Here is a 57,671-nt window from a genome sequence, read left to right as displayed (position 1 = left end):
GCCGCGCCGTAAACGCCAAACTGCACGCGACTGGAAATCATCTGCGGCAGACCCAGTTTCGGCCCTTGCGCAGCGTGCAACGCCATCACCCCGCCGCCGAGCAATTGACCGATCAACAGACCAATCAACGACCAGAACACATCACCGCCCAGCACCACGGCCAGGGCCCCAGTGACAATCGCGGTGATTTGCAGATTCGCACCCATCCACAGGGTGAACTGGCTAAACAGACGACCGTGTCTTTCCGCTTCCGGGATGTAGTCGATCGAACGCCTCTCGATCAACGGTTTGTTGCCTGCACGATCGGTGTTAACAGCCATGATTCAACCTCTGTGGATTGTTTTAATAGTTCACTGAGCTTCGGTAGTGCTGCTTTTCTGTGGGAGCGAGCTTGCTCGCGAATAGGCCAGCACAGTCAACATCTGTGCTGGCTGACAGATTGCTTTCGCGAGCAAGCTCGCTCCCACATAAAGCCAAAGCGTGTTACTTACCGCCGGTAATCATCGGCAGGTTCAGCCCCTGTTCCTTGGCGCAGTCGATGGCGATCTGGTAACCGGCATCGGCGTGACGCATGACACCGGTGGCCGGGTCGTTGTGCAGTACGCGCGCAATACGCTCGGCCGCTTCGTCCGTACCGTCGCAAACAATCACCATGCCCGAGTGCTGCGAGAAGCCCATGCCGACGCCGCCGCCGTGGTGCAGGGAAACCCAGGTCGCGCCGCTCGCGGTGTTCAACAGAGCGTTGAGCAGTGGCCAGTCGGACACAGCGTCGGAACCGTCCTGCATCGATTCGGTTTCACGGTTCGGGCTAGCGACCGAGCCGGAGTCGAGGTGGTCGCGACCGATCACGATCGGCGCCGACAGCTCGCCGCTGCGGACCATTTCGTTGAAGGCCAGACCGAGCTTGGCGCGCAGGCCCAAACCAACCCAGCAGATACGTGCCGGCAGCCCCTGGAAGCTGATGCGCTCGCGGGCCATGTCCAGCCAGTTGTGCAGATGGGCGTCGTCGGGGATCAGCTCTTTGACCTTGGCGTCGGTTTTGTAGATGTCTTGTGGATCGCCCGACAGCGCCGCCCAACGGAACGGGCCGATGCCACGGCAGAACAGCGGACGGATGTAGGCCGGTACGAAACCCGGAAAGTCGAAGGCGTTTTCGACGCCTTCTTCCTGCGCCATCTGACGGATGTTGTTGCCGTAGTCGAAGGTCGGAATGCCTTGCTTCTGGAATTCCAGCATCGCTTTGACGTGCACCGCCATCGACTGCTTGGCGGCTTTGATCACAGCGGCCGGTTCGGTCTTGGCGCGGGCGCGGTATTCGTCCCAGGTCCAGCCCGCCGGCAGGTAACCGTTGAGCGGATCGTGGGCGCTGGTCTGGTCGGTGACCATGTCCGGGCGTACGCCGCGCTTGACCAGTTCCGGGAGGATTTCTGCGGCGTTACCCAGCAGCGCGATGGAAATCGCTTTACCTTCTTTGGTGTATTTGTCGATGCGCGCCAGGGCGTCGTCGAGGTCTTTGGCCTGCTCGTCGACGTAACGGCTTTTCAGGCGGAAATCGATGCTGACTTGTTGGCATTCGATGTTCAGCGAGCAAGCGCCGGCGAGGGTTGCCGCCAGAGGTTGTGCGCCGCCCATGCCACCGAGGCCAGCGGTCAACACCCACTTGCCGGTGAGGTTGTCGTTGTAGTGCTGGCGACCGGCTTCAACGAAGGTTTCGTAGGTGCCTTGAACGATGCCCTGGCTGCCGATGTAGATCCAGCTGCCCGCGGTCATCTGGCCGTACATGGCCAGGCCTTTGGCGTCGAGCTCATTGAAGTGTTCCCAGCTCGCCCAGTGCGGGACGAGGTTGGAGTTGGCGATGAGTACACGCGGGGCGTTGCTGTGGGTCTTGAACACGCCGACCGGCTTGCCGGATTGCACCAGCAGGGTCTCGTCGTCATTCAGGTTGGTCAGGCTCTCGACGATTTTGTCGTAGCACTCCCAGTTACGCGCGGCGCGACCGATACCACCGTAAACCACCAGCTCTTTCGGGTTCTCGGCGACTTCCGGGTCAAGGTTGTTCATCAGCATGCGCAGCGGCGCTTCAGTCAGCCAGCTCTTGGCGGTCAGCTTATTACCGCGGGCAGCGCGGATCTCGACGTTACGAAACTTTGTAGGCTTATTGTCAGTCACGAAAAAGACTCCTCAGCGATCAATTCAAACCAACCCTGGCAGTGGGCAAGCAGCCTGTGCGCTTCGCTGCGCGACAAGCGAATCAGTGGACGCTGCGGAGAGTCTCGAACAACTCATACGCATACGTCTTTACTTGTACATACAAGCATATGCAATCAAGCGGCCAACTTGTTGGAGGGGTGTTCAAGAAAAATCCTGGGCACGGCTGGAGGGCGCCTGAATCAAGGGTTCGGGCGTGGATGAAATTTTTTCGTGGGGATGATTCAGGGCGACGGGACTTTGTTACGTGAGCGTGGTTTTGCGCCACGCTGGGGCGTTCGGTAACAAGTTGGTGCGTGGGTTGGGAACACCCCAAAAGCAAAAGATCGCAGCCTTCGGCAGCTCTTACAGGGCGTACATCAATCCCATTGTAGGAGCTGCCGAAGGCTGCGATCTTTTAAGATTTTTCAATCAGCGGGCAGTCAGCTCAATGACACAGCAACCCGCATCAACGGCAACTTCGACCAGCCCGCTGTTGCCGTCCAGTTGCAGACAGTCATGTCGCCCCAACTGCGAAACACTGTCACCAACCTGCACTTGCAGCAGCTCACTGACACTGAACACCAGCACCGTTCCCGCCGAACTGAAGAGCCGCTGCTCACCGTCCAGCCACTGCAACCGCGCGCTGTAACGCTGCGGCGCATAGATCAGGTTGAAATCGCGAATCGCACCGCCTAACAGCGTGCACGACACCTGGCTCTCACCACTGAAAGCAAACGGGTCGAGCGGTAACAGCGGCCGCGTATCGTCGCCGTCAACGCACAAGGTCATGCCGTCACCCTGCAACACGGTGATCACCCGCTGGTAACCGGCGAACGTCGAAAAACCACCCGACTCAGCGATGTCGGCAATCGACAGGCGCCAGCCAAAACCGTCCAGGCCGGCCCCCGCGTCACGGGTGATTTCTTCAGTGCTGCCGCCACCGTTTTTCCACGGCATGCGCGGGTAGCCTTCGGCGCGTAAAACCTTCACTTGAGTCATTTATGAAAGCGTCCTTCCAGACGATGACGGGAACCTGGGTGAATCAGTCGAGCGGCGGTAACCGGCTGGCGCCCTGACCACGTGCGGCGACGAATCAGCAAACACGGCTCGCATTTTTCAATCTGCAGCAACTTGCACTCGGAGGGCTCGGCCAGAATCGCTTCAACCACGTGCTCGCCCTCAGTCAGCGGCGCCACCTGATTGAGATACGCGTAAGGTGTCTGCAGAGTGAAATCCTGCTTGAGGTATTCCGGCGCGACCAGTGCGTTGACGAAACGGTCTTCGATTTGCACCGGAATATCATTTTCGTAATGCACGATCAGCGAGTGGAACACCTTCTGCCCTTCACGCATGTCCAGCGCCAGCGCGCGCTCGGAACCGGCAGCCTCTTCTTCAAGAGTGATGACCTGGCAGGTATGGCGATGGCCACGGGAGGCGATTTCGTCGGCGATGTTGTGCACTTCGAACAGCGCAGACTGGCTCTTCGGTTCGGCGACAAAGGTGCCGACGCCTTGCATGCGCACCAACAGACCATCGGCAGTCATCTCGCGCAGGGCGCGGTTGATGGTCATGCGGCTGAAACCGAGTTGATTGACCAGCTCGCTTTCGGACGGCACGCGGTAGTGCGGCGGCCAGTTTCCGCTGTCGATCTGCTGGGTGATCATCTGTTTGACGCGGGCGTACAAGGGCGCCGGACTGTCGCCCATGTTCGCGGCCAACGGGGAGACTGGAGGCGGAGTCGGCACGGTTGATCCCTGTTCATTGGTGAAAGTGGCTAGCTTGCCGGAGTTTACCGGGCAGGCAAACGTCTGTATATGTATATACAAATAACACACGATGGGGTGCCGAACCATGTCCGCCTTCTTTGCCGAACGCGCGCTGCTGCCTAACGGATGGGCCAACAATGTACGTCTTGAGGTCAGCGCCGATGGCCTGCTGACCCAGATTCAGGCCGATTCCACCGCAGACGGCGCCGAACGGCTGAGCGGCCCGCTGCTGCCGGGCATGCCGAATCTGCACTCCCACGCCTTCCAGCGGGCGATGGCGGGTCTGGCTGAAGTGGCCGGCAATCCGAACGACAGTTTCTGGACGTGGCGCGATCTGATGTATCGGCTCGTCGGAAAAATCAGCCCGGATCAACTCGGCGTGATTGCCCGTCAGCTGTACATCGAAATGCTCAAGGCCGGTTATACCTCCGTCGCTGAATTTCACTACGTGCACCACGACAACAATGGTCAGCCTTACGCCGACCCGGCTGAACTGGCCTTGCGCATCAGCCAGGCTGCGAGTGAAAGCGGCATCGGTCTGACCCTGTTGCCGGTGCTCTACAGCCATTCCGGTTTCGGTGGCCAGACGCCCAACGATGGCCAACGCCGCTTTATCAACAGCACCGAAAATTACCTGAATCTGCAATCGCGCCTGCAGCCAATGTTGGCGCAGCAAAAGGCGCAATCGCTGGGCCTGTGCTTCCACTCGTTGCGCGCGGTAACGCCGCAGCAGATCAGCGAAGTACTGGCCGCCAGCGACAAGCAATGCCCGGTGCACATCCACATCGCCGAACAGCAGAAGGAAGTCGACGACTGCCTGAGCTGGAGCGGTCGGCGTCCGCTGCAATGGCTGTATGAAAATGCCGAAGTCGATCAGCGCTGGTGCCTGGTCCACGCCACTCATGCCAACCCTGAAGAAGTCACGCTGATGGCCAAGAGTCGCGCCATTGCCGGTCTGTGTCTGACCACCGAAGCAAATCTGGGCGACGGGATCTTCCCGGCGGTGGATTTCCTCGCTCAGGGTGGGCGCATGGGTATCGGTTCCGACAGCCATGTGTCGCTCAGCGTGGTGGAGGAATTGCGTTGGCTGGAATATGGTCAGCGTCTGCGCGATCAGCGGCGTAACCGTTTGTACGGTGCAGATCAGCCGATGGTCGGGCGCACGTTGTATGACGCGGCGCTGGATGGCGGTGCGCAGGCGTTGGGGCAGCCGATCGGGGCGCTGGAAGTGGGCAAGCGTGCAGACTGGATCGTGCTCGATGGCAATGACCCGTATCTGGCGACGGCCAATGGCGACGGGATTTTGAATCGCTGGTTGTTTGCCGGTGGCGATCGGCAGGTGCGCGACGTGTTGGTCAATGGTCAGTGGGTGGTGCGCGATGGTCGACATGCCGGGGAAGAAGCCAGTGCGCGAGCGTTCACCCAAGTCCTGCGCGACCTCCTCGGCTGACGCATAACCAAATGTAGGAGTGAGCCTGCTCGCGATCGCAGTGTGTCAGTCACTTATTGGTGCTCTGACACAACGCTATCGCGAGCAGGCTCACTCCTACATTGGTTTTGTGGTGTTCTTTAGTTTGAGGTCTTGGCCATCTGCCGATCTGTCGCACGCCAGATCAGTCGCGTGGTGTCATAACCCTGCTGACGCGCCTTGCTCAGCAGCTCTTCACGCACCACGCCGTTGACAGTCGGCGTGCGTGACAGCAACCACATGTACTTGCGACTCGGGTCGCCGACGATGGCGGTCTTGTAGTCATCGCTGACGTACAACACCCAGTATTCACCTTTCGCCACACCCGGAATCAGACGTGAGAACCAGGTATCGAATTCGACCCACAGCTTGTCGGTCTTGCCCGGCACCTGTGGATAAGCCGTGCCCTTGGCTTCTTCCCATTGCCAGTCCGGTGTCAGGCAGCGATTGAGCACCGCGACATTGCCGTCCGGCTTGAGGGTGTAATGGGCTTCGGACTGCGCGCAATTGCGCTGGAAGTACATCGGCAAGCGCGCCAGCTCGTACCAGGTGCCTTGATAGCGCTTGAGATTGACGCTGTTGACGGTTTTCGGCGCCAACGGGTCGACGCCGGAAGTGGCGCAGCCGGCCAGTACCAGGCCGGCAAAAAGGATCAGCAATAACCGCTTCATTTTTCTTCTCCGTGGGCGCGAAGCCCCGGTTTACTTCAGGCCTTGGCCGGAAAACATCAGCACTTTGTCACCGGCGTACTGCACGCTGATAAAGCTGTTCTTGTCGCCCCAAGTGCAACTGGACATGCCGAGCGCGCCCGAGCAATCGGTGGGCTTGCCGAGCAGAGTCTCGACTTCGGCCTTGGCCATACCGGCCGAGAGCTTCGAATAGTTTTCCTGATTGACCTTGCTGCATGCGGCCAACAGCACGCAAAACGACAGAAGGGCGAGAGATCGCAGCGACATGGTGTAACTCCTGGAACGAGGGGGGATGGCATGGTGCCAACCAGAAGCTTAGAAGAGAAAACCCTCATCTGGTTCCGTGGCTGGACGGCTATTTATTAGCCCGCTCGTCCGGCATTTGCCGATAAATCAGCCACTTTTTAACGCTATTGAGCATTTCGTCGCATTTCGCCAAAGACGCCTAATCTTTGGCGCAACGCGGTCGACATAAAAGCAGCGCAAAGCCCCAGAGTGTGGCAAATTGCCGCCCTTTCTTGACCAGCCCCTTCGCGGTAGTTCATTCGATGACCAGAAACATGAAATTCAGCCACAAGATCTTGTTGGCTGCCGCCCTCGTGGTGGCCATTGCGTTCGCCTGTTTCATTTTCTTCAACGACTATCGACAGCGCGAAGCCTTGAACAGCAGCACCGAAGCCTCGATGCAGGAGCTGGGCAGCCTGACCACCAGCAACATCCAAACCTGGCTGGAAAGCCGCATTCAATTGCTGCAATCGCTGTCGCAGCAAGTCGCCGTCGACGGTAACGCTCCCGCCAGCCTGAAACGCATCATCGACCTGCCCGCCTACACCGGCAATTTCCAGCTCAGCTATTTCGGCGGCGCTGACGGCGTGATGTTCTCGGTGCCGGCCGGCAATCGCGCGCCGGATTACGATCCGCGTGCACGTGGCTGGTACAAAGCGGCAAACAGCGCACAACAGACCATCGTCACCGAACCGTACATCGCCGCGTCCTCGGGCAAACTGGTGATCACTGTCGCAACACCTGTTCAGCGCCAGGGCCAGATGCTCGGCGTCGCCGGTGCCGACATCGACCTGACCAGCGTCAGCGCGATCATCAACTCGCTGAACTTCGGTGGCCACGGTCACGCATTCATCGTCAGTGCCGACGGCAAGATCCTGATCCACCCGGACAGCAAACTGGTACTCAAGACCCTTGCCGAGGCCTATCCCAATGGTGCGCCGAAAGTCAGCCCGGGTCTGAAAGAAGTCGAGCTCGACGGCAAAACCCAACTGATCTCCTTCACCCACATCAACGGCGTGCCGTCGGCCGACTGGTACGTGGCGCTGGTACTCGATAAAGACACCGCGTTCGCAATGCTCAGCGAATTCCGCACCTCGGCGCTGATCGCCATGGTTATTGCCGTGGTGATCATCATCGCCCTGCTCGGCATGCTCATTCGCGTGCTGATGCAACCGTTGCTGACCATGGGCCGCGCGATGCACGACATCGCCGAAGGTGAAGGCGACCTGACTAAACGTCTGGTGATCCACGGCAACGACGAGTTCGGCGCGCTAGGCACCTCGTTCAACCGTTTCGTCGAGCGCATTCACACCTCGATCCGTGAAGTGTCTTCGGCCACCGGCCAGGTCAACGAAGTCGCCCTGCGCGTAGTCGCGGCGTCGAACTCGTCGATGTACAACTCCGATCAGCAGTCCAGCCGTACCAACAGCGTCGCCGCCGCGATCAACCAACTCGGCGCCGCCGCCCAGGAAATCGCCCAGAACGCCGCCCTCGCCTCGCAGCACTCCAGCGATGCCCGCAGCCTCGCGGTCGACGGTCAGCAGGTTGTGGATAAAACCATCCAGGCCATGCAACAGCTGTCGGCGAAGATCAGCGATTCCTGCGGCAACATCGAAACCCTGAACAGCAACACGGTGAACATCGGCCAGATTCTCGAAGTGATCACCAGCATTTCCCAGCAGACCAATCTGCTCGCGCTCAACGCCGCGATCGAAGCAGCGCGTGCCGGTGAAGCTGGGCGTGGTTTCGCCGTGGTCGCAGATGAAGTGCGCAACCTCGCCCACCGCACCCAGGATTCGGCGCAGCAAGTGCAAAAGATGATCGAAGAGCTGCAGGTCGGCGCGCGTCAGGCGGTCAGCATCATGACCGAGAGCCAGCGTGAGAGTGAAAGCAGTGTCGGTATCGCCAACCAGGCCGGTGAGCGATTGGGTAGCGTGACTCAGCGTATCGGTGAGATCGACGGGATGAACCAGTCGGTAGCGACGGCGACTGAAGAGCAGACGGCGGTGGTCGAGTCGATCAATGTCGATATCAACGAGATCAACACGCTGAATCAGGAAGGTGTGGAGAACTTGCAGGCGACGTTGCGGGCGTGCTCGGATCTGGAGCAGCAGGCGGCGCGGCTGAAGCAATTGGTGGGTAGTTTCCGCATTTAAGATCAAGGGCTTTATCCCCTCACCCCAGCCCTCTCCCCCAAGGGGGGCGAGGGGGAAAGGGAGCCGATCGGGGGATTTTCCAGACCTGAGTTCGACTCAGAAATTGCAGGTCGATGTATCAAGACCAGACAACTCGGTCAGTCCCCTCTCCCTCCGGGAGAGGGCTAGGGTGAGGGAAAGCTCTTAAAACCGTGAACCCGGCTCGGAAAGAAACACCAACTCCTCCGCCGTAGACTCCCGCCCCAACACCGCATTGCGATGCGGAAACCGGCCAAACCGCGCAATCACTTTCCGATGCCGCTCGGCATAATCCAGATTATCCGCAAACACCGCCCGCTCCGCTTCCGGCTGTTCAGCCACCAGTTCGATAAACCTGGAAACCGCCTCGTTCTGCACCGCAAGATTCTCGCAGTGCTCAAACACAAGATAAATAAACACACGCTGAATCGGTTTCAACTGCCGATCAAAATCCGCCGCAATGCCTTGGGCAACGAGTTTCTGCGCGCGCAGATCGCCGGAAAACGCTTTTGGGGTGTCGCGAAAGATCATTCGCGGCAGTTGATCGAGCAATAACACCACCGCCAGCCAACCTTCGGGACGTTGCGTCCACGCGGTCAATTCGCCGGCCAGGGCCTGATCGACAAAGACCCCGAAACGCTCACGCGCTTCGAGGTCTTGGCTGTCTCGCTTACCGAACCACAACTTGCCCTTGTCAGCCGCTATCTCGTCGGGGGATTCGGCATGTCCGAACCACCAATCGAGCAACGGCTGCCAGGGCGCGGTCATGGTTTATTCCTTGTGGTAGGCCGTAGCGCGGGCGACTTCTTCTTTCGAACCGAGGAACACCGCTACACGCTGGTGCAGACCGTCCGGCTGAATGTCGAGGATGCGCTGGTGACCGTCAGTGGACGCGCCGCCCGCTTGTTCCACCAGGAACGACATCGGGTTGGCTTCGTACATCAGACGCAGTTTGCCTGGTTTGGATGGCTCGCGGCTGTCGCGCGGGTACATGAACAGACCGCCACGGGTCAGGATGCGGTGTACGTCGGCCACCATCGCCGCGACCCAACGCATGTTGTAGTTCTTTTTCAGCGGACCCTCTTCACCGGCCAGCAACTCGCCAACGTAACGTTGTACCGGGGCTTCCCAGTGACGCTGGTTGGACATGTTGATCGCGAATTCCTGGGTCGATTCAGGAATGGTGATGTCTTCGTGGGTCAGCACGAAGCTGCCCATTTCACGATCGAGGGTGAAGCCCTTCACGCCGTCGCCCAAGGTCAGTACCAGCATGGTTTGCGGGCCGTAGATCGCGTAACCGGCAGCAACCTGCTGGGTGCCTGGCTGCAGGAAGGCTTTTTCGTTCAGCGGCTCGTTCTGGCTCAGGTATTCGTTCGGGCAACGCAGTACCGAGAAGATGGTGCCGACCGGGGCGTTGATGTCGATGTTCGACGAGCCGTCCAGTGGGTCGAATACCAGCAGGTACGCGCCTTTCGGGTATTTGCCCGGGATCTGGTAGGCGTTGTCCATTTCTTCGGACGCCATGCCGGCCAGGTGACCACCCCATTCGTTGGCTTCGAGCAGGATCTCGTTGGAGATCACGTCGAGCTTCTTCTGCACTTCGCCTTGGACGTTTTCAGTGCCCATGCTGCCCAGAACACCACCCAGGGCGCCTTTGGACACGGCGTGGCTGATTTCTTTGCAAGCACGCGCGACCACTTCGATCAGGAAACGCAGATCGGCAGGAGTGTTATTGCTGCGGGTCTGCTCAATCAAATAGCGACTCAGGGTAACGCGGGACATGGACGGCTCCGGTGGAATGGGGGGCTAAAAACCCGCGCAGTTTACAGGGAGTCTGAAAACGTAGCGAGCGAAGACGCCCGGTAACGTGCGTTGGGGTGTATTTGCCTGTATGAGACGTGATTGTCGGGGGAGAGTTCAGGTAGCGGATTTAGCGTAGTCCGAAATCCGACGAAGGCCGATCGGTTTGGGATATGTATTGATTGAGATACCGCTTTCGTGAGCAGGCTCGCTCCCTCAGGGGGATTTGAGTGAACACACAATTGGCGTCCACTGCAGATCCACTGTGGGAGCTAGCCTGCTAGCGAATGGCGCGCAGCGCCAGCCTTTCTCAGGTGTTGGTCGGCGGCTTGCGCAATAGGCTGAACGCCATCGCCCCGAGAAAAACCACACTCAACAACAACACCGCCCACAGGCCGATCTTCTTCCAATTGGTCTCAGCCACCGCCGCCGTAGTCGCCGTAGAAGTCTGCGTAGCCACCACCTCACCCTGAACCACAGCCTTACCCAACCCCGCCAGCTTCTCCGGTTTGAAATCCGGAATCAGCGTCGCCAACGGCAAGTTCGCTGTCTTCACCGTCGCATTGCCCACCGCCAGACTGTACGGCCCCTCGCCCCGCGCGAGGAAAACCACCTGCGTCGCCCGCACCGCATATTTCAGACCCGGCGCCTGCTCACCCAAACCACCGCCACGCTCATCCACGCTCAGTTTCAACTGCTGCACGGTCTGCCCGTAGAGCGGCAATTCGTTCTGCACCACATCCTGACCATTCTGGCTCAGGCGATAGAGCAAGCCATTGCCCAACGTCTGCCACGGCAAGCTGCTTTCGCGACGCCCCGCCAGCGTCACCGGCGCCAGGCTGTTCGGCTGTTTCAGCTCGACCTGCACGCGCTCGACATTCAGCCCCATCGGCAACTGCCAGGTGTATTCCCCGGCCTTGGAGCTGCTGCCGGCCAATGCCGGCGACCAGACCAAAGGCAGCGGCACATTGCGCGGATCACTGCTTTTCAGCTGCGCCGACGCCAGGATCGGCGCCGAGTTCGGCGACTCCCACAACAACCGCACATAACGCGCCGACTGCCCCGGCAGCGTCACTTCGTGCTGCTCGATGCGCTCATCGGAAAAGGTCAGCCGCGCGACCTGCCCCTCGCCCCACGTTTGCCAGTGTTGCAGATCGTCGCTGGCTTCAATGCTGAAGCGCTGGAAGCCGTCGCGCTCGCTGGTCCAGTCGAGGATCAACTGCTGCAACGGCGCCTTGATCGCGCTGGCATCCAGCAGCCAGCCACGCAGCACCTCTTCACCCGCTTCCAACTGACTGGACGGCTGCACCTCGACCAGCGTGCCGTTGGTGGTCGATTGCACACGCACATTCGGCGCGCGTTCGCTGGCGTCGGCGGCGTTGTACAGCGGGAACCATTTCACCTCATGCAAGCGGCCGTCGTCCCGGGTCTGCGCTGATTCGCGCGCCAAGGCGTAGGCCTGCGCTTCGCCGGCAGCGTTGAACACACGCAGATCACTGAGATCGGTCTGGCGTGCCTGCAATTGCACGCTCAACGGCAATTCGAGGCGGTACCACGGACCGTTGCCAGTGACTGACAGCGGCACCTGCGTGGCGAAGTCCGCCGGTTTTTCCTGAGCGCCGGCCGCCATCACCACGCCCAACGCCAACCAACCCAGATTTCGCATGCGACTCAAGATGAAACTCCTTCGGTGTCCGGGGCCGGTTTGTCCGCCGCCGGTTCAGCGTCGACGCGTTTGGGCGGCAGTGGCGCGAAATAGCCGACCACCAGCAGCAACACGCCGACACCGATAAACGAGACGATCCGGGCGAGACCGCCACGGTTGCTCAATTCGACAAAAATCAGTTTGGCCACCACCAACGCAATCAGCGCCGCGCCGATCAGCCACACTTCGCGGCGATGGCGCAGATGGCCGCCGATCATCAACCCCAGCGCCATCAGCGTCCAGACGATCGACAACCCGGCCTGCACCAGCATTGAGGCGAGCAACGTATCCAGCTCGAACGGGATGCCGGCCCAATGGTGCGCCGCGCGGGTGACCAACGCGGTGCAAAAGGCGAACAGCGAAACCCCGGCGACCAGTTGCGTCGCGTAATCGGCGTAGTCCTGGCGAATCGACAGCTGCGAAACCGCGCTGCGCGACCAGACGTAAACACCGAACAATGCGAACAACAAACCCAGCTCCAATGGATTGAGCAGCGGCACGTATGGCAGCGGCTCGGCGTTGCCATCGCTGACACCATTCGCCAGCCAGAACCATGCGAGCATCAACACCGCCAACGGCGCAGCGGCGTACAAACGGTACTCGCGAGGGAATGCCGCCACCGGCCACGGCCAACTGCGCGGTGCCGCCGCCAGCAGCAGATACAGGCTCGGCAGAATCGCCCAGCCCAGCCAACGCCAGGCGTTGTATTGCTCGGACAACAGCAGCAGACCGTAGCGCAACTCCAACGCCAGCACGCCAATCAGCAGCCAGCAGCCGAGCACATGCGCCGCGCTCAAGGCGCGCGCCGGCAACATCGGCGCCAAACGTCGCAAGCTGAAGAAATGCACGGCGAACACTGCTGCCCACGCCAGCCAACCGAAATCGGCCGCCGGGTGATAACGCGAATGCCAGGCCCCGAGCAGCACCAGCGCCGCAGCCGGAATCAACAAGGTGCAAAGCAGGCCCAGCGCCGGCCATTTCAAGCGCAGCGACAACAGCGTCCACAGCGCCACGCTCAAAGCGGCGACCAGCAGTAACAACGGGCCTTGCAGATTCGGCGCAGCAAAACGCAGCACCTCGCTGACCCACGCCAACGCCCACCAACCGGCACCCCACAGCAGCAACACTTCTGACAAGCGCTGCAAACTCAACGCATCGAATGCCGAGGCGTGATTGCCCAGTTGCAGGCGCCAGGCACCGATCATCGCAGCCAAGCCCAGTACCAGCGGTGTCCAGAATCCGCCATGGGCCAACGGTTTCAGGCCTTCGCTGGACAGTGGCCCAAGCAACTCGGGGCCGGCCAGCAAAAACGCCGCGCCACCAATCAACTGCAACAGCAGACCAAAGACAAAACTTACGCGCTGCTTGAGGTACAGGCTCAGCCAGATGATCAGCAAACCACTCGCGGCCCACACCGCACTCGCCGTTTGCCATGGCAGCACGAACAGCACCGCCAGATTGATCAGCACCAGACCGGCCAGCAGCACCACCGACAAACCGCGTAACAGACGCACATCGCCACGCACCATTTCATCGCGAGCCGCCAACAGCATGCCGGCGATCAACGCCAGCCCGATCAACGACGCGCTGAGCAACCCGCTCCAGCCGGCGCTGAACACCGCCGCCGAATCCTCGCCCGCGCCTTGCAGACGCAACAGGAATAACGCACCGCCGAGCAACTGCACGGCAAACGCGCTGAACAGGAACGTGCGCGATTGAATGCGCAGACCGACCAACAGAGTTGCCAGCCCGGCCAGCGCCCAACTGATCGCCGTGGCTTGAACGAAGAAGAACAGCGGCGCCAGCAGATAGAGGACGGTCAGGCCCAGACACGCCAACACCGGCAAGCCTTGACGCTCCCAAGGCGAGGCTTGTTCCGGCGTGGCCTTGCGCAATTGATAGAAACTGAACAGCAACGCAATGCCGAGCATCAGCGCACCCAGCGGAGCACCGTCAAGCAGACTGCTCTCGCCGACGCGCAACTGACTGAGGAACGCCAACGCGGAACCCAGTTGCAGCAGCAAGGCAAACGCCCGGGCGAACGGTCGATGCTGACGCAAACCGAGCCAGAAAATCCCCGCGCCTTCCACCGCCCACGCCGCCGAGGTCCAACGCGCATCGAGTCCCAGCGGGATCGCCAGACTGGCAAAAATCACTCCGAGCGCCAGACAGGTTTCGCCCAGCAGAACCGCCCGGCCACCCATCAACACCTTGGCCAGTGCCATGTAGATCATGCCTAGCGCCAGCGCACTGAACGCTACGGCAAATTCCATATGCTGCACCAACGCAAACTGCAATCCGAAGCCAATGATCGGCGGTCCGAACAGCATCGTGCCGTCGACGTAATCGCCCTTGCGCGCCGACCAGTGCAGCAACGCTTCGCGATCGCCATCCGCAGGTGCGTCGAGCATGTCGAGCAACTTGCGGCGGGCGAACAGCAGGCCGATGGCGAGGTACATCAGGAAGAACAGAATCAGGAACGGTTCGGTGCTCCACAACAGCTCCGGCGCGTACGAACGCAGGCCCCAGGCGAAGCCGATGCCAAAGGTGCCGACGAAGCCGATCAGGTTGAGTAGACGCCAGGCCTTGAACCAGGCGATGGCAAGAATGCCAGCATTGAGTAGCGCGAAATAGCTGAACAGCGCGACGTGGTTGCCGGCGCCGGTCGAGGTCAGGATCGGCGCCGCGAAACCGCCCAATGCCGCCGCAGCCGCCAGCCCTAAAGCATCCTGAGTGATCGCCAGAATCGCCGAGAACACCGTCACCGCGACCAGCAATCCCAACGCAGCAGACGGATCGAGCAACGGGTGCAGGCGCATGGCCGCAAACACCGTCAAATACAGCACCGCGATCCCGGTGCCTTGCAGCATTAGCGCGTAATTGCTGTTGCGCCGGCGCAGCCACCAACCCAGCGCGAGCAGGCCCAACGCGGCCGCCGCGACACCGGCGTAACGCAACTCGATCGGCACGACCATGCCTTCGGTGGCGTAGCGCAATAGGAATGCCAGACCGAAAAACAGCAACACCACGCCGACCCGCAGCACGGTGTTGCCGCCAAACAGCCAATTGCGCGCAGCACTTATGCCGCGTTCGATGAGGTTCGGGCCACGGGGTTCGGCAGGTTGTTGCGGTTCGGGCGTCACGGCATCAAGGCGCCAGACATCAGCGGGCAGCGGTTGGCTGGTTTCGCTGGCGACGGCGGAAATCGGTTCGAGTTCGGGCGGCAGTTCCCAGACCAGTTCAGGTGCTGGAGCTGCTTCTACGACTGTGACTGGTTCAGCAACAGGTTCGGGACCCGGTGGCGGCGCGGCACGAACCGGGGCACCTTCGAGCAGAAACAGGCGCTGTTCGACGCCCTGCAAAGCGACCTTCGCCTGCTCAAGTTGACGTTGCTGCTCCAGTGCCAGCGAACCAAGCCGCGCGATGCGGATCGTCTGCCCGATCACCAGCCCCAGAAACGCGCCCAATAGCGCATCACTGAACGACTCGTCGAGCAGCCAGCCGAGCACCAGCCCGATCAACATGAACATCCATTGCATGGTCGATATCCCTAAGCAGCCCCAAGACGGGGCGAGTCCGGCGATTGCTTCAGTCTAGGCACAAACCCTGTGGGAGCGAGCCTGCTCGCGAAAGCGGTTTGTCAGCCAACATTTCTGTTTAACAAGACAACCGCTTCGCGAGCAGGCTCGCTCCCACATTGGATTGGTGGTGACTGGAGCTACCGGTAACCGGCGCTCAGTATATCGATCCGGCCCAACAAACGTTGGGCCTTGCGCAGATTTGTTGCGGAAAGTTACTCCAACGCTTTCCAGATATCCGTGGCGTACTCACGAATCGTCCGGTCAGACGAGAACCAGCCCATCCGCGCCGTGTTGAGTACTGCTGAACGCCACCAGTTGTTGGAGTCGTGCCAGTGCGCCTCAACGCGTTTCTGCGCTTCCCAGTAGGAGTCGAAGTCGGCGCAGACCAGGAAGCGGTCGTAATCCACCAGCGAATCGATCAGCCCGGTATAGCGCGAGGTGTCATCCGGCGAAAACACCCCGCCGCGAATCGCCTGCAGCACATCGTTCAAGCGATGGGATGCAGCAATGTCTGGCAACGCACTGAACTCGTGATTCTGTTTACGCGCTTCCACCTGCTGCGCGCTGAGACCGAAGATAAACATGTGCTCGGCCCCGATGCGTTCGCACATTTCCACGTTGGCGCCGTCCAGTGTGCCAATGGTCAGCGCGCCGTTGAGGCCGAACTTCATGTTACTGGTGCCTGATGCTTCGAAGCCGGCAGTGGAAATCTGCTCGGACAAGTCCGCCGCCGGAATGATGCTCTCCGCCAGGCTGACGTTGTAGTTGGGCAGGAACACCACTTTCAGCAGGCCGCGCACGGTCGGGTCGTTGTTCACCACCCGAGCGATGTCGTTGGTCAGTTTGATGATCAGTTTGGCCTGGTGATAACTCGCCGCCGCTTTACCGGCGAAGATTTTCACCCTCGGCACCCAGTCGACTTCCGGCTCGGCGCGAATCGCCTGATACAGCGCCACGGTGTGCAACAGGTTGAGCAACTGACGTTTATATTCGTGGATGCGTTTGACCTGTACATCGAACATCGCCGCCGGATTGACCGCGATGCCCAAGCGTTCGTGAATCAGATACGCCAGGGCTTTCTTGCTGTGCAGCCGTTGCTCGGCAAAGGCTTTGCGGAATGCGGTTTTCTCGGCGAACGGTTCGAGATCGAGCAGGCGCTCTTCGGGGTTATCCAGCACCTCGGGACCCAGCGAGTCGACCAGCATCGAGGTCAGTTCAGCGTTGGCCTGGAACAGCCAACGGCGGAAGGTAATGCCGTTGGTTTTGTTGTTGATCCGCTCGGGATAGAGCTTGTGCAGTTCGGCAAACACGGTTTTGCGCATCAGTTGCGTATGCAGTCCGGACACGCCGTTGACGCTGTGCGAACCGAGGAACGCGAGGTTACCCATGCGCACACGGCGACCGTTGTCTTCTTCGATCAGCGACACCGCGCGCAGCACGTCGAAATCGTGAATGCCTTTGGCGCGCAGCGAGTCGATGTGCTGAGCATTGATCAGATAAATGATCTGCATATGTCGCGGCAGCATGCGCTCCATCAAGCCCACCGGCCAGGTTTCCAGCGCTTCCGGCAGCAACGTGTGGTTGGTATACGACAGCGTGTCGACGGTGACTTGCCACGCCGCATCCCAAGCCACGTCGTAGACGTCGACCAGTTGGCGCATCAATTCGGCGACAGCAATCGAGGGGTGCGTGTCGTTGAGCTGAATCGCCGCGTGATCACCCAGGGTCAGCACCGAGGTGTGCATGTTGCGATGACGGCGCAGCAGATCCTGAAGCGAAGCGGCGACAAAGAAGTATTCCTGACGCAGGCGCAGCTCCTGCCCCGCTTCGGTGCTGTCCGCCGGGTAGAGCACGCGGGAGATACTTTCGGCCCGGGCCACTTCGGCGACAGCGCCCAAGTGGTCACCGGCGTTAAAACGCTCCAGGTGCAAATCTTCCATGGCGCGCGCACGCCAGAGGCGCAGTGTATTGACGCTCGCCCCGCGCCAGCCAACGACCGGCGTGTCATAAGCGATCGCGCGGACAGTTTCTGCCGGCGACCAGACTTGTTTGGACTTGCCGGAGATGTCGGTGACGGTTTCGACGCTGCCGCCGAAGCCGATGGAGTAGACGACCTCTGGCCGCTCGAACTCCCACGGGTTGCCGAAATCCAGCCAGTGCTCGGTCTGTTCCTGCTGCCAGCCGTCGACGATGGCCTGGCGGAACAAGCCGTGCTCATACCGAATGCCATAACCGTGGCCGGCGATGCCGAGGGTCGACATGCTTTCCATGAAGCACGCGGCCAGACGACCGAGGCCACCGTTACCGAGCGCTGCATCAGGTTCCAGCAAACGGATACGCTCCAGGTCGACACCGAGTTCAGTCAGCGCTTCACGGGCGACGTCGAGCAAGCCAAGATTGCTCAGGCTGTCGTAGAGCAAGCGGCCGATGAGGAATTCCAGCGAGAGGTAATACACCCGTTTCTGACCTTTGCGGTAGATCTGCCGGGTGTGGTCCATCCAGTGCTCGACCATATGATCACGCGCCGCCAAAGCGATGGCTTCGAACCAGTCATGGTCGAAGGCGTGGTCGGGGTCTTTGCCCACCGCGTAGGTGAGCTTGGTCAGGACGGCGTCGCGGAATGCGGCCACCTCTGCTTCGCGAACTAGTGGTTCTTGAGTCATCAATAGGACCTCGAGCGAGCGGGAATTGTCTGAGCCTAGACGGTCTGACCGACGGTCGCGGCGCTGGTTCGGCAGTTTTTCCTGAGACGGTGCGATGGCCCGGCATTACCCTGGCGGATGGGCTAATGAATGCAGGGGCCGTGCCGAATTGTCCGGCAATGTGCCTGCATGGAGAAAAAATCTGGCGAAAGGTTGTTCAAAAATCCACCAGTCCCGGTATGATCGCGCGCCCTGATGCACACACGCCTGGTAACTCCCGATGATGAAGCCCAACCTGATTGCCGCCGCCGAGATCGATCGTCTCGATACGTGGGCGAAATATTCGGCCCCGATGTGCGGTTCCTGCATGTCCAGCTGCTGCACGCTGCCGGTCGAAGTAAAGATCAAGGATCTGGTGCGCATTGGCGTGGTCGACGAATTCGAACTGGGCGATCCGCCGAAGAACATCGCCAAGCGTCTGCAAAAGGAAGGCCTGGTCGAGCGCTTCAACCAGAAGTCCGGCATCTTTACCCTGCAGCGCATGAGCAACAACGATTGCTACTACCTGGATCGTAAGAGCCGCTTGTGCACCATTTATGACAAGCGCCCGGATACCTGCCGCAATCACCCGAAGATCGGACCGCGTCCGGGGTATTGCGCTTATAAGCCGAAGGAAGTTGAGCGCGTGCAGAATTTCCGCGCGATAGAGCGCTTCTGAACGACGCTGAGTTCTTCGGTAGCCGTTAAACCCCAGCCCCTCACCCCAGCCCTCTCCCGAGGGAGAGGGAGCCGATCTCTGTCGCTTCCAAACCTGAGGTCGACTCGATTACTCAGGTCGATGCAAAGCCAAAGAACAACTCGGTCAGTCCCCTCTCCCTCTGGGAGAGGGCTAGGGTGAGGGGCTTTTCAGCTTCAACACACTTATCCCAGACAAACAAAAACGCCCCCGGTCTCGCGACCGGGGGCGTTTTTTCAAGCTCAGGCTAAATTACGCCTTGGCTTTCTTGGCAGCGCGGGTACGCTCGCTTTCGTCCAGGATCTTCTTGCGAAGACGGATGGACTTAGGAGTAACTTCGCACAGCTCGTCTTCCTGGATGTATTCCAGAGCCTGTTCCAGAGTGAAGCGAACAGGTGGTACCAGAGCGATGGTTTCGTCTTTACCCGAAGCACGCATGTTGTCGAGCTTCTTGCCTTTGGTCGGGTTTACACCCAGGTCGTTGTCGCGGCTGTTCTGACCAACGATTTGACCGTTGTAGATCTCCTGGCCGTGTTCTACGAACAGCTTGCCACGAGCCTGCAGGGTTTCCAGCGAGTAGGTCAGTGCCTTGCCGGTTTCAACCGAAACCAGAACGCCGTTCTGACGGCCGGACATGTGGCCCGACTTGACGGTGTCGTAGCGATCGAAGATCGAGGTCAGGATGCCAGCACCGTTGGTCAGGGTCAGGAACTGGTTACGGAAACCGATCAGACCGCGAGCAGGGATGTTGTACTCCAGACGAACACGGCCCTTGCCATCCGGCACCATGTTGCTCAGGTCGCCTTTACGCAGACCCATCTCTTCCATGACCTTGCCCTGAGCTTCTTCAGGGATGTCGATGGTCACGTTTTCGAACGGTTCTTGTTTAACGCCGTTCACTTCACGAATGATCACTTCAGGACGGCCCAGGGCCAGCTCGAAGCCTTCGCGACGCATGGTTTCGATCAGTACCGAGAGGTGCAGCTCACCACGGCCGGAAACCTTGAACTTGTCAGCGGTGTCGCCTTCTTCAACGCGCAGTGCAACGTTGTACAGCAGCTCTTTGTCCAGACGGTCCTTGATGTTGCGGGACGTCACGAACTTGCCTTCTTTACCGCAGAATGGCGAGTCGTTTACCTGGAAGGTCATCGAAACGGTTGGCTCGTCAACGGTCAGAGGCTTCATCGCCTCGACAGTGTCCGGGTGGCACAGGGTGTCGGAGATGAACAGCGAGTCCATACCGCTGATGCAAACGATATCGCCTGCTGCAGCTTCTTCAACGTCGATGCGGTGCAGACCGTGGTGACCCATCAGTTTCAGGATACGGCCGTTACGGCGCTTGCCGTCGGCACCGATCGCCACAACCGGGGTGTTCGGCTTGACGCGGCCACGAGCGATACGGCCAACACCGATAACACCCAGGAAGCTGTTGTAGTCCAGAGCGGAGATCTGCATCTGGAACGCGCCGTCACGGTCAACGGCCGGAGGCGGAACGTGGTCGACTACCGCTTGGTACAGCGGAGTCATGTCTTCCGCCATGGCGGTGTGATCCAGACCGGCAATGCCGTTCAGGGCCGAAGCGTAAACAACCTGGAAGTCCAGTTGTTCTTCGGTCGCACCGAGGTTGTCGAACAGGTCGAAGATCTGGTCCAGAACCCAGTCCGGACGTGCGCCTGGACGGTCAACCTTGTTGATCACCACGATTGGACGCAGGCCGGCTTCGAAAGCCTTCTTGGTCACGAAACGGGTTTGCGGCATAGGGCCGTCTTGAGCGTCAACCAGCAGCAGAACGGAGTCAACCATCGACATTACACGTTCAACTTCGCCGCCGAAGTCGGCGTGGCCCGGGGTGTCCACGATGTTGATGTGGTAGCCGTTCCAGTTGATGGCGGTGTTTTTCGCCAGAATGGTAATACCGCGCTCTTTTTCCTGGTCGTTGGAGTCCATCACGCGCTCGTCGTTGAGCTCGTTGCGCTCCAGGGTGCCGGATTGACGCAGGAGTTTGTCTACCAGGGTGGTCTTACCATGGTCAACGTGGGCAATGATGGCGATGTTGCGTAGATTTTCGATCACTTGTGTATCTCGATCAGAGGATTCGGTTTGCTGACAAGTCTTGGCAGCGATTAGCAGTAGTGTCCGGCATGGCCGTTACAGCTTGACGGCGGTGTCGGGGGGCCGGTGACGCAGGCCACAGGCAAACAGCCCCGGGCACTTAGCTCGGTCGATAAACGCGCACATTGGCATGCCCCTCACTGAGCAAATGGTGAGCATGCAGGCGACTCATCACGCCTTTGTCGCAATACAGCAGGTACTGGCGAGTCGGATCCAGCTCCTTGAAACGAGCGTTCACTGCGTAGAACGGCATCGTCTGTACTTCTACGCCAGCGAGTTCCAGCGGCTCATCCTCGGCGGCATCCGGGTGACGGATGTCGATCACGATCTGACCGGCCAGTGCTTCGCTGACTTCTTCAATCTGTACGTCCTGGCCCAATTCGTCGATCACCCGATCGATCGGCACCAGTTTGGCGTTTTCGAGCGCACGCTCGAGCACCGCCATGTCGAATTCTTTCTCTTCGTGCTCAACGCGACCGCGTTTGGCGGCCGTCTTCGGATTGACCGAAATGACCCCGCAGTACTCCGGCATGTGCCGGGCGAAATCGGCGGTGCCGATCTCATTGGCCGTGTCGATGATGTCCTGCTTGTGCGCCACGATCAGCGGACGCAGGACCAGTTTGTCGGTCACGCAGTCGATCACCGACAGATTCGGCAGGGTCTGGCTCGACACCTGGGAGATCGCCTCGCCGGTGACCAGCGCTTCGATGTGCAGGCGATCGGCGATGTTGGAAGCCGCGCGCAACATCATACGCTTCAATACGACGCCCATATGACTGTTATCGACTTTGCCGAGAATTTCGCCCAACACTTCTTCGAACGGAACACTGACAAATAGCACGCGTTGCGAGCTGCCGTACTTCTTCCAGATGAAATGCGCGACTTCCATCACGCCCAATTCATGGGCACGACCGCCCAGATTGAAGAAGCAGAAGTGCGTCATCAGGCCGCGACGAATGATCTGGTACGCCGCAACGGTTGAGTCAAAGCCGCCGGACATCAATACCAGCGTCTGCTCCAACGCACCGAGCGGGTAACCGCCGATGCCGTTGTGCTGGCTGTGAATGACAAACAACCGTTTGTCGCGAACTTCGATGCGGACTTCGATTTCCGGTGCTTTCAGGTCGATACCAGCGGCACCGCACTCACGGCGCAGCTTGCTGCCGACGTATTTTTCGACGTCCATCGAGCTGAAGGTGTGCTTGCCCGCGCGCTTGCAGCGCACCGAGAAAATCTTCCCGGCCAGTGCATCGCCGTAGTGCTGTTTGCACTTCTCGGTGATGTCGTCGAAGTCGCCCAGCGGGTACTCGTCGATCTGCAGAAAGTGCGCGATGCCCGGCATGCAGGTCAGGCGCTCACCCATCTCTTTCAAGGCTTTGGGGTCGGTAACGCGGGTTTCCAGCTCGAGATTGTCCCACACACCGTTCACCACCACGGCCGGGTCCAGGTCACGGAGCACGGTGCGGATGTTCTTGGCCAACTGGCGGATGAACTTCGTCCGGACAGGTCGGCTTTTGATGGTGATCTCGGGGAAGACTTTTACGATTAGTTTCATGAAAACAGCGCGCGAACGGCCAGCCGAAAAAGGGGGGCGCGGATTATAGCGGAAATTGCTCAAGGTTTAACCAGTTAATGTGCAGAAGGTTTTTCACGCACCAAAACAGGTCATTCCTGACTCAAGACGCTACATTAGAGGGCGAGATTTTCCACAATCAGGTGCTTTGCACCTTTATAAGCGTGAATTTGGGGCAAAAAACCCATGCTGGGGCACTGGCATGCAATTTGCTCCCTTGTGAGGCAGGTTGCCTTGGCAGAGTATTCGCGCCGGCATCACCCAAATTCAAGGGCATCCACTACCAAGCCCGAAGCCACCCGGAGGACATATGTCGAAGACGGTTCAACTCATCAAAGATCATGACGTCAAGTGGATTGATCTGCGCTTCACGGACACCAAAGGCACTCAGCACCACGTGACCATGCCGGCTCGCGATGCGCTGGATGAAGACTTCTTCGAAGTCGGCAAGATGTTCGACGGTTCCTCCATTGCTGGCTGGAAAGGCATCGAAGCCTCCGACATGATCCTGATGCCGGTTGACGAAACTGCCGTTCTCGACCCGTTCACCGAAGACGCCACCCTGATCCTGGTGTGCGACATCATCGAACCTTCGAGCATGCAAGGCTACGACCGCGACCCACGTGCGATCGCCAAGCGCGCCGAAGAACACCTGAAAGCCACCGGTATCGGTGACACCGTGTTCGCCGGTCCGGAGCCTGAGTTCTTCATCTTTGACTCGGTGAAATTCAAGTCGGACATCTCCGGCTCGATGTTCAAGATCTACTCCGAGCAAGGTTCGTGGATGTCCGACCAGGACATCGAAGGTGGCAACAAAGGTCACCGTCCAGGCGTCAAAGGCGGCTACTTCCCGGTTCCGCCGTTCGACCACGACCACGAAATCCGTACCTCCATGTGCAACGCACTGGAAGAAATGGGTCTGACCGTCGAAGTTCACCACCACGAAGTGGCGACTGCCGGCCAGAACGAAATCGGCGTCAAGTTCAACACCCTGGTGAAGAAAGCCGACGAAACCCAAACCCTGAAGTATGTTGTCCACAACGTTGCTGACGCTTACGGCCGCACTGCGACCTTCATGCCGAAGCCACTGTACGGCGACAACGGTTCGGGCATGCACGTACACATGTCGATCTGGAAAGACGGCAAGAACACCTTCGCCGGTGAAGGCTATGCCGGCCTGTCCGATACCGCTCTGTACTTCATCGGCGGCATCATCAAACACGGTAAGGCCCTGAACGGCTTCACCAACCCGGCGACCAACTCCTACAAGCGTCTGGTACCAGGCTTCGAAGCTCCGGTAATGCTGGCCTACTCGGCCCGCAACCGTTCCGCTTCGATCCGTATTCCTTACGTGTCGAGCCCGAAAGCCCGCCGTATCGAAGCACGCTTCCCGGATCCGGCTGCCAACCCGTACCTGGCCTTCGCAGCTCTGCTGATGGCCGGTCTGGACGGTATCCAGAACAAGATCCACCCAGGCGACGCAGCTGACAAAAACCTGTACGACCTGCCGCCTGAAGAGGCGAAAGAGATTCCACAAGTTTGCGGCAGCCTGAAAGAAGCCCTGGAAGAGCTGGACAAGGGCCGCGCGTTCCTGACCAAGGGCGGCGTGTTCTCCGACGACTTCATCGACGCTTACATCGCGCTGAAATCGGAAGAAGAAATCAAGGTTCGCACCTTCGTACACCCACTGGAATATGAGCTGTACTACAGCTGCTGATCCGGTAGCGCTGCGCTACGCGGCGTGAGTGAAAGAGGCCTCCTTCGGGAGGCCTTTTTTATTGCCCGGATTTTAAGGTCGACCAGGATCCCTGTAGGAGTGAGCCTGCTCGCGATAGCGGTGGATCATTGGAGGTAATGCTGACTGACACGACGCCATCGCGAGCAGGCTCACTCCTACAGGGGAATTGTGGTGTCTGAATGATCTCCGGATGTGTGCCGGGTTGGGCCAACCGCCGCGTCTGGCCTATGCTGCACCCCATCGCTTTCAATCCCGGTCGATTTCATGGGTCGCACCTTTCTCTACATACTGCTGCTGATCGCTCTGCCCGCCGTCGCGCAGATCTACAAGTACACCGACGCCAACGGCAACACGGTGTACAGCGATCACTCGCCCGATGGTGTGCGGGCGCAGCCGGTGGAGTTGCCGCCGCTTAACAGGGTCGAGCCGCAAACACCGAGCACACCGCCTGCATCCAGCACCGAAACCCGTGAGCCTGCGCGCAACGCCTACGACATTCTTGAACTCGCTGGTCTACCCACCGAAGAGGCCCTGCGCGCCAATAACGGCACGTTCACCGTCCAAGTGCTGATCAAGCCGCGTCTGCAACCGCCGCATCAGTTAAGGCTGGTATTGGACGATGAGCCTTACGGCCAGCCGAGCAACGTGCCGATCCTACAATTGGTGAACATTGATCGCGGCGAACATCGTCTAGCGGTGCAGGTGATTGACGGGCAGACGGTCATCCAGCAGAGCGCGCCAGTCCCTCTCAGCGTACAGCGGGTGCACAAGCCATGATTCGTGCGTGGCTGATCGCGGTGCTGGCGCTGCTCACGCTACAAGCATCGGCTGAGGTGTTCACTTATATCGATGCCCAAGGTAATCGCATCTACACCGACCAGCCGCGTGGCAATGCCAAGCGCGTACCGATCGCGACCAGCAATCGCATGTCCGCAAACCCCACCGTCGCCGTGCCGATCACGACTGCAAAAAAAAACCCAGAGCAACCGCCCTTCCACTACGACATGCTGCGCATTCTGGTACCTGAACCCGATGCAACGATTCGCAGCAGCGCCGGCGAAATCATCGTCAGCGTCACCAGCGAACCGGGCCTGCAAAAAGGTCATCGTTATCGACTGCTGCTGGATGGCCAAGCCACCGGCGAACCGGGGCTGAGCCCGGTCTTCCCGCTAAACAACATCGATCGTGGCAGCCACAATCTTTCGGTGGAAATCCTCGATGCCGAAGGGCGCACGGTGGAACGCACTGCCAACCAGCCCTTCCACATGCTACGCATCTCCCTCGCACAGAAACGCCAGGTCAAGCCGTGCACCACCGACGATTACGGCATCCGTCCGGAATGCCCCTTGAAAGACAAACCGCCCGAGCCGAAAAACCCCTTTCTGCGTTTCTTCTAACGCCATTCAGCTTTGCGCACTATATTGGTGCACAAGACTGCACCGTACCCATATCTCAACCCATTTTGGTTCGAAAGTACCCGCGAGCGCTGGCCGACTGCCACGCAAAAGAGCGTCAAACGCCTGTTTCATTGGTTGAACGCTTCTTTTCGGAGCCTTGGTTTGGTTTTTGCATTTTCCGTTCACCGACGCTTGCTTGTTGCGCACGCTCCGCCCCCAAAAGAGGCTCCGATGACTATTAGCGACGCAATCCACCGTTTGCTGCTCGACAACCTGACCACCGCCACCATCCTGCTCGACGCCGAATTGCGCCTCGAGTACATGAACCCGGCGGCGGAGATGCTCCTCGCCATCAGCGGGCAGCGCAGCCATGGGCAGTTCATCAGCGAGCTGTTCACCGAATCCACCGAGGCGCTGAATTCACTGCGTCAGGCCGTAGAGCAGGCGCATCCCTTCACCAAGCGCGAGGCGATGCTTACCGCCCTCACTGGCCAGACATTGACCGTGGATTACGCGGTGACGCCAATCCTCAGCAATGGCGCGACCATGCTCCTGCTGGAGGTCCATCCGCGTGACCGCTTGCTGCGGATCACCAAGGAGGAGGCGCAGCTGTCCAAGCAGGAAACCAGCAAGATGTTGGTACGCGGCCTCGCTCACGAGATCAAGAATCCGCTCGGTGGCATCCGCGGCGCCGCGCAATTGCTGGCCCGCGAGCTGCCGGAAGACAGCCTGCGCGATTACACCAACGTGATCATTGAAGAAGCCGACCGCCTGCGTAATCTGGTCGACCGCATGCTCGGCTCGAACAAGTTGCCGTCGTTGGCGATGTGCAACGTTCATGAAGTGCTGGAGCGCGTCTGCCAACTGGTCGAAGCGGAAAGCCAGGGCTGCATCACCTTGGTGCGTGATTACGACCCAAGCATCCCCGACGTGCTGATCGACCGCGAACAAATGATTCAGGCGGTGTTGAACATCGTACGCAACGCGATGCAAGCGATCAGCAGCCAGAACGAATTGCGCCTTGGCCGCATCAGCCTGCGTACCCGGACCATGCGCCAGTTCACCATCGGCCACGTCCGCCATCGTCTGGTGACCAAGATCGAAATCATCGACAACGGCCCGGGGATCCCGGCGGAACTTCAGGAAACCATTTTCTTTCCCATGGTCAGCGGTCGTCCGGACGGTACCGGGCTGGGCCTGGCCATTACCCAGAACATCATCAGCCAGCACCAGGGCCTGATCGAGTGTGACAGCCATCCAGGCCACACCACCTTCTCGATCTTTCTGCCACTGGAACAAGGAGCCACATCGACATGAGCCGTAGTGAAACCGTGTGGATCGTCGATGACGACCGTTCTATCCGTTGGGTTCTGGAAAAGGCCTTGCAGCAGGAAGGCATGACCACCCAGAGTTTCGACAGCGCCGATGGCGTGATGAGTCGCCTGGCCCGTCAGCAGCCAGACGTGATCATTTCCGACATTCGCATGCCCGGTGCCAGCGGTCTGGATCTGTTGGCGCGGATTCGCGAGCAGCACCCACGGTTGCCGGTCATCATCATGACCGCTCACTCCGATCTGGACAGCGCTGTCGCCTCGTATCAGGGCGGCGCGTTCGAGTACCTGCCGAAGCCGTTCGACGTCGATGAGGCGGTCTCGCTGGTCAAACGTGCGAACCAGCACGCACAAGAACAGCAAGGCCTGGAAGTGGTGCCGGCACTGACGCGCACCCCGGAAATCATCGGCGAAGCGCCGGCGATGCAGGAAGTGTTTCGCGCCATCGGCCGCTTGAGCCACTCCAACATTACCGTGTTGATCAACGGCGAATCCGGTACCGGTAAAGAACTGGTGGCCCACGCCCTGCACCGCCACAGTCCGCGCGCGGCCTCGCCATTCATCGCGCTGAACATGGCGGCGATCCCGAAGGATCTGATGGAATCCGAGCTGTTCGGCCATGAGAAAGGCGCGTTCACCGGCGCAGCAAATTTGCGTCGCGGGCGTTTCGAACAGGCCGACGGCGGCACACTGTTCCTCGATGAAATCGGTGATATGCCGGCCGACACCCAAACCCGTTTGCTACGGGTTCTGGCCGATGGCGAATTCTATCGTGTGGGCGGCCACGTGCCGGTCAAAGTCGATGTGCGCATCATCGCCGCGACGCACCAGAATCTGGAAACCCTGGTGCACGCCGGCAAGTTCCGCGAGGACTTGTTCCACCGCCTCAACGTAATCCGTATCCACATTCCGCGCCTGTCGGATCGTCGTGAAGACATCCCGACCCTGGCCAAGCACTTCCTCAGCCGCGCTGCGCAAGAACTGGCGGTGGAACCGAAGCTGCTGAAGAGCGAGACCGAGGAATACCTGAAGAACCTGCCGTGGGGCGGCAACGTGCGTCAGTTGGAGAATACGTGCCGCTGGATCACCGTGATGGCGTCCGGGCGCGAAGTGCACATCAGCGACCTGCCGCCAGAACTGCTGAACCTGCCGCAGGACTCGGCGCCAGTGACCAATTGGGAGCAAGCATTGCGTCAGTGGGCCGACCAGGCCTTGGCGCGTGGCCAGTCGAGCCTGCTCGACAGCGCGGTGCCGGCGTTCGAGCGGATCATGATCGAGACGGCTTTGAAGCACACCGCCGGGCGTCGTCGCGATGCCGCCGTGTTGCTGGGCTGGGGGCGCAATACCCTGACGCGCAAGATCAAGGAATTGGGGATGAAGGTCGATGGCGGGGATGATGATGAGGGGGATGAGGGTTAACGAATTGTTCGCTTGAGGATTGCTGCGTGCTCAGGATCCTTCCCAGCCCTCTCCCAGAGGGAGAGGGCGCAGATCCCGGATGTTTTCGAAACCTGAATTCGACTCGGTATTTCACGTCGGCGTAGCTCTCCCAGACAACTTGGTCAGTCCCCTCTCCCTCTGGGAGAGGGTTAGGGTGAGGGCCACCGTGCACCGCATCAATGCACAATGACCCGCGATCGCGCACAGCCGCATCGCCACAACTCAACCCTGAAAACGCTGATAAACCCGTTTTCATAAACATCAAAGCCCCGAATTTCGGGGCTTTGATGTCTCTGATCAGCTTTTTTGTTTCAGCAAATGAAAACCTGGCACGCCCCCTGCAATACCTCTTACAGGTGATTCGATTCACCACCCGTTTCGGGGACCTTGGTACAGGCAGGCCGGGGATTCCCCTCTTTACACCGGGCTCATACCGCAACGCGACGAGCCCACCCTTTTGGGATCCTTGGTACAGGCAGGCCGGGGGTTCCCTCTTTACACCGGACCGACGCTAGCAGCGAAGTCCACCCGTTTTGGGAACCCTGATACAGGCAGGTCAGGGATTCCCGCTTTTATTACTCGCGGAGATGGATTTCCAGCCGCCAGCGGTCATCGACCTCACTGCCGACCCAATCGCCCTGCAGCGGCCGCGCCGCCAGCACCGTCAGCAACAACCCTCCGTCACTCGCTCGCGTCCGCCAGTTCACATCTTTGCCATTGAGCTTGAGCTGGCCCTTCTGCGCCGGGCCCTCAGCCTGAAACAGCAGCGCCACCGTGCCATCGATGATTTCGCCGTGCAGCTTGGGCTCGTTGTTGAACCACACCACCAACCCTTGATCCGTCACCTCGACCTGCTGCAACACCGTCGGATCCGGCGTAGTCAGGCGGCCGATCATCAAGCCGATCATCAAGCCGACAATCGCCAGCGAACCGATGACGCGCGGGAATAGTTTCGAACGGTTGTCCACAGGCGGCGTAGAATGCCGCTCATCTTTACCTTCGGAGCCGTGCATGTTTCACGTCATCCTTTTTCAACCAGAAATTCCGCCGAATACCGGCAACGTTATCAGGCTGTGCGCCAACAGCGGCTGCCACCTGCATTTGATCGAACCGCTGGGCTTCGAGATGGACGACAAGCGCCTGCGCCGTGCCGGTCTCGATTACCACGAATATGCCACGCTGCAACGTCACGCGGACCTCGCCAGTTGCCTGGAAAGCCTGGGCAACCCAAGACTGTTTGCGTTCACCACCAAGGGTTCGCGACCGTTTCATGATGCCGCGTTTGTTCCTGGCGATGCGTTCATCTTCGGCCCGGAAAGCCGTGGCCTGCCGCCGGAAGTGCTCGACGCGCTGCCGCCGGAACAGCGCCTGCGCCTGCCGATGCGCGAAGGCTGCCGCAGCCTGAACCTGTCCAACACCGTAGCGGTGGCCGTGTACGAAGCCTGGCGCCAGAACGACTTCAAGTAACACCACAAAACAAATGTGGGAGCGGGCCTGCTCGCGATTACGGAGTGTCAGGCAACATTGATGTGTCTGACAGACCGCTATCGCGAGCAGGCTCGCTCCCACATGGGGTGTTGCTGAACCGTCTTACTGAACGGTTGGCGTCTCGCCGCTTTCCTGCATGCGCTGCAGCTCTTGCGCGTACAGGGCGTCGAAGTTCACCGGGGCCAGCATCAGGGCCGGGAACGAACCACGGGTCACCAGGCTGTCCAGGGTTTCGCGCGCGTACGGGAACAGGATGTTCGGGCAGAACGCACCCAGGGTGTGGCTCATCGAAGCCGCGTCCAGGTTCTTGATCAGGAAGATACCGGCCTGTTGCACTTCAGCGATGAAGGCGACTTCTTCACCGTTTTTCACGGTGACGGACAGGGTCAGCACGACTTCGTAAAAATCACCTTCCAGTGCTTTCTGACGAGTGTTCAGATCCAGAGCGACCGCCGGATCCCACTGCTGGCGGAAGATCGCCGGGCTTTTCGGGGCTTCGAAGGACAGGTCGCGTACGTAGATGCGCTGCAAGGAGAATTGCGGTGCGGTTTCTTCTTCGCTGGCTGCAGTGTTCTGTTGGTCAGTCATCTCAGATCCTTATCGATCTTGGGTCTTTTAGGGAGTGCTGTACGTGGGTGCAGCCGTTCAGGCCTTGAGCAGCGCGTCGAGCTTGCCGGCGCGCTCCAGGGCATACAAATCATCACAACCGCCGATGTGCTTGTCGCCGATCCAGATCTGCGGCACGGACGTACGCCCGGCCTTCTGACTCATGGCAGCACGAATCTGCGGCTTGCCATCGACCTTGATCTCTTCGAAGGCCACGCCTTTGTTCGCGAGCAACTGCTTGGCTCGCACGCAATAAGGGCAGTAATCGCTGGAGTAGACGATGACTTCGCTCATATCACTTCACCAGCGGCAGGTTATCGCCTTTCCAGCTGGAGATCCCGCCGGACAGCTTGGCGGCGGTGAAGCCGGATTTCATCAGTTCGCGGGCATGAGTGCCGGCGGTCTGGCCCAGGGCGTCGACCAGAATGATGGTCTTGGCCTTGTGCTTTTCCAGCTCGGCGGTGCGCGCAGCCAGTTTGTCCTGGGGAATGTTGATCGCGCCAACGATGTGGCCGGCAGCGAAATCCTTGGCCGGACGGATGTCCACCACCACGCCAGCATCTTTATTGACCAGCGCGGTCAGCTCGCCGGTGCTCAGGCTTTTACCGCCGCCCTGCATCGTGTGCGCCAGCAGCAGAGCCAGCAGTACGACGAAGATACCGACAAGAATGTAGTGGTTAGTGGCAAATTCAATCAGGTGAGCAACCATCGAAGGAGGTTCCAGGGCGTTAAAATGTCGGCCAGTATACACAGCCACTATGGTCGGCCAAACCCCGTCCGGCGGTGACGCGGTCGGAACTTAGCTTTAAACTCCAACTCCCTTTTCCATCGCCCTCTTCTTTATTAGCCACGAGTGGATTCCATGACTACCACGCCTAAACCTTTGGTCCTGATGATTCTCGACGGCTTCGGTCACAGCGACAGCCCCGAATCCAACGCCGTTTTTGCGGCGAAGAAGCCTGTTCTGGATCGCCTGTGGGCCACCGTGCCCAACGGCTTGATTTCGGGCAGCGGCATGGACGTCGGCCTGCCGGACGGCCAGATGGGCAACTCCGAAGTCGGCCACATGAACCTTGGCGCCGGCCGCGTGGTGTATCAGGACTTTACCCGCGTGACCAAAGCGATCCGCGACGGCGAGTTCTTCGAGAACCCGACCATCTGCGCCGCTGTGGACAAAGCCGTGGCCGCCGGCAAAGCCGTGCACTTCATGGGTCTGCTCTCCGATGGCGGCGTACACAGCCACCAGGATCACCTGATCGCCATGGCCGAACTGGCCTTCAAGCGCGGCGCCGAAAAAATCTACCTGCACGCTTTCCTTGACGGTCGCGACACCCCACCGAAAAGCGCTGCGTCGTCCATCGAACTACTCGATGCGACCTTCCAGGCACTGGGCAAGGGCCGCATCGCCAGCATCATCGGCCGCTACTTCGCCATGGACCGTGACAACCGCTGGGACCGTGTGGCTCAGGCCTACAACCTGATCGTCGACGGCAACAGCGAATTCCACGCCGCCACTGCGCAGGAAGGTCTGGACGCCGCTTATGCGCGCGGCGAGAGCGACGAATTCGTCAAAGCCACGACCATCGGTGAGCCGGTGAAAGTCGAAGACGGCGACGCCGTGGTGTTCATGAACTTCCGCGCCGACCGCGCCCGCGAGCTGACTCGCGTGTTCGTCGAAGACGACTTCAAGGATTTCGAACGCGCGCGCCAGCCGAAACTGGCCGGTTTTGTGATGTTGACCCAATACGCAGCGAGCATCCCTGCACCCTCGGCGTTCGCCCCGGGCAGCCTGGAAAACGTCCTCGGCGACTATCTGGCGAAAAACGGCAAAACCCAGCTGCGCATCGCTGAAACCGAAAAATACGCCCACGTGACCTTCTTCTTCTCCGGCGGTCGTGAAGAACCGTTCCCGGGCGAAGAGCGCATCCTGATTCCATCGCCGAAAGTCGCCACTTACGACTTGCAGCCGGAAATGAGCGCGCCGGAAGTCACCGACCGCATCGTCGACGCCATCGAAAACCAGCGTTACGACGTGATCGTGGTCAACTACGCCAACGGCGATATGGTCGGCCACAGCGGCGTGTTCGACGCGGCAGTGAAGGCTGTGGAATGCCTTGATACCTGCGTCGGGCGCATTGTCGAAGCGCTGGAGAAGGTTGGCGGCGAAGCGCTGATCACCGCTGACCACGGCAACGTCGAGCAAATGGCCGATGAATCCACCGGCCAGGCGCACACCGCGCACACCACCGAGCCGGTACCGTTCATTTATGTCGGCAAGCGCGACCTCAAGGTCCGTGAAGGCGGCGTGCTGGCGGACGTGGCACCAACCATGCTGAAGCTGCTGGGCCTGGAAAAACCGGCGGAAATGACTGGCACTTCGATTCTGGTGTAAACCACACCTAACCTTGTGGGAGCGAGCTTGCTCGCGAATACGGTGGATCAGTCGACAGTGATGTCGCCTGACACACTGCTTTCGCGAGCAGACTCACTCCTACATTGGTTTGTGGTGTTTTTCAGGCCAGTTATCACACAGCCCCAATTGGGCGTTTTTTTTGCAGCCTCGGGCGGGCATACTAGGCCGTCCATTACCCTGGTGCCGCCCGCCTCTATGCTCCGCGTCCTGATCGCCCTCGCTCTGACCTGCCTGCTCCAACCGGCTTTCGCTGACGAGCGCACGCAAACCCAACAACAGTTGGACGCCACGCGTCAGGACATTGCCGAGCTGAAAAAGCTGCTGAGCAAAGTCCAGGAAGAAAAGTCCGGCGTGCAGAAAGAGCTCAAGGGCACTGAAACCGAGCTGGGCAAGCTGCAGAAGCAGGTCGACGCGCTGCAGAAAGAACTGCAGAAAAGCGAATCCGAGCTGCAGCGACTCGATGCAGAGAAAAAAAAACTCCAGAGCGCGCGCACTGAACAGCAGCGACTGATCGCCATTCAGGCCCGCGCGGCCTATCAGAACGGTCGGCAGGAATACCTCAAGCTGCTGCTCAACCAGCAGAATCCCGAGAAATTCGCCCGCACCCTCACCTATTACGATTACCTGAGCCAGGCCCGCCTGGAACAGCTGAAGAACTTCAACGAAACCCTGCGCCAACTGGCCAATGTCGAAAAAGACATTGCCGCCCAACAGGCGCAATTGCTGGTACAGAAAAGCAGCCTCGATACCCAGCGCGACGAACTGGAAAATGTCCGCAAGGAACGCCAGCAAGTGCTCGCCAAGCTCAATGATGACGTGAAGGCCCGCGACCAGAAACTCGCCGCCCGCGAGCAGGATCAGGCAGACCTGTCTAAAGTCCTTAAAACCATTGAAGAAACCCTGGCCCGCCAGGCCCGTGAGGCAGAAGAAGCGCGGCAGAAAGCGCTGATCGCCCAGCAGGAAGCGGAAAAAAAGCGTTTGCGTGAGGCGCAGGCTGAAAACAGCGACGCCCCACGAAAACCCGCTAGATCCACTCCCGGCGCGCTGGTCTCCAGCAGCGGCGAGACCTTCGGTGGCCCTTTTGCTGCAACCCGGGGAAAACTTCCTTGGCCGGTTGATGGTCGATTGTTGGCACGCTTCGGCGAATCCCGTGGCGACGACGCCCGCACCAAGTGGGACGGCGTAATGATCAGCGCCTCCGCCGGCAGCCAGGTGCATGCCGTACACGGTGGTCGCGTGGTGTTCGCCGACTGGCTGCGCGGCGCCGGGCTGCTGGTGATCCTCGACCACGGCAACGGTTTTCTGAGTCTTTACGGTCACAACCAGACACTGCTCAAGTCGGCCGGTGACGTGGTTAAAGCCGGTGAGTCCATCTCCACTGTCGGTAACAGTGGCGGCCAGGACACATCAGCGCTGTATTTCGCAATTCGTCAGCAGGGTCACCCGAGTGATCCAGCACAATGGTGCCGCGCGCAAGGATAAGCGTGCCGCCTAATTCAGGAGTTCGTTCGACATGCTGCATTTGTCCCGCCTTACCTCGCTGGCCCTGACGATCGCCCTGGTGATCGGCGCGCCTCTGGCGTTCGCCGCTCAACCGGCCCCGGCCGTCGCTCCGGCAGGCACTGCCGCGACTTCCAAGGCACCGTTGCCGCTGGAAGAATTGCGCACCTTTGCCGAGGTCATGGACCGGATCAAAGCCGCTTACGTCGAGCCGGTGGACGACAAGACCCTGCTGGAAAACGCGATCAAGGGCATGCTCAGCAACCTTGATCCGCACTCGGCGTACCTCGGCCCTGAAGACTTCACCGAACTGCAGGAAAGCACCAGCGGTGAGTTCGGTGGTCTGGGCATCGAAGTCGGCGCCGAAGACGGTTTCATCAAAGTCGTCTCGCCAATCGATGACACCCCGGCGTCGAAGGCCGGCATTCAGGCCGGCGACTTCATCGTCAAGATCAACGGCCAGCCGACGCGCGGCCAGACCATGACCGAAGCTGTCGACAAAATGCGCGGCAAGATCGGCCAGAAAATCACCCTGACCCTGGTACGCGACGGCGGCACGCCGTTCGACGTGACCCTGGCCCGTGCGGTGATTCAGGTGAAGAGCGTCAAGGCGCAGTTGCTGGAAACCGGCTATGCGTACATCCGCATCACCCAGTTCCAGGTCAAGACCGGCGAAGAGGTTTCCAAGGCCCTGGCCAAGCTGCGCAAGGACAACGGCAAGAAGCTCAACGGCATCATTCTCGACCTGCGTAACAACCCGGGCGGCGTGTTGCAGGCAGCAGTGGAAGTGGTCGACCACTTCATCACCAAAGGCCTGATCGTTTACACCAAAGGCCGCATCGCCAATTCCGAACTGCGTTTCTCGGCCACCGGCAAAGACGAAAGTGAAGCCGTGCCGATGGTCGTGCTGATCAACGGTGGCAGTGCCTCGGCTTCGGAAATCGTCGCCGGCGCCCTGCAGGACCAGAAACGCGCGGTGGTCATGGGCACCACCAGTTTCGGCAAAGGCTCGGTACAAACCGTACTGCCGCTGAACAATGACCGTGCATTGAAGATCACTACCGCGCTGTACTTCACGCCGAATGGTCGTTCGATTCAGGCGCAGGGCATCGTTCCGGACATCGAAGTGCGCAAGGCCAAGATCACCAACGAGGCCGATGGCGATTACTTCAAGGAAGCCGACCTGCAAGGTCACCTGGGCAACGGCAACGGCGGCGCGGACAAACCAACCGGCTCCGGCGCCAAGCCCAAAGCCATGCCGCAGGATGATGACTATCAATTGGCCCAGGCCCTGAGCCTGCTCAAAGGGCTGAGCATCACGTCCGGCCGTTGAGGATGTCGCTGCGTTTCGTCCTCGTTCTGTTGTGCTGTCTGGCGGGTGCTGCTCACGCAGAGCCCGCCAGCCCAAAGCCACACAAAGCCTATCTGACATTGATCATCGACGACCTGGGGCAGAACCTGCCCCGGGATCGCCGCGTGCTGGCCCTGCCCGGCCCGGTGACCACGGCGATCATGCCGGACACCCCGCACGCCACCGAGTTTGCCCGCGAAGCCCATCGCGCCGGCAAGATCGTTATCCTGCACATGCCCATGGACCCGGCCACCGGTCCCTATGCCTGGCACCCCGAACTGCCCATCGAAGAACTGGAAAAACGCCTCAACGCCGCGTTCAAAATGGTCCCCTACACTGCCGGCATCAATAACCACATGGGCAGCCGCATGACTGCGCAACCGGTGGCGATGGCCTGGTTGATGGGCGAACTGCAGCGCCGGCACAAGTTCTTCGTCGACAGCCGTACCAGCGCACAAACCGTGGCAGCGCAACAGGCACAGAAGATCGATCTGGCCAGTGTCTCGCGGGACGTGTTTCTTGATGACGAGCGCACTGAGGCAGCGATCTACACGCAGTTGCAGACCGCGATCAGCCTGGCGCGCAAGCAGGGTTCGGCGGTGATGATCGGCCATCCCTATCCGCAGACACTGGCGGTGCTCGAGCGCGAACTGCCGAAGTTGAAGGGCCAGGGAATCGACTGGATCGATATCAAACAGATGATCAGCCTGCGCAGCAATCGCGCCATGGCCAGTCATGGTAAAGACGGGGTTTACCGGTAATACCCTGTGACGCTAGCACATACATAGTTACCACCCGGAAACCGTCCCCATTCCCGATAGTGCGACCTGCAACAGGTCGCGACGCCCTCGCGTCGCTTTCAACTATCAGGAATCATCATGACTATTGAAGACAACACCGCAGCGCATCCCATGCCAATGGAACCGATCATGCAGGACAATCTGCTGATCAACTTCACCACGGAGTTTCACCGGGTCTGGAGCACTAACGGCTCAAAAGCCAAACCTGCCACATTCTGGCGCCCCACTCCTGCTCCGGATGCATTGCCGGGCTACTTTCCGCTGGGCGACGTGCTCTTTCCCGGCGACGCCAATATCAATGGCGAAATGGTCGCAGCGGTGGTCTGCGAGAAAGATATGGCAGGGTCCTTAAGCACTAAAGGAAAGGCACTGGCCCGCCCTGCCGATTTTGAACTGGTCTGGAAAGAAACCGGAGCGCCCGGTGTTACTCGCATGTCGATCTGGCGACCTCTGGCACCCGTCGGTTACGTCGCTCTGGGGCTCGTATGCTCCAACGATCATTGCAAACCTTCGTTGAACTCGGTGCGCTGCGTCAGGCTCGACCTGGTCATAGCAGCGAACGTCGGTGATCTGATCTGGAATGACAAGGGCAGCGGTGCCAAGCTCAGTTTCAGCGCCTTTGGCATCGAACCGTCGACTGCCGCCGCAGGCGACATCCATTTTGCGCCCGGCACCTTCGTGGGCATCCAGGGCTACAGCAAGCCTGCAGCACCTTCGACGGCGTATGGCTTGCGCATGCAAATCCCGCTGCAAGTCAGCGCATCGCCGCAAATTCCGACCCTCACCGGATACACGAAGCCCGTAGTGAACGAACCCGCCACCGTCACCCAGATTGCCCGCCTGCCTTGGTTCGCAGTGCGAGATCATGCTCATCCCGGCGAACAGTTTCGCAATTCGCCTTACTACGAACTGAAGAGAACTGACGAATATGTGCTCATTGGTCACGAGCGCAATGAATCGGACAAGTATCGGGCCGTTAAATGGACAGCACCACGTCTGCAAAACGCGGTGACAACGCGTATGTTCCATAGTTTTACCGCCATGGAAATCGTCAAAGCCTGGCCGACCGTGCCTCTCAGCGATATCCGCATGACAAAATTCTCGGCCTGCCTGCCAAAAAGTTTGACCCGCACCGAAACGTCTTCCAACGGTTGGAACGAGCTACGATCTCAAGTGGTTGTTGCCATGGCGCCGAAGCAAACAGCCGTCGCGGTTTATCAGATGCAAAGCCATTACGAGTTGGTACGGGAAGACGGTACTCAAGTGGCGGTCGACTTTGGTTATACCGATGATTCAAGCGTTCTGCTGACGCAATATCCGCCGGAGTCCGTTGAGCTCGCCAGCGCGTGTCCGCCGCTGACGACAGACACCCCGGCAATATCTGGCACCGATGGCGCTAACGCTAAAGAGCAGCCAGCATCGGGCCTGGATGTCGTTATAGATACCGCCCCATGATTTCGTCCACCACGCCTTCTTTGCGCAACTGATCCAGCGCAGCCTGAAGCTTGGCGACCACTTCGTCGGACACGTCCTTGTTCAGCGCCAGATACAGTTCTGCACTGTTGAAGCGCAGCACGGTCTTGAGACCGGTGACACCGTCCTGCCGCGCCAGATAACGCCCGGCAGGATCACCGGTGGCCCACAGGTCGATCTGACCATTGACCAGTTTCTTCGCGTTGTCCTGATCGCGCAGCACTACTATCGGCTTCAGACCTTGTTTGGTCAGTGTCTCGGCAATCGCATCGCCCTTGTAGGCACCGATCTTGTACTTGCGCGCATCATTGAGGGTTTCGAGGGTGATCTTGCTGTCAGCCTTGGCCAGCATGATCCAGTCATCCGGACCGATCGGGCCGACCCATTTGAAGAGCTTTTCGCGGTCCGGCAGACGCGCCATCACGAAGGCGCCATAACCGGGATTTTCCAGAGCCAGTTTGTAGACGCGCTCCCAAGGAAAGCGCAGGGTCAGGCTGTAAGTGATGCCGGCACGCTGGAACACTTCGCGCACGATGTCGGTGGCGATGCCATTGATGTTCTCGCCTTGGGCGAAGTTCTTGCCGTTTTTCGCCATGTTATACGGCGGGAAATTTTCGGTGAGGAGCACCAGATCGGTGTCGGGACTGTTTTCGGCGCGGGCGGTGTTGATGAGCAACATCGATGCACTGGCGAGAACAAGAAGCAGGCGTTTGATCATGTCGGGCTACCGGAATCCATGGCGTGCCCAAGAGTGCCTTGGGTGCGCCATGCTGTCCACTGGCCTGTATCGATCTTGACGCTTAACGCATCACGATCCCGCGATGGGCCATATAGGCCTTGGCTTCCTGCACGGTGTATTCGCCGAAGTGGAAAATACTCGCCGCCAGCACCGCACTGGCATGGCCCTCGAGAATGCCGTCAGCCAAGTGCTGCAGATTGCCGACGCCGCCGGAAGCGATCACCGGGATGCCCAGCGCATCGCTGATCGCGCGGGTCACGCCGAGATCGAAACCGTTTTTCATGCCGTCCTGATCCATGCTGGTCAGCAGGATCTCACCGGCACCGAGGCCTTCCATTTTCTTCGCCCACTCGACCGCGTCGAGGCCGGTTGGCTTGCGCCCGCCGTGGGTGAAGATTTCCCAGCGCGGGGTTTCGCCCGGGCCGGAGACTTTCTTCGCGTCGATGGCGACAACGATGCACTGCGAGCCGAAATGCTGCGCCGCTTCACCGACGAACTCCGGGTTGAATACGGCAGCGGTGTTGATCGATACCTTGTCCGCGCCGGCATTCAGCAGATTGCGAATGTCCTGCACGGTGCGCACGCCGCCGCCAACGGTCAGCGGAATGAACACCTGACTGGCCATGCGCTCGACGGTATGCAGCGTGGTGTCACGGCCATCGACGCTGGCGGTGATATCGAGAAAAGTAATCTCGTCGGCACCCTGCTCGTCGTAACGACGGGCGATTTCCACCGGGTCACCGGCGTCGCGGATGTTTTCGAACTTCACACCTTTGACGACCCGGCCGTTGTCCACGTCCAGGCAAGGGATGATGCGTTTGGCCAGCGCCATGGTCAGTCCTCAGCCTTGGTACGAATCGCAGAAAGCTTGCGCTTCGGCGACGTCGAGGGTGCCTTCGTAAATCGCCCGGCCGGTGATGGCGCCGATGATGCCTGGTGCTTTGGCGTCGAGCAGCGACTTGATGTCACCCAGATTGTGGATGCCGCCGGAAGCGATCACCGGGATCTTGGTGGCAGCGGCCAGCGCAGCGGTGAACGGCACGTTGCAACCCTGCATCATGCCGTCTTTGGCGATGTCGGTATAAACGATCGAGGAGACGCCGTCGGCTTCAAACTGCTTGGCCAGATCGATGACCTGCACGGTGCTGATTTCAGCCCAGCCATCGGTGGCGACGAAACCGTCTTTGGCATCCAGACCGACGATGATCTTGCCCGGGAACGCGCGGCAGGCTTCAGCGACGAACGCCGGATCTTTCACGGCTTTGGTGCCGATGATCACGTAGCTCACGCCAGCCTTGACGTAGTGTTCGATGGTTTCCAGCGAACGGATACCGCCGCCGATCTGGATCGGCAGGGTCGGATAGCGCTTGGCGATCGCGGTAACCACTTCGCCGTTGACTGGCTGGCCTTCGAACGCGCCGTTCAGATCGACCAGATGCAGACGGCGGCAACCGCCCTCCACCCACTTGGCAGCCATGCTCACCGGGTCATCGGAGAACACCGTGGAATCTTCCATGCGGCCCTGACGCAAACGTACGCAGGCACCGTCTTTAAGATCGATAGCGGGAATAATCAGCATCTGGCAAACCTTCAAATTTGAATGTTCAGCTTGGCTCGGAAATCAGTTTTTCTCGAGCGCCCACAGGTCGCTTTCGATGCTTTCAAACCGCTCTTTGAGGTGGGTCTGCACATCGAAAATCGCCCTGTTGTAATAGTGCGGAGCAATTTCGCGGGTAAACAGCTCAAGAATTTCCGCCGCTTCGAACGAACCGAGATCCAGTTCGAAACGGTCTTCCATGAACCGCTGAATCTTGCGATTGGCCTCGTTCTCCTGCTCGGGAGTAAGGGTCAGAATCGGCGGTTTGGATTTCTTGGCAGCCATTTACCAGCGACCGTCCCACGCAGCGAAGTTCTGCAGCAATTGCAGGCCATGGGTATGGCTCTTCTCCGGGTGGAACTGCACGGCGAAGCGCGAGCCATCGGCCAGCGCCGCAGCGAAATCGACACCGTAATGACCGCCACCGACCACCTGCCGCGCGTTGGCGGCGGCGATGTAGTAGCTGTGCACGAAGTAAAAACGCGCCATGTCCGGAATGTCGTGCCACAACGGGTGGCTGACCTTCTGCTTCACCTCGTTCCAGCCCATGTGCGGGACTTTCAGGTGTTCGCCGTCTTCATGCAGGTCTTTGCCGAAGAACTTCACCGCGCCCGGGAACAGGCCGATGCAGTCGACGCCGTCGTTCTCTTCACTGGTGTCGAGCAACGCTTGCATGCCGACACAGATACCGAGGAACGGACGATCCTGACTGACTTCACGCACCAGTGAGTCGAAACCGAGACGACGGATCTCCGCCATGCAGTCGCGAATCGCGCCAACACCGGGGAACACCACGCGGTCAGCTTCGCGAATCACGGCGGCATCGCTGGTGATCAGCACTTTACCGGCGCCGACGTGCTCGAGGGCCTTGGCCACCGAGTGCAGGTTGCCCATGCCGTAATCGATAACTGCAACCGTCTGCATTACAGAACGCCTTTGGTCGATGGCATTTGCCCGGCCATGCGCTCATCCAGCTCGACAGCCATGCGCAGCGCGCGGCCGAAAGCCTTGAACACGGTTTCGATCTGGTGGTGGGTGTTGGTGCCACGCAGGTTGTCGATGTGCAGACTGACCAGCGCATGGTTGACGAAGCCCTGGAAGAACTCCTGGAACAGGTCAACGTCGAAGCCGCCGACGGTGGCGCGGGTGTACGGCACGTGCATCTGCAGGCCTGGACGACCGGAGAAGTCGATGACGACGCGCGACAGCGCTTCATCGAGCGGCACGTAGGCATGACCGTAGCGACGGATGCCTTTTTTATCGCCGATGGCTTTGGCAAACGCCTGGCCAAGGGTGATACCGACATCTTCCACCGTATGGTGGTCGTCGATATGCAGATCGCCCTTGCATTCAATATCCAGGTCGATCAACCCGTGACGGGCGATCTGATCCAGCATGTGCTCAAGAAAAGGAACACCGATATCGAATCGGGCCTTTCCGGTGCCATCAAGGTTGATCGAGGCTTTGATCTGGGTTTCCAGAGTGTCGCGCTCGACAGACGCCTTACGTTCGGCCATCACCAGCTCCGCAAAATCATTGGGCGAAAAAGGCAGCCATTATAGGCACGCGAGGCGCAAACAGAAACACGAGAGGTGAGATGGCTGACGGATAGAACGCCCGGCTGTCGCGGGTAGACATGTCCATACAAGCCATTACAGGCAGCGCAAAAACAAATGTGGGAGCGAGCTTGCTCGCGAATGCGGTGGGTCAGCCAACACTTATGTCGACTGATATTCCGTCTTCGCGAGCAGGCTCGCTCCCACAGGTTCGGTGTTTATTCAGCTAACACCTTAGTGAAACAGTACCGCCGTTTTCTGCAGGGTAACCCACACACCCCACGCCAACGGAATACCCACCACCAGCCACGCAGCGATCGCCAGCGGCTTGCTGCCCGGGGCGGCTTTCCACTCCAGGACCGTGCTGGCATCAGCACCTTTGTCGTGACCCAGCGCCTGTTCGGCAGCCAGCTCAGCGTCGGTCATGAAGTATTTGTCAGCCACCGGACGCACCAGCAGGTTGCACAGGAAACCCAGCACCAGCAGGCCTGCGAGGATGTACAGGGTGATGTCGTAAGCGGCAGCGCGTTCAACGCCGATGCTCAACTGATACTCACGCAGGTAGTTCACCAGCACCGGACCGAGCACGCCGGCCGCAGCCCAAGCGGTCAGCAGACGACCGTGGATCGCACCGACCATCTGCGTACCGAACAGGTCGGCCAGATACGCCGGCACCGTGGCAAAACCGCCGCCGTACATCGACAGAATGATGCAGAACGCCGCCACGAACAGCGCAACATTGCCCAAATGGCCCATGTTCGGGATCAGCGCGTACAGGGCAAAACCCAGGGCGAAGAACACGAAGTAGGTGTTTTTGCGGCCCAGGTAGTCCGAGAACGAAGCCCAGAAGAAGCGGCCACCGATATTGAACAGGCTGAGCAGACCGGTGAAACCGGCAGCAATCGCAGCGATCGAAGCCAGTTGCCCGGCGTCGAGCTGACCAAACGGCACATCGACCCCCAGCAGTTTGCCGCCGAACACTTCCTGCAGCAGTGGCGAAGCCATGCCGAGGATGCCGATGCCGGCAGACACGTTCAGGCACAGCACCAGCCAGACCAGACGGAATTGCGGGGTTTTCCACGCCACATTCACGTGCACGTGACGGTGGGTGATCATCGAGTTCGAGGCTTTCTTCGCCGGAGCGGTCCAGCCTTCAGGTTTCCAGCCGGTTGGCGGAACGCGGTAAGCCAGAGCACCACCGATCATGAACACGAAGTAGATCGCGGCCATGGCGACGAAGCTCTGCCAGACGCCGACACCGGTTGGCGAAGCGAAGTGGCTCATCAGCGCGGTTGCCAGCGGTGCACCAACCATCGCGCCGCCACCGAAGCCCATGATTGCCATGCCGGTAGCCATGCCGCGCTTGTCCGGGAACCACTTGATCAGGGTCGAGACCGGCGAGATATAGCCCAGACCCAGACCGATACCGCCGATCACGCCCGAACCGAGCCACATCAGCCAGATCTGGTGGGTATAAATACCCAACGCGGAGATCAGCAGACCGCCGCACCAGCACAGCGCCGATACAACGCCGGCCTTGCGTGGCCCGGCGTGTTCCAGCCAGCCACCCCAGATCGCTGCCGAGCAGCCGAGGAAGATGAAGAACAGCGTGTAGATCCAGCCGAGCATCGAGATCGGCCAGTCGCAGTTCGACGAAAATACCTGTGCGATGAAGCTCATGTCCGGTGCGCAAGCCACCGGAGCGGTGACGCCCAGCGCCTTGGACAGCGGCAACCAGAACACCGAGAAGCCATAGGCCATGCCGATGCACAGGTGGATGGCCAGAGCGGCCGGTGGGACTAGCCAACGGTTGAAACCGGGCTTGGCGATGATGCGTTCCTTGGACAGGAACGCGGGCTGATCGGCTTTGAGGCCGTCCGCCGTGATGCTCGTGCTCATTGTGTATCCCCCAATTATTAGTATGGTTCGCCAGCCACTGTTCACCCCCGGCCTTTATGCACGCAGGCATGACCGTTTTTTTGGGTGAAGCTCCTTGAAGGCGCGACGTTAAGTCGCAGAAGGACGGACGAACGGGCGAAGGTTACCATTTGCACGTGACAGAAAAACCAAACTGATATCACCTTTTTTCTGTCGTCTGATCTCGTATCACTCAGGAAAACGCCATGCCAATCGTCGTACAAGCGCTGAACGCCGCCAATTATCAGGATCAAGAGGATTTGCGGAAGATTTATCGCGACGCGCCGGACTGGCTGTTTGCGCCGTTTTCCGGTGAAAACAATCTGATCGACCGCACGCTCGCCGAGGGAAGTTTTATTGCCGGGCGTTTCAACGACCGCCTGCTCGGTGCAGCGCGTCTACAGAGGCACCACGACGTTTGGTACTTGTCCCATTTATGCGTACGAAAAGTTACCCGTCGCCGTGGGGTTGCTGAACGGCTGGTGAACCAAGCGCAAAAAATGGCGTCGCAAGCGGGGGCTGAACTGCGTCTGCTGGCGCCTGCCGGGCATCCTGAAGCCTTGGCAATCGCAGCGAAGTTACACCTCCCACTGGAGGTACTGGCAACATGAAGCCACACCGAACCGGGCAATTGCAGCGCTATACTCCCCGGCTAAATTACGAATTCGACTAACTACAAGGACTCGCCCATGAAAGCGTTCGGCAAAATCCTGGGTCTGGTACTTCTCGGATTGTTGCTGATCATTGTGGCGGCAGGTTTTGCCCTGACCCACCTCTTCGATCCCAACGATTACAAAGACGAGATTCGCCAGATAGCCCGCGACAAGGCCCACATCGAGCTGACGCTCAATGGCGACATCGGCTGGAGCCTGTTCCCGTGGCTCGGCCTGGAACTGCACGAGGCCAGCGTTGCCACCCTGATCAATCCGACTGAACCGTATGCCGATCTGCAGATGCTCGGCCTGTCCGTGCGGGTGCTGCCGCTGTTGCGCCGCGAAGTGCAAATGAGCGATGTCCGCGTTGAAGGGCTGAACCTGCGCCTGAAACGCGACAAAAACGGCCACGGCAACTGGGAAGACATCGGCAAGGTGCCGACAGCCGCCGCACCTGCCGGCAGCCCGGCACCGGCCAGCGCAGCCACTGCACAAGCCCCTGCCCAACCGGAAAAACCGCCACAGCCGATCCGCCTCGACATCGACAGCCTGACCGTCAACAACGCCCGCGTTGAATACAACGACGAGCTGACCGGCAAGCAATTCAGCGCCGAGAGCATCCAGTTGAGCACCGGCCCGGTACACGATTCGACGAATATTCCGGTGAAAGCCACGGCATTCCTCGGCACCAACCAGCCGGTCCTGCGCGTGCGTACCGAGCTCACTGGCGAACTGCGCATCGAGCGCGCACTGCAGCGCTACAAATTCGAAGACATGAAGCTGTCCGGCGAACTGGCCGGCGATCCGTTGCAAGGCAAGACCATGACCTTCGCAGCTCAGGGCCAGTTATCGCTGGATAAAGCGGCGAACGTCGCCGAATGGACCGGTATCAAGATCTCTGCCAACCAGTTGCGCGCCTTGGGTGAGCTGAAAGCCAATGACCTCGACAAGACCCCGCAAATCACTGGCGGGCTCTCCATCGCCCAGTTCGATCTGGCGAAATTCGTCGACAGCATCGGTCAGAAACTGCCGGCCATGGCCGAGGGCAGTCTGAGCAAAGTCGAATTGGTCAGCCGCGTTGCCGCCACGCCAACCAGCATCGCGTTCGACAATATCAATCTGAAACTCGACGACAGCAGCTTCAGCGGCCGCATCGCCGTCGAAGACTTCGCCAAACAATCGCTGCGGGCAATTCTCAAGGCCGATACGTTCAACGCTGACCGCTACCTGCCGCCGAAATCGGCACAAGCCAACAGCGCCACGCAAGTGCGTCAGGCCGAAGTCGCCAGCACCGAAGCCGATGCCATGGCCGGTGCCGGCTCTACCCCACTGCCGGACAAACCGAGCAAAACCGCCTGGAGCACCGAGCGCCTGTTGCCGGTTGAACGCTTGGCCAAACTCGACGTCGATGCCGATCTGACCTTCGGCCAACTGACCCTCGACAAACTGCCGATCCAGAACGCCGCACTGAAAGCCACCGGCCAAGGCGGCTTGCTGACCCTGACCAACCTGAGCGGCGAACTGTACAACGGCGGTTTCGCCGCCAATGGCACCCTCGATGTACGCCCGAGCGCGCCTGTGCTGAACCTGCAGACCAAGCTCAATCGCGTGCCTGTAGAAAAAATCCTCGAAAGCCAAGGCAAGAACCCGCCCGTCAAAGGCCTGGTAACCCTCACCAGCAATGTCACTGGCAGCGGCAACAGCCAGCAGGCACTGATCGATACGCTTAACGGCAACGCCAGCTTCGTGATCAACAACGGCGTGCTGCTCAACGCCAATCTTGAACAGCAACTGTGCAAAGGCATCGCCACGCTTAACCGCAAAACCCTCAGCGGCGAACCACGCGGTAAAGACACGCCATTCCAGGAACTCAAGGGCAACCTGACCTTCCGCAACGGCATCGCCAGCAACCCGGACCTGAAAGTGCGCATCCCCGGCATGACCGTCAACGGTGACGGCGACATCGACTTGCGCGTGCTCGGCATGGACTATCGCGTCGGCATCATCGTCGAGGGCGACACCAGCGCCATGCCGGATCCGGCTTGTCAGGTCGGCGAAAAATTCGTCGGCATCGAATGGCCACTGCGCTGCCGTGGCCCGCTGGAATTGGGCGCCAAGGCCTGCCGTGTCGACAACGATCGCCTCGGTCAGGTCGCAACTAAACTGGCCGGCGACAAGCTCAGCGAAAAAATCGACGAAAAACTCGGTGACAAGGTCAGCCCGGAACTGAAAAACGCATTGAAGGGGCTGTTCAAGCGATGAGAGCGGAGCAATTTTCCACGGCGGTGCTGGATTGGTTCGACCGCCACGGCCGCCACGATCTGCCTTGGCAGCAGAACATCAACCCGTATCGGGTGTGGGTGTCGGAGATCATGTTGCAGCAGACCCAGGTCAGCACCGTGCTCAACTATTTCGACCGTTTCATGGCCGCGCTGCCGACGGTCGAAGCGCTGGCAGAAGCACCGGAAGACGAAGTGCTGCACCTGTGGACCGGGCTGGGTTACTACACCCGCGCGCGCAATTTGCAGAAGACTGCGAAGATCGTCGTCAGCCAATACGCTGGCGAGTTTCCGCGTGACGTTGAAAAGCTTACCGATCTACCAGGCATTGGTCTGTCCACTGCCGGCGCCATCGCGAGCATCAGCATGGGCCTGCGCGCGCCGATCCTCGACGGCAACGTCAAACGCGTGCTGGCACGCTTTACCGCGCAAGAGGGCTACCCCGGCGAACCGAAGGTCGCCAAACAACTGTGGGCCACCGCTGAACGCTTTACGCCGCAGGATCGGGTCAACGCCTACACCCAGGCGATGATGGATCTCGGCGCCACACTGTGCACGCGTAGCAAACCGAGCTGCCTGCTGTGTCCGCTGGAACGTGGCTGCGAAGCGCACATGCTCGGCCTGGAAACCCGCTACCCGATTCCCAAGCCGCGCAAAGCCATTCCGCAGAAGCGCACGCTGATGCCGATGCTCGCCAACGGCGACGGCGCGATTCTGCTCTACCGTCGCCCCTCGAGCGGTTTGTGGGGCGGTCTGTGGAGCCTGCCGGAACTCGACGACCTAGATGACCTGCAACATCTCGCCGATCAGCACTCGCTGACCATGGGCGAGCAGCAGGCGCTGCCGAACCTCGTTCACACGTTCAGCCATTTCCAGCTGTCCATCGAACCCTGGCTGGTTCAGGTGCAGGAGGCCGCCCATCACGTGGCCGAGGCCGACTGGCTCTGGTATAACCTCGCCACCCCGCCGCGCCTGGGCCTCGCCGCCCCGGTCAAAACCTTGCTCGAACGCGCGGCCGTCGTCTTGAATGCAGGAGAGTCGCCATGACCCGCACCGTAATGTGCCGCAAGTACAAAGAAGAATTGCCCGCGCTGGACCGCGCCCCTTTCCCGGGCGCCAAAGGTCAGGATATTTTTGACCACGTCTCGGCCAAGGCCTGGGCTGACTGGCAGAAACACCAAACCCTGCTGATCAACGAAAAGCGTCTGAACATGATGAACGCCGAAGACCGCAAATATCTTCAGGGCGAAATGGACAAGTACTTCTCCGGTGAGGAATACGCCAAGGCCGAAGGCTACGTTCCGCCTGCTGAGTAAACCCTGCAAAATCGGGGGCCGGATCGTAAGCGACGGAATTAATTTAAGAAATTTTAAAAAAGTCGTTGACGTAAATCCGAAAAACCCTTTTAATGCGCCCCGTTGCCCAGATAGCTCAGTCGGTAGAGCAGGGGATTGAAAATCCCCGTGTCGGCGGTTCGATTCCGTCTCTGGGCACCAAATACCGAAAACCCTGAATCGCAAGATTCAGGGTTTTTTTATGCCTGCGATTTGATCACGCCTATCTGTCCGCCCCGCAACGCCCTCCTCTCGATACACCTCAAACCCGCCTGTACTGAAAAATACCCAAAATCTGTATCTCTCCCCATGTAGGAAAATTCGCCAGTATTCCTCCAAGCCTTGGCGAGCCAATGACTGGCTCTACTTTGCGCCCCGCAACACTCTGGGCCTCTGAAGCCCTCAGAGCGCAAAACCTGATTTTTTGAATAGATCGGCGTCCACCGCAAGGTCACTTCCTGTCCAGCTAAAAAATCTAAAAACAAACCCAACAGGCGAACTGCATTTACTGCTTTTCAAACATTCCAGGATGAATGCTGGCGCCCCTGTGCGCCCGGCAAAAGAGCGAAACGGACGACGTATGATCAAGCAACTTATCAATGAAGACAGTTATGTGCAGATTGGCGATCTGTGCAGCGCAACGATCCAGCTGAAAATCGAAGGACTGAATCCTGCCGGATCGATCAAGCTCAAAACCGCACACGCCCTGATCACGGATCTGGAAAACCAGGGCCGGATTCACCATAAGACTCGCCTGGTCGAGTCTTCCTCGGGGAATCTGGGGGTCGCGCTGGCCATGGTCTGCGCCGCCAAGGGCTACAAGTTTGTCTGTGTGATCGACCCGAACATTTCTGCGCCGAACAGAAAACTCATGCAGGCACTGGGCGCCGAAATGATCATGGTCGATCAGCGTGACGAAAACGGCGGCTACCTGAGTTCGCGTATCCGTTTGATCGAGCAACTGGTCGCAGGGAACTCCGACTACATCTGGCTCAATCAATACAAAAACCCGACCAACCCCCTCGCTCACTATCAAGCGACCGCGAAGTCCATCGCCCATAAGTTTCCACACGTGGACTACTTGTTCGTCGGCGCCGGTACCACCGGTACTTTGATGGGCTGCAAGAACTACTTCGCCGAACACCATCCGCACACCAAAGTGATTGCCGTCGATACGGTCGGCTCGGTGACCTTCGGTCTGCCGGGCGGTACGCGGCATATCCCGGGGCTGGGTACCAGCCGTCTGCCAGAGATCTTCGAGCCGTCGGGGATTCACGACTTCGTATCGATCGCCGAGGAACAGACGATCAAGGTCTGCCGCTGGCTGGCGCAACGCTACGGCCTGCTTTTTGGTGGCTCCACCGGCACTGTCCTGGCGGGCATCCAGCAATGGGCGCCGCACATCCGTCCTGACGATGTCGTCGTGGCGATCTCCCCCGACATGGGTGAGCGCTACCTCGAAACCATCTACTGCGATGACTGGGTCACCCAGCGAATCGGCGCAAGCGCTTTGCAATCACTCTTTCCAGAAATCGCTCTGGCACTCTCGGCGTAATCCCCATGACTACACACAACTCGATTCAACCGTTCCATGTCATCCCAGGCGCCGTCGTCAAGGACATCCTCAACGGGCTGCGTCACGAAACCATCGACATGGTTGCCCAGACCTACCTGACCCACGAGCGCGGCGAAACCGTTAACCCGGATAGCTACTTCCTGCGTTTTCCGGCGCAACCGGCGAACCGGATCATTGCCTTGCCAGCGGCGATCGTCGACAGCGAGGGCGATCAGTCCGTCTCCGGGATCAAGTGGATTGCCAGCTATCCCGACAACATCAAGTCGGGCATCCCGCGCGCTTCGGCGGTGCTGATCCTCAACGATCCGGACACCGGCTATCCCTACGCGCTGCTTGAAGGCGCGCTGATCAGTGCCGTGCGCACCGCAGCGTCGGCGGTGCTCGGAGCCTGGTGGCTGAATGGCCAGAGCAAGAGCGCACAGAAACTCTCGATCATTGGCGGCGGGGTGATTTCGCGGAACATCCTTGAGACGTTCATCGCCGATGACTGGTCGTTCGACAGCGTGGGTATTCACGACCTCAACGCAGAGTCAGCGCAAGCGCTGTCGTCCTTCGGCAAACAGCTCGGGGTGCCGGATGTACAGCTGTTGTCGCTGGACGAGGCACTGAGCGCCGACATCGTGGTGTTCGCCACCAGTGCCGGCGAACCCTACGTCAACGGCAGCGGCACCTTCCGCCCGGGACAGATCGTGCTGAACATCTCGCTGCGGGATATCGGCGCCGAGATCATCGAAGAAAGTTACAACTACTTCGACGACGTGACCCATTGCCTGAAAGCCAATACCTCGCCGCATCTGGCCGAGCAAAAATACGGTCATCGTGATTTCGTTACCGGCACCGTCGGGCAATTGATTCGCGGCGACCTGCAGGTTGCCACGGACAAGCCGCTGATTTATTCGCCGTTCGGCATGGGCATCCTCGATCTGGCAATTGGCCGGATGATCCACGACATCGCGGTCAAGGACGGTTCGGCGGTCGCCATCCCATCCTTCTTCGGGGAGGAGCGCAGATGGTGAAGGCGCCTCTGCACATCGGCCTGGTGGGCTGCGGCTCACGCGGGCTGTCGATTTTCGAACGCCTGTTGAGCCTTGCTGAAACGCTTGCGGAGCAGCCAGTCGTCATCGATATTTTCGATCCGAACGTGCTCGGAAGCGGCGCGCATTGGCCGGATCAACCGGACTATCTGTTGCTCAACACCGTCGCAGGCCAGCTCGGAGTTTTTCCCGACGCAGCGGCATTCGGAGACCTGGCGGATGCGCGGGAACGGCCGGGCGCGGATTTCCTGACGTGGTGCCACGAGCAGCGCATCAAGGTCGACGCGGACAGCGGACTGCTCGCCGCCGACGGCCGTGACGTTGAGCCGCAGGACTTCCTGCCACGCCATTTGCTCGGCGCCTATCTGGCGGATGCCTTCGCGCAAATCCTCGCGACGGCACCGCACTGGGTGAGCGTGAACCTGCATCAGCAGGCCGTCACCGCAGTCGAGAGCAACGCCGGTCAGCAATACCTGCTGCAGACCGCTTCGGGGGCTGCGGTCACCGTGGACCGGCTGATTCTGACGGTCGGCCATACCGGTCGCCTGCGCTCGGCGGATCGCAACCGCGTTGATGATGTCTATCCGCTGCCCGGCAGCCTCGCCACCATCGAGCCCGGCGAAACCGTGCTGGTCGAAGGGCTCGGGCTGGGCGCGATGGATACCCTGGCGGCGCTGACCTCCGGCAGGGGCGGTCGCTACAAGCGCATGGCCGACGGCAGTCACGCCTATCAGCCTTCGGGCCAGGAGCCGGTGATTTTTATCCAGTCGCGGGACGGGCTGCCGTTTCGCACCCGGCCCAACGGTCTGATTGAATGCCCGCGCCATCGCGCCGTACTGCTGACGAGTGCGCGCATCGAATCCCTGCGGGCAAGCAGCAATAACCGACAGTTGGACTTCGAGCAGGACATCCTGCCGCTGATGCTGCTGGAGATGCGGGCGGCGGCCGTCGCCGTCGTACACAGCCCATCAGCGCCAGAGCAGGTGCTGGAGCGACTCAGGGCCGTTAGCGTTGCTGGCGAACCCGGGGTTGTCGCCTGTGAGACGTTACTGCGTGAGTACGAAGCGACCAGCGGCTCGATCGATCCGCAAGCGCTGATCTGGCATGCACTGCCGGACGACGTGCAGACCTACAACTATCACGCCTGGATCTACGACACCCTCGAAGCCGATTTGCACGAATCGCGACTGGGGCGCGGAGGATCGGCGATCAAAGCCGCCATCGAAGTCTGGCGCGATCTGCGTGACCGCCTGCGTGAGGCCGTCGATTTCGACGGGCTGACCGACGCGTCGCATCGGCAGTTCTATGGCCGTTGGCACAAGGCGATCAACCGCCTCGTTGCGGGCCCGCAAAAAGAGCGCCACGCCGACCTGCTCGCCCTGTGTGACGCCGGTCTGCTGACATTCCTCAAGCCCGGCTCACGTCCTGCGATCAACGACTTCAAACGCGTCGCCGGTTATGTCCAGAGCAGCGGCGTGAGCAACAGCGACTGCGCGCCGGTGCGTGATCTGGCGCGGCTGGGCCTGATCCGCCCGAGAACCGACGAACCGGGCATCGACGGCATCGATGTCGACGCCGCGTGCCACCCGAAATCGAGCGCTGGCGAACCGGTGCGCAACATTTGGGTACTCGGCCCGCTCGCCGAAGGTTCTTGCTACTACAACCACTACGTCACCTCGGCGGGCGCGCCTTCGCGTCTGTTCATGGACGCCCATCGAGCAGCCACTGCCATCCTTGAGACAGGGACTTCAGCATGAAGCTTTTCTACCAGACACATTCACCCTACGCCCGCAAGGTGCTGGTGCTGGCTCACGAACTGGGCATCGCGTCGAGCCTGGAAGTGATCCATCACGAGACCAGCCCGACGTCGCCAAACGAGACCATCTACAAGGCCAATCCGCTGGGCAAAGTGCCGGTGCTGATCCTGCCTGACGACACGGCGCTGTTCGATTCCATCGTGATCTGTGAATACCTCGACGACCTGAGTGACGGGCCAAAACTCATCCCGGCAAACGGCCCTGAGCGCTACAAGGCGCTGCGCCTGCAAGCATTGGCGCAGGGCATGTGCGATGTCGGCATCAAGCTGCGCTGGGAAGTCGAGCGCCGCCCCGAGGCCTTGCGCTATCCGGCCTACGCCGACGGTCAGGCGTTCAAACTCAAGGAGGCTTACCGCTTCATCGAGGAACACGTCGACCTCAATGGCCCGATCACCCTCGGCCACATTGCCCTGGCGACCGCGCTCGACTGGATCGCCTTTCGCCAACTCTCGGACTTTTCCGCTCAAGCACGCCTGACCGAGTGGTATCAGACTTTTTGTGAGCGGGCGTCCATGCGGGCGACCGAGTACAGCGGGCAGACTCACGATTAAGTTAAGGAAAACCGGGTATGAGTTCTCTCTTGTTGCAAATGTCACCGATCGCGCTGGTGATCGCGTTGATCCTGATCGTCCGCCGACCGCCAGTGCAAGCGGCACTGGCCGGCGTAGTGCTGGTGCTCGTGCTGTGGGCCTTGGGCGCAGCCGGGCCTGTGTCGGCGGCGATCAGCACGGCGATCTTTCAGGACACCACCATCCTGTTTCTCAGCACGGCGTGCGTGATTGTCCCGGGGCTGGCCTTCGTCATCCTGGTCGAGCGCGGTGGTGCGCCGCAGGCCATCGGCGCCTGGGTCAAAGAACTCGGCTGGACACCGCCGGCGCAAGTCATCTTCATCGTGCTGGGCCTCGCACCGCTGCTTGAAGCGATGACCGGTTTCGGCGTTTCGCTGATCGCAACCGTGCCATTGCTGATGGGGCTGTTCACCCGCCAGTCGGGGATGAAAATCGCCCTCGCCGGGATGGTCATCATGCCTTGGGGCACACTGGGTCTGGCCACCGTGATCGGCGCGCTGTTGGCGCACTTGCCGGCACAAACCCTTGGCAGTCATTCGGCGCTGATCAGTGCGCCAGTGTTCCTCTGCCTGGCGGCGATTGCTCTGTGGCAGGGTGGCATCCGCACGGTTTCGCCGTGGCTTGGACTGATCGTGGTGACGGCGCTGTTCGTCGCGGTGCTGTTTTCCATCAACCTGTGGATCGGCCCGGAAGTCTCCGGTGTGCTGGCCGGTCTGGCGGTGGCTTGCGTCGGCCTGGGGATCTCTTATGCACAACGGAAGAAACTGGTGCGCTGGCCGAACGCAGCCTGGCCCTATCTGGCCTTGCTGGGGGTAATCGTTGCGTCACGCGGGCTGTTCGTCCTGTCGGGCTGGGATGGGCTATGGATCATCAAAGGCGAGCATGTTTCGTGGAAGCCATTGGCCTCCCCGGGGCTCGCGCTATTGATCGTTACGCTGTTGATGGCAATCAAGCAAAGCGCCGCCGCAGGTTTCCCGTGGCGAGCGCTGTTCAACCGGGCGAAATTTCCGGTCACGACGATTTTCCTGTTCCTGCTGCTTTCGCAGGTGATGGTCAACGCCGGTTTCCTCGTCGAAGCACAGCGCACACTGCAATCGTTGTCGGGGATTTCCCTGGCGCCAACCATCGCAGTGCTGGCGGGGCTTGCCGGTTACGTCACCGGTTCCAACGTCGGCGGCAACACCCTCGTCATGCCGTCCATTGCTGCGCTGAGCAGCGAACACGGTGCCTGGCTGGCCGCGATGGTCAACAGTGCCGCCGGGCATGGCGCACTGGGGTCGCTGTCGATCCTGTCGCTGATCACCGGGCTGGCGGGCGCCAATCGGCATGAAGAAAACAACCTGATCCGATTCGCCTTCGGCCTGGTTGCGCTCAACATCGTCATAGTTGCTGCAACGGGGATCGTTTTGCTCTACTTTCTCTGAATTGTTTCGAAACATCACAGAGAACTTATGGACAGGTTTGATCTACCGGACAAGCGCTGGCGGATAGTCAAGGACTGGATTATTCGTCAGATCGACAGCGGTGAATGGGCAGCCGAAGCGAAACTGCCCTCGATCCGTACGCTGGCGCGAATGTTTGAAACCAGCATCACCACCGTTCAGCGCGCGTTGGCGGATCTGGAAGCCGATGCTTACGTTTCGACCAAACCACGCATCGGCTACTTCGTCTCAGCCTCCGGACAAGCAAAACCCGCCAGGGGTTTTGACTTCTCCAGTGTCACCGTCAACGTCAATCATGCGGTGGTCGCGATGCTCTCCCAAGCGGCCTCGCGCACCACCGCGTCGTTGAATTCAGCGGTGTTGCACAGCGACCTGACACCCAACGTGCTGCTCAACAAGTGCCTGTCGGTATTGGCTGGCAAAGCTGACAACTCGCTGACCGGACTGGTCGCACCGCCCGGTCTGCCGGCACTGCGACGACGCATCGCCGGGCTTATGCTGACCCGCGGCGTGGTCTGCGGGCCGGACGATATTCTGGTGACGTCGGGCGACACCATTGCCCTGGAACTGGCCCTGGAAGCAGTCGCATCGAAAGGCGCTACGGTCGCCATCGAAACGCCGACTTATTACGGCATCCTGCAGACCATCGAACGTCTGGGCATGCGCGCCTTGCCCATCCGCACGCACGGCAAACTCGGTCTCGATGTCGATCACCTCGAAGAAGCGTTGAAGCTGAAAAAGGTCGCGGTGATCTTTCTCAACCCAACCCTGCAGAACCCGCGAGGTTTCATCATGCCCGACGAGACTCGCGCACGGCTGTCACAGATCGCGCGCGAAGCGGACGTGCCGATTATCGAGGACGACATCTTCTTCGACCTGGTGCCGGAAGGCGATCGCCCCCGCGCCATCAAGAGCTACGACACCAGCGGGCAGACGATTTACTGCTCGTCGTTCTCCAAGACCATCGCGCCGGGTTATCGCGTCGGCTGGTGTCTGGCTGGCAAGTACCGCAATGCCATTCTGGCGCAAATGTTTTCGCGCAATCTGGCGGTTTCCAGCCTTGCGCAAAATGTCCTCAACGAATTTATCGGGCGCGGCTACATGGAAGAGCACTGCGCCAGACTCCGCTCGCAACTGTCTTCGCTGGCCAGTTTTGTCGAAGCGCTGGTGCGTACGGATTTCCCTGCGGGCACCGTATACGTGCCACCGCGTGGAGGGTTCATCCATTGGATTGAACTGCCGCTACACACCGACATGTCGGCATTGCAGGATTTAGCCAGCGAACGCGGCTGCCACGTGGCCGGCAACGGCATCTTCTTCGCCGACGGGCATGCAACCACGGGTGTGCGCATCTGCCTTGGCACTGCGCTGACTCCGGGAGTGATCGAGATCCTCAAGGTGATTGCCGAAAGCGCACACCTCGCCGGGCGACCCTCTGACGGACGGCAAAACCTGACTGAGCAACATCAAGAACCAGCCGTTTCCTGAGCGCAAAAGGACGTTTGCAGTAACACTTCATGAATCAGAAAAGAACCCGCACTCCCCTGCCCCATCCGCCGCCGTATCGCCAGAGCCGGACAACCTTCTGGCTGACCGTGCTCGTCGGCGTACTGATTGCCTTCGCCCTCTGTGCATCGATCTACATATTGATCGACAGCTGGATCAGCGGCGCCATCACCACCACCAACCGCGGCCCCAAGCACACTTATCACCTGGCTGTGCAACCACGACGGTTCTGGATCGAGTTTGTCTCGCAAAGCCTAGGAACCGTGTTTCTGCTGGCTGCCGGGGTGTTCGGCCTATGGATTTATCGCAAAGTGCAGGAGCCGGCGGAGAAGCCCAAAGGCAAGCGCATACGACGATAATCAGGTGAGCGGTTTCAGAGCGTATTGACGTAGTCGATGGGCAACAGAACGGTATCCACGGCGGCATCTACCGGTAGCGATACGACAGTTATCAAAGGGCAAACGATCGTGACATAACAGATCACCGCTGTTGGCTTGCCGTCGTCATCCCTCACGCCGAGCAGGCGTAAATTACCGTCGACCCCCTTGTAGTAAGGCTCTGGCGAGGCGCCACTCAAGCGCCCCGTCATCGTTCCACAACCGGCCAACAGCGCAACAAGGCTCGCCACGGAGCCAAAACGCAAAATCCCTTTCAATTCCAACATCCTTCTGACCATAAAGCGTGAGGGCCGCGATTGTGCGCACAATCAAACGCGACCTCCGCGCCTGGCACCCGTGATTAATCGCTCGGGGCCCGTGCGAAATGGACTACAGACCGAAACCACCAAAAGCGCTCTTCGCCAGCAACTTCCTGCAACACCCATCCCGTCTTCCTGCTCGCTTCCAAGGCTCGGCCGACATCCTTCGCAAGCGGTTCTCGGCATGCTGACGCTTCTGTTTTCAATGATGCGGAAAATTCGATGAGCCAGCTGAAACCTGCTGACCTGCAAGACCCGAAAATCGATTCATTGCTGGGCGATCTTGGCGAACTGATCCGTCAGGCACGGCAAAAAGTGCTGCGAGTGGTCGATACGATTCAGGTTCAGACCTGCTGGCAGATTGGCCGGCATATTGTTGAGTTTGAACAGGACGGCGCCCGGCGAGCGGGGTATGGCAAGCAGTTGCTGGCCATACTGGCGAAGGATCTGACGGTTCAATTCGGGAAGGGATTTGATGAGACCAACCTGCGCAAGATGCGCCTTTTCTATCAGACCTTCCCAATTCGAGACGCACTGCGTCCCGAATTGAGCTGGACGCACTATCGCAGGCTCCTGCGGGTTGAAAGTGACAAGGCTCGCCAGTGGTACATGGATGAGTGCGCCACCCTCAACTGGTCCAGCCGCGCTCTGGATCGCCAGATCAATACGCTCTACTACGAACGCCTGCTGATGAGCC

Annotated in this window: 51 protein-coding genes, 1 tRNA gene and 1 pseudogene (2 of these 53 only partly in view); 28 read left to right on the top strand and 25 right to left on the bottom strand. The window is 59.8% G+C overall.

All coding sequences use genetic code 11. From position 1 onward, the window contains the following. The 4 genes from CLU80_RS15405 to hutC form a co-directional block, all read right to left on the bottom strand. Positions 1-320: the 5' end (the start) of a purine-cytosine permease family protein gene (locus CLU80_RS15405; RefSeq protein ID WP_093430053.1), read on the bottom strand. 1,153 nt of this gene lie to the left of the window's left edge; only the first 320 of its 1,473 coding nucleotides appear in the window; the start codon lies at positions 318-320; the stop codon falls past the left edge of the window. A gap of 163 nt (positions 321-483) precedes the next feature. Further along, complete coding sequence (hutU, locus tag CLU80_RS15395) at positions 484-2,169, bottom strand: urocanate hydratase (protein WP_093430052.1); 1,686 nt, start codon at positions 2,167-2,169, stop codon at positions 484-486. A gap of 450 nt (positions 2,170-2,619) precedes the next feature. Further along, a complete protein-coding gene (locus tag CLU80_RS15390) occupies positions 2,620-3,189 on the bottom strand; it encodes a HutD/Ves family protein (protein ID WP_099757758.1) in 570 nt (189 codons plus the stop codon). Next, positions 3,186-3,896: a histidine utilization transcriptional repressor HutC gene (gene hutC, locus CLU80_RS15385; RefSeq protein WP_286079823.1), complete on the bottom strand. Its 711-nt coding sequence runs from the start codon at positions 3,894-3,896 to the stop codon at positions 3,186-3,188. Before hutC ends, CLU80_RS15390 begins: the two co-directional genes overlap by 4 nt. 145 nt (positions 3,897-4,041) lie before the next feature. Between hutC and CLU80_RS15380 the strand changes: the two genes are divergently transcribed. Next, a complete protein-coding gene (locus CLU80_RS15380; protein ID WP_099757756.1) occupies positions 4,042-5,406 on the top strand; it encodes a formimidoylglutamate deiminase in 1,365 nt (454 codons plus the stop codon). Positions 5,407-5,525: 119 nt separating this feature from the next. On the opposite strand, the gene CLU80_RS15370 is transcribed toward CLU80_RS15380, so the two are convergent. Together CLU80_RS15370 and CLU80_RS15365 are read right to left on the bottom strand one after the other, a co-directional pair. After that, positions 5,526-6,095, bottom strand: coding sequence for a lipocalin family protein (locus CLU80_RS15370; RefSeq protein ID WP_099757755.1), 570 nt, complete (start codon positions 6,093-6,095; stop codon positions 5,526-5,528). A 30-nt stretch (positions 6,096-6,125) separates the two neighbouring features. Next, complete coding sequence (locus tag CLU80_RS15365) at positions 6,126-6,380, bottom strand: lipoprotein (protein WP_034152995.1); 255 nt, start codon at positions 6,378-6,380, stop codon at positions 6,126-6,128. Positions 6,381-6,661: 281 nt separating this feature from the next. Between CLU80_RS15365 and CLU80_RS30660 the strand changes: the two are divergent. Beyond that, positions 6,662-7,696, top strand: a pseudogene (locus CLU80_RS30660) (HAMP domain-containing protein); the annotation flags it as partial. 93 nt (positions 7,697-7,789) lie between these two features. Beyond that, positions 7,790-8,554 (top strand): methyl-accepting chemotaxis protein, encoded by a 765-nt coding sequence (locus CLU80_RS30655; RefSeq protein WP_371748298.1) that lies wholly within the window; start codon positions 7,790-7,792, stop codon positions 8,552-8,554. 183 nt (positions 8,555-8,737) lie between these two features. Here the strand turns inward: CLU80_RS30655 and CLU80_RS15355 are convergent, their stop codons facing one another. The 5 genes from CLU80_RS15355 to CLU80_RS15335 all read right to left on the bottom strand — a co-directional run bounded on the left by CLU80_RS15355 (position 8,738) and on the right by CLU80_RS15335 (position 18,321). Then, positions 8,738-9,340: a DUF924 family protein gene (locus CLU80_RS15355; RefSeq protein WP_093430047.1), complete on the bottom strand. Its 603-nt coding sequence runs from the start codon at positions 9,338-9,340 to the stop codon at positions 8,738-8,740. 3 nt (positions 9,341-9,343) lie between these two features. Then, a complete protein-coding gene (locus tag CLU80_RS15350) occupies positions 9,344-10,354 on the bottom strand; it encodes a class 1 fructose-bisphosphatase (RefSeq protein WP_093430046.1) in 1,011 nt (336 codons plus the stop codon). A 328-nt stretch (positions 10,355-10,682) separates the two neighbouring features. Continuing rightward, complete coding sequence (locus tag CLU80_RS15345) at positions 10,683-12,047, bottom strand: DUF3999 domain-containing protein (RefSeq protein ID WP_099757753.1); 1,365 nt, start codon at positions 12,045-12,047, stop codon at positions 10,683-10,685. Continuing rightward, a complete protein-coding gene (locus CLU80_RS15340) occupies positions 12,044-15,616 on the bottom strand; it encodes a DUF2339 domain-containing protein (protein WP_099757752.1) in 3,573 nt (1,190 codons plus the stop codon). The genes CLU80_RS15345 and CLU80_RS15340 overlap by 4 nt, the downstream gene beginning before the upstream one ends. Before the next feature lie 254 nt (positions 15,617-15,870). After that, on the bottom strand, positions 15,871-18,321 hold the full coding sequence (locus CLU80_RS15335; protein WP_099757751.1) for a glycogen/starch/alpha-glucan phosphorylase: 2,451 nt from the start codon (positions 18,319-18,321) through the stop codon (positions 15,871-15,873). 259 nt (positions 18,322-18,580) lie between these two features. Between CLU80_RS15335 and CLU80_RS15330 the strand changes: the two genes are divergently transcribed. Beyond that, the gene (locus CLU80_RS15330) at positions 18,581-19,018 is read left to right on the top strand and encodes a YkgJ family cysteine cluster protein (protein WP_093430042.1); all 438 of its coding nucleotides are present in this window, start codon (positions 18,581-18,583) and stop codon (positions 19,016-19,018) included. Positions 19,019-19,288: 270 nt separating this feature from the next. Here the strand turns inward: CLU80_RS15330 and typA are convergent, their stop codons facing one another. After that, positions 19,289-21,109, bottom strand: a complete 1,821-nt coding sequence (typA, locus tag CLU80_RS15325; protein ID WP_034153003.1) for a translational GTPase TypA — start codon at positions 21,107-21,109, stop codon at positions 19,289-19,291. A 139-nt stretch (positions 21,110-21,248) separates the two neighbouring features. Further along, positions 21,249-22,703 (bottom strand): tRNA uracil 4-sulfurtransferase ThiI, encoded by a 1,455-nt coding sequence (thiI, locus tag CLU80_RS15320; RefSeq protein WP_095047172.1) that lies wholly within the window; start codon positions 22,701-22,703, stop codon positions 21,249-21,251. 328 nt (positions 22,704-23,031) lie between these two features. Here thiI and glnA point away from each other — a divergent pair, with 328 nt between their 5' ends. The 5 genes from glnA (at position 23,032) to ntrC (ending at position 28,606) form a co-directional block, all read left to right on the top strand. Next, positions 23,032-24,438, top strand: coding sequence for a type I glutamate--ammonia ligase (gene glnA / locus CLU80_RS15310; RefSeq protein ID WP_007909254.1), 1,407 nt, complete (start codon positions 23,032-23,034; stop codon positions 24,436-24,438). A gap of 285 nt (positions 24,439-24,723) precedes the next feature. Next, positions 24,724-25,236 (top strand): DUF4124 domain-containing protein, encoded by a 513-nt coding sequence (locus CLU80_RS15305; protein WP_099757750.1) that lies wholly within the window; start codon positions 24,724-24,726, stop codon positions 25,234-25,236. After that, entirely contained in the window at positions 25,233-25,856 is a 624-nt protein-coding gene (locus tag CLU80_RS15300) for a DUF4124 domain-containing protein (RefSeq protein WP_099757749.1), read from the top strand. Before CLU80_RS15305 ends, CLU80_RS15300 begins: the two co-directional genes overlap by 4 nt. Positions 25,857-26,087: 231 nt before the next feature. Then, entirely contained in the window at positions 26,088-27,173 is a 1,086-nt protein-coding gene (gene glnL / locus CLU80_RS15295) for a nitrogen regulation protein NR(II) (protein ID WP_007909240.1), read from the top strand. Continuing rightward, positions 27,170-28,606: a nitrogen regulation protein NR(I) gene (gene ntrC / locus CLU80_RS15290; protein WP_007909238.1), complete on the top strand. Its 1,437-nt coding sequence runs from the start codon at positions 27,170-27,172 to the stop codon at positions 28,604-28,606. The genes glnL and ntrC overlap by 4 nt, the downstream gene beginning before the upstream one ends. Positions 28,607-29,202: 596 nt before the next feature. Here ntrC and CLU80_RS15285 read toward each other — a convergent pair. Beyond that, positions 29,203-29,640, bottom strand: a complete 438-nt coding sequence (locus tag CLU80_RS15285) for a hypothetical protein (RefSeq protein ID WP_099757748.1) — start codon at positions 29,638-29,640, stop codon at positions 29,203-29,205. Between CLU80_RS15285 and CLU80_RS15280 the strand changes: the two genes are divergently transcribed. Further along, entirely contained in the window at positions 29,639-30,094 is a 456-nt protein-coding gene (locus tag CLU80_RS15280) for a tRNA (cytidine(34)-2'-O)-methyltransferase (RefSeq protein WP_007909235.1), read from the top strand. The genes CLU80_RS15285 and CLU80_RS15280 overlap by 2 nt on opposite strands. Positions 30,095-30,217: 123 nt before the next feature. On the opposite strand, the gene secB is transcribed toward CLU80_RS15280, so the two are convergent. Genes secB through CLU80_RS15265 form a run of 3 tightly spaced genes read right to left on the bottom strand, consistent with a single transcriptional unit; the run spans position 30,218 to position 31,430 of the window. Further along, a complete protein-coding gene (gene secB / locus CLU80_RS15275; RefSeq protein ID WP_007909233.1) occupies positions 30,218-30,703 on the bottom strand; it encodes a protein-export chaperone SecB in 486 nt (161 codons plus the stop codon). A gap of 57 nt (positions 30,704-30,760) precedes the next feature. After that, entirely contained in the window at positions 30,761-31,015 is a 255-nt protein-coding gene (gene grxC, locus CLU80_RS15270) for a glutaredoxin 3 (RefSeq protein ID WP_095120761.1), read from the bottom strand. A 1-nt stretch (position 31,016) separates the two neighbouring features. Then, entirely contained in the window at positions 31,017-31,430 is a 414-nt protein-coding gene (locus CLU80_RS15265; protein WP_008080560.1) for a rhodanese-like domain-containing protein, read from the bottom strand. 153 nt (positions 31,431-31,583) lie between these two features. On the opposite strand from CLU80_RS15265, the gene gpmI reads away from it, so the two are divergent. From gpmI to CLU80_RS15240, 5 genes are all read left to right on the top strand, one after another. Next, a complete protein-coding gene (gene gpmI, locus CLU80_RS15260; RefSeq protein WP_093430035.1) occupies positions 31,584-33,113 on the top strand; it encodes a 2,3-bisphosphoglycerate-independent phosphoglycerate mutase in 1,530 nt (509 codons plus the stop codon). Between the two features lie 216 nt (positions 33,114-33,329). Further along, the gene (locus tag CLU80_RS15255; protein WP_095047166.1) at positions 33,330-34,616 is read left to right on the top strand and encodes a murein hydrolase activator EnvC family protein; all 1,287 of its coding nucleotides are present in this window, start codon (positions 33,330-33,332) and stop codon (positions 34,614-34,616) included. A gap of 31 nt (positions 34,617-34,647) precedes the next feature. Next, positions 34,648-35,967 (top strand): S41 family peptidase, encoded by a 1,320-nt coding sequence (locus CLU80_RS15250; RefSeq protein ID WP_053116593.1) that lies wholly within the window; start codon positions 34,648-34,650, stop codon positions 35,965-35,967. A gap of 2 nt (positions 35,968-35,969) precedes the next feature. Further along, positions 35,970-36,746, top strand: a complete 777-nt coding sequence (locus CLU80_RS15245; protein WP_093430034.1) for a divergent polysaccharide deacetylase family protein — start codon at positions 35,970-35,972, stop codon at positions 36,744-36,746. 117 nt (positions 36,747-36,863) lie between these two features. After that, on the top strand, positions 36,864-38,240 hold the full coding sequence (locus tag CLU80_RS15240; protein ID WP_099757747.1) for a Vps62-related protein: 1,377 nt from the start codon (positions 36,864-36,866) through the stop codon (positions 38,238-38,240). Here the strand turns inward: CLU80_RS15240 and CLU80_RS15235 are convergent. The 7 genes from CLU80_RS15235 to CLU80_RS15205 all read right to left on the bottom strand — a co-directional run bounded on the left by CLU80_RS15235 (position 38,221) and on the right by CLU80_RS15205 (position 44,049). Next, on the bottom strand, positions 38,221-38,976 hold the full coding sequence (locus CLU80_RS15235; RefSeq protein WP_093430032.1) for a substrate-binding periplasmic protein: 756 nt from the start codon (positions 38,974-38,976) through the stop codon (positions 38,221-38,223). The two genes, CLU80_RS15240 and CLU80_RS15235, sit on opposite strands and share 20 nt — an antisense overlap. Before the next feature lie 82 nt (positions 38,977-39,058). Continuing rightward, complete coding sequence (hisF, locus tag CLU80_RS15230) at positions 39,059-39,829, bottom strand: imidazole glycerol phosphate synthase subunit HisF (RefSeq protein ID WP_007897430.1); 771 nt, start codon at positions 39,827-39,829, stop codon at positions 39,059-39,061. A 9-nt stretch (positions 39,830-39,838) separates the two neighbouring features. Next, positions 39,839-40,576 (bottom strand): 1-(5-phosphoribosyl)-5-[(5-phosphoribosylamino)methylideneamino]imidazole-4-carboxamide isomerase, encoded by a 738-nt coding sequence (gene hisA, locus CLU80_RS15225; protein WP_003220753.1) that lies wholly within the window; start codon positions 40,574-40,576, stop codon positions 39,839-39,841. 42 nt (positions 40,577-40,618) lie between these two features. Then, a complete protein-coding gene (locus tag CLU80_RS15220) occupies positions 40,619-40,879 on the bottom strand; it encodes a DUF2164 domain-containing protein (protein WP_003220751.1) in 261 nt (86 codons plus the stop codon). Then, on the bottom strand, positions 40,880-41,518 hold the full coding sequence (gene hisH / locus CLU80_RS15215) for an imidazole glycerol phosphate synthase subunit HisH (protein WP_007909206.1): 639 nt from the start codon (positions 41,516-41,518) through the stop codon (positions 40,880-40,882). Further along, positions 41,518-42,111: an imidazoleglycerol-phosphate dehydratase HisB gene (gene hisB, locus CLU80_RS15210; RefSeq protein ID WP_007909204.1), complete on the bottom strand. Its 594-nt coding sequence runs from the start codon at positions 42,109-42,111 to the stop codon at positions 41,518-41,520. Before hisB ends, hisH begins: the two co-directional genes overlap by 1 nt. A gap of 273 nt (positions 42,112-42,384) precedes the next feature. After that, positions 42,385-44,049 (bottom strand): OFA family MFS transporter, encoded by a 1,665-nt coding sequence (locus tag CLU80_RS15205; protein WP_099757746.1) that lies wholly within the window; start codon positions 44,047-44,049, stop codon positions 42,385-42,387. A gap of 224 nt (positions 44,050-44,273) precedes the next feature. Between CLU80_RS15205 and CLU80_RS15200 the strand changes: the two genes are divergently transcribed. The 12 genes from CLU80_RS15200 to CLU80_RS15150 all read left to right on the top strand — a co-directional run bounded on the left by CLU80_RS15200 (position 44,274) and on the right by CLU80_RS15150 (position 56,636). Then, positions 44,274-44,678 (top strand): acetyl-CoA sensor PanZ family protein, encoded by a 405-nt coding sequence (locus CLU80_RS15200; protein ID WP_093430030.1) that lies wholly within the window; start codon positions 44,274-44,276, stop codon positions 44,676-44,678. 78 nt (positions 44,679-44,756) lie between these two features. Further along, positions 44,757-46,982 (top strand): AsmA family protein, encoded by a 2,226-nt coding sequence (locus CLU80_RS15195; RefSeq protein ID WP_099757745.1) that lies wholly within the window; start codon positions 44,757-44,759, stop codon positions 46,980-46,982. After that, positions 46,979-48,046, top strand: a complete 1,068-nt coding sequence (gene mutY, locus CLU80_RS15190; protein ID WP_099757744.1) for an A/G-specific adenine glycosylase — start codon at positions 46,979-46,981, stop codon at positions 48,044-48,046. Before CLU80_RS15195 ends, mutY begins: the two co-directional genes overlap by 4 nt. Beyond that, on the top strand, positions 48,043-48,315 hold the full coding sequence (locus CLU80_RS15185) for an oxidative damage protection protein (protein WP_016986336.1): 273 nt from the start codon (positions 48,043-48,045) through the stop codon (positions 48,313-48,315). The genes mutY and CLU80_RS15185 overlap by 4 nt, the downstream gene beginning before the upstream one ends. Positions 48,316-48,419: 104 nt before the next feature. Beyond that, a tRNA-Phe gene (locus tag CLU80_RS15180) sits at positions 48,420-48,495 on the top strand. 418 nt (positions 48,496-48,913) lie between these two features. Further along, positions 48,914-49,888, top strand: a complete 975-nt coding sequence (gene sbnA / locus CLU80_RS30505) for a 2,3-diaminopropionate biosynthesis protein SbnA (protein ID WP_353616985.1) — start codon at positions 48,914-48,916, stop codon at positions 49,886-49,888. Between the two features lie 5 nt (positions 49,889-49,893). Beyond that, a complete protein-coding gene (gene sbnB, locus CLU80_RS30500; protein ID WP_353616984.1) occupies positions 49,894-50,925 on the top strand; it encodes a 2,3-diaminopropionate biosynthesis protein SbnB in 1,032 nt (343 codons plus the stop codon). Next, a complete protein-coding gene (locus CLU80_RS15170; protein WP_099757743.1) occupies positions 50,919-52,700 on the top strand; it encodes an FAD/NAD(P)-binding protein in 1,782 nt (593 codons plus the stop codon). Before sbnB ends, CLU80_RS15170 begins: the two co-directional genes overlap by 7 nt. Beyond that, positions 52,697-53,311: a glutathione S-transferase family protein gene (locus CLU80_RS15165; protein WP_034153023.1), complete on the top strand. Its 615-nt coding sequence runs from the start codon at positions 52,697-52,699 to the stop codon at positions 53,309-53,311. Before CLU80_RS15170 ends, CLU80_RS15165 begins: the two co-directional genes overlap by 4 nt. 17 nt (positions 53,312-53,328) lie before the next feature. Next, complete coding sequence (locus tag CLU80_RS15160) at positions 53,329-54,753, top strand: L-lactate permease (RefSeq protein WP_099757742.1); 1,425 nt, start codon at positions 53,329-53,331, stop codon at positions 54,751-54,753. Positions 54,754-54,780: 27 nt separating this feature from the next. Beyond that, positions 54,781-56,259, top strand: a complete 1,479-nt coding sequence (locus CLU80_RS15155) for an aminotransferase-like domain-containing protein (protein WP_095047155.1) — start codon at positions 54,781-54,783, stop codon at positions 56,257-56,259. Positions 56,260-56,288: 29 nt separating this feature from the next. Then, complete coding sequence (locus tag CLU80_RS15150; RefSeq protein WP_099757741.1) at positions 56,289-56,636, top strand: hypothetical protein; 348 nt, start codon at positions 56,289-56,291, stop codon at positions 56,634-56,636. A gap of 14 nt (positions 56,637-56,650) precedes the next feature. On the opposite strand, the gene CLU80_RS15145 is transcribed toward CLU80_RS15150, so the two are convergent. Continuing rightward, positions 56,651-56,941 (bottom strand): YceK/YidQ family lipoprotein, encoded by a 291-nt coding sequence (locus CLU80_RS15145; RefSeq protein WP_176471275.1) that lies wholly within the window; start codon positions 56,939-56,941, stop codon positions 56,651-56,653. Between the two features lie 255 nt (positions 56,942-57,196). On the opposite strand from CLU80_RS15145, the gene CLU80_RS15140 reads away from it, so the two are divergent. Next, positions 57,197-57,671, top strand: partial view of a PDDEXK nuclease domain-containing protein gene (locus CLU80_RS15140; RefSeq protein WP_099757740.1) — the 5' portion only. 584 nt of this gene lie beyond the right edge of the window; 475 of the gene's 1,059 nt are visible here — the first part of the coding sequence; it begins with the start codon at positions 57,197-57,199; its stop codon lies off the right edge, out of view.

The organism is Pseudomonas sp. 29 (assembly GCF_002754355.1).
Taxonomy (GTDB): domain Bacteria; phylum Pseudomonadota; class Gammaproteobacteria; order Pseudomonadales; family Pseudomonadaceae; genus Aquipseudomonas; species Aquipseudomonas neuropathica.
Note: the sequence above shows the minus strand (reverse complement) of the source record. Positions and strands in the feature narration are given on the sequence as shown.

What these genes read in the sequence shown, in the direction of transcription:
- CLU80_RS15390 (WP_099757758.1), bottom strand. Translation starts at nt 3,189, where the DNA reads ATGACTCAAGTGAAGGTTTTACGCGCCGAAGGCTACCCGCGCATGCCG.
- hutC (WP_286079823.1), bottom strand. Translation starts at nt 3,896, where the DNA reads ATGGGCGACAGTCCGGCGCCCTTGTACGCCCGCGTCAAACAGATGATC.
- CLU80_RS15380 (WP_099757756.1), top strand. Translation starts at nt 4,042, where the DNA reads ATGTCCGCCTTCTTTGCCGAACGCGCGCTGCTGCCTAACGGATGGGCC.
- CLU80_RS15370 (WP_099757755.1), bottom strand. Translation starts at nt 6,095, where the DNA reads ATGAAGCGGTTATTGCTGATCCTTTTTGCCGGCCTGGTACTGGCCGGC.
- CLU80_RS15365 (WP_034152995.1), bottom strand. Translation starts at nt 6,380, where the DNA reads ATGTCGCTGCGATCTCTCGCCCTTCTGTCGTTTTGCGTGCTGTTGGCC.
- CLU80_RS30655 (WP_371748298.1), top strand. Translation starts at nt 7,790, where the DNA reads ATGTACAACTCCGATCAGCAGTCCAGCCGTACCAACAGCGTCGCCGCC.
- CLU80_RS15355 (WP_093430047.1), bottom strand. Translation starts at nt 9,340, where the DNA reads ATGACCGCGCCCTGGCAGCCGTTGCTCGATTGGTGGTTCGGACATGCC.
- CLU80_RS15350 (WP_093430046.1), bottom strand. Translation starts at nt 10,354, where the DNA reads ATGTCCCGCGTTACCCTGAGTCGCTATTTGATTGAGCAGACCCGCAGC.
- CLU80_RS15340 (WP_099757752.1), bottom strand. Translation starts at nt 15,616, where the DNA reads ATGCAATGGATGTTCATGTTGATCGGGCTGGTGCTCGGCTGGCTGCTC.
- CLU80_RS15335 (WP_099757751.1), bottom strand. Translation starts at nt 18,321, where the DNA reads ATGACTCAAGAACCACTAGTTCGCGAAGCAGAGGTGGCCGCATTCCGC.
- CLU80_RS15330 (WP_093430042.1), top strand. Translation starts at nt 18,581, where the DNA reads ATGATGAAGCCCAACCTGATTGCCGCCGCCGAGATCGATCGTCTCGAT.
- thiI (WP_095047172.1), bottom strand. Translation starts at nt 22,703, where the DNA reads ATGAAACTAATCGTAAAAGTCTTCCCCGAGATCACCATCAAAAGCCGA.
- glnA (WP_007909254.1), top strand. Translation starts at nt 23,032, where the DNA reads ATGTCGAAGACGGTTCAACTCATCAAAGATCATGACGTCAAGTGGATT.
- CLU80_RS15305 (WP_099757750.1), top strand. Translation starts at nt 24,724, where the DNA reads ATGGGTCGCACCTTTCTCTACATACTGCTGCTGATCGCTCTGCCCGCC.
- CLU80_RS15300 (WP_099757749.1), top strand. Translation starts at nt 25,233, where the DNA reads ATGATTCGTGCGTGGCTGATCGCGGTGCTGGCGCTGCTCACGCTACAA.
- glnL (WP_007909240.1), top strand. Translation starts at nt 26,088, where the DNA reads ATGACTATTAGCGACGCAATCCACCGTTTGCTGCTCGACAACCTGACC.
- ntrC (WP_007909238.1), top strand. Translation starts at nt 27,170, where the DNA reads ATGAGCCGTAGTGAAACCGTGTGGATCGTCGATGACGACCGTTCTATC.
- CLU80_RS15280 (WP_007909235.1), top strand. Translation starts at nt 29,639, where the DNA reads ATGTTTCACGTCATCCTTTTTCAACCAGAAATTCCGCCGAATACCGGC.
- CLU80_RS15285 (WP_099757748.1), bottom strand. Translation starts at nt 29,640, where the DNA reads ATGCACGGCTCCGAAGGTAAAGATGAGCGGCATTCTACGCCGCCTGTG.
- secB (WP_007909233.1), bottom strand. Translation starts at nt 30,703, where the DNA reads ATGACTGACCAACAGAACACTGCAGCCAGCGAAGAAGAAACCGCACCG.
- grxC (WP_095120761.1), bottom strand. Translation starts at nt 31,015, where the DNA reads ATGAGCGAAGTCATCGTCTACTCCAGCGATTACTGCCCTTATTGCGTG.
- CLU80_RS15265 (WP_008080560.1), bottom strand. Translation starts at nt 31,430, where the DNA reads ATGGTTGCTCACCTGATTGAATTTGCCACTAACCACTACATTCTTGTC.
- gpmI (WP_093430035.1), top strand. Translation starts at nt 31,584, where the DNA reads ATGACTACCACGCCTAAACCTTTGGTCCTGATGATTCTCGACGGCTTC.
- CLU80_RS15255 (WP_095047166.1), top strand. Translation starts at nt 33,330, where the DNA reads ATGCTCCGCGTCCTGATCGCCCTCGCTCTGACCTGCCTGCTCCAACCG.
- CLU80_RS15250 (WP_053116593.1), top strand. Translation starts at nt 34,648, where the DNA reads ATGCTGCATTTGTCCCGCCTTACCTCGCTGGCCCTGACGATCGCCCTG.
- CLU80_RS15245 (WP_093430034.1), top strand. Translation starts at nt 35,970, where the DNA reads ATGTCGCTGCGTTTCGTCCTCGTTCTGTTGTGCTGTCTGGCGGGTGCT.
- CLU80_RS15240 (WP_099757747.1), top strand. Translation starts at nt 36,864, where the DNA reads ATGACTATTGAAGACAACACCGCAGCGCATCCCATGCCAATGGAACCG.
- CLU80_RS15235 (WP_093430032.1), bottom strand. Translation starts at nt 38,976, where the DNA reads ATGATCAAACGCCTGCTTCTTGTTCTCGCCAGTGCATCGATGTTGCTC.
- hisF (WP_007897430.1), bottom strand. Translation starts at nt 39,829, where the DNA reads ATGGCGCTGGCCAAACGCATCATCCCTTGCCTGGACGTGGACAACGGC.
- hisA (WP_003220753.1), bottom strand. Translation starts at nt 40,576, where the DNA reads ATGCTGATTATTCCCGCTATCGATCTTAAAGACGGTGCCTGCGTACGT.
- CLU80_RS15220 (WP_003220751.1), bottom strand. Translation starts at nt 40,879, where the DNA reads ATGGCTGCCAAGAAATCCAAACCGCCGATTCTGACCCTTACTCCCGAG.
- hisH (WP_007909206.1), bottom strand. Translation starts at nt 41,518, where the DNA reads ATGCAGACGGTTGCAGTTATCGATTACGGCATGGGCAACCTGCACTCG.
- hisB (WP_007909204.1), bottom strand. Translation starts at nt 42,111, where the DNA reads ATGGCCGAACGTAAGGCGTCTGTCGAGCGCGACACTCTGGAAACCCAG.
- CLU80_RS15205 (WP_099757746.1), bottom strand. Translation starts at nt 44,049, where the DNA reads ATGAGCACGAGCATCACGGCGGACGGCCTCAAAGCCGATCAGCCCGCG.
- CLU80_RS15200 (WP_093430030.1), top strand. Translation starts at nt 44,274, where the DNA reads ATGCCAATCGTCGTACAAGCGCTGAACGCCGCCAATTATCAGGATCAA.
- CLU80_RS15195 (WP_099757745.1), top strand. Translation starts at nt 44,757, where the DNA reads ATGAAAGCGTTCGGCAAAATCCTGGGTCTGGTACTTCTCGGATTGTTG.
- mutY (WP_099757744.1), top strand. Translation starts at nt 46,979, where the DNA reads ATGAGAGCGGAGCAATTTTCCACGGCGGTGCTGGATTGGTTCGACCGC.
- CLU80_RS15185 (WP_016986336.1), top strand. Translation starts at nt 48,043, where the DNA reads ATGACCCGCACCGTAATGTGCCGCAAGTACAAAGAAGAATTGCCCGCG.
- sbnA (WP_353616985.1), top strand. Translation starts at nt 48,914, where the DNA reads ATGATCAAGCAACTTATCAATGAAGACAGTTATGTGCAGATTGGCGAT.
- sbnB (WP_353616984.1), top strand. Translation starts at nt 49,894, where the DNA reads ATGACTACACACAACTCGATTCAACCGTTCCATGTCATCCCAGGCGCC.
- CLU80_RS15170 (WP_099757743.1), top strand. Translation starts at nt 50,919, where the DNA reads ATGGTGAAGGCGCCTCTGCACATCGGCCTGGTGGGCTGCGGCTCACGC.
- CLU80_RS15165 (WP_034153023.1), top strand. Translation starts at nt 52,697, where the DNA reads ATGAAGCTTTTCTACCAGACACATTCACCCTACGCCCGCAAGGTGCTG.
- CLU80_RS15160 (WP_099757742.1), top strand. Translation starts at nt 53,329, where the DNA reads ATGAGTTCTCTCTTGTTGCAAATGTCACCGATCGCGCTGGTGATCGCG.
- CLU80_RS15155 (WP_095047155.1), top strand. Translation starts at nt 54,781, where the DNA reads ATGGACAGGTTTGATCTACCGGACAAGCGCTGGCGGATAGTCAAGGAC.
- CLU80_RS15150 (WP_099757741.1), top strand. Translation starts at nt 56,289, where the DNA reads ATGAATCAGAAAAGAACCCGCACTCCCCTGCCCCATCCGCCGCCGTAT.
- CLU80_RS15145 (WP_176471275.1), bottom strand. Translation starts at nt 56,941, where the DNA reads ATGTTGGAATTGAAAGGGATTTTGCGTTTTGGCTCCGTGGCGAGCCTT.